At 44.6% G+C, this 57,671-nt stretch carries 47 protein-coding genes (1 of these 47 running past the window's edge); 17 read left to right on the forward strand and 30 right to left on the reverse strand.

Annotated features, from left to right (window positions below; genetic code table 11):
• Nucleotides 1-99 precede the first annotated feature (99 nt).
• Both JFC06_RS07000 and JFC06_RS07005 read right to left on the reverse strand, forming a co-directional pair.
• A complete protein-coding gene (locus tag JFC06_RS07000) occupies nt 100-411 on the reverse strand; it encodes a YeaC family protein (protein ID WP_198334477.1) in 312 nt (103 codons plus the stop codon).
• Between the two features lie 42 nt (nt 412-453).
• Nucleotides 454-1,458 (reverse strand): NAD(+) kinase, encoded by a 1,005-nt coding sequence (locus JFC06_RS07005; RefSeq protein ID WP_226949450.1) that lies wholly within the window; start codon nt 1,456-1,458, stop codon nt 454-456.
• A gap of 299 nt (nt 1,459-1,757) precedes the next feature.
• On the opposite strand from JFC06_RS07005, the gene JFC06_RS07010 reads away from it, so the two are divergent.
• Complete coding sequence (locus tag JFC06_RS07010; RefSeq protein ID WP_198334478.1) at nt 1,758-2,480, forward strand: Bax inhibitor-1/YccA family protein; 723 nt, start codon at nt 1,758-1,760, stop codon at nt 2,478-2,480.
• Between the two features lie 156 nt (nt 2,481-2,636).
• On the opposite strand, the gene JFC06_RS07015 is transcribed toward JFC06_RS07010, so the two are convergent.
• Nucleotides 2,637-5,486 carry a heavy metal translocating P-type ATPase gene (locus JFC06_RS07015; protein ID WP_198334479.1) on the reverse strand — a complete coding sequence of 950 codons (2,850 nt, stop codon included), beginning with the start codon at nt 5,484-5,486 and terminating at the stop codon, nt 2,637-2,639.
• Between the two features lie 408 nt (nt 5,487-5,894).
• Between JFC06_RS07015 and mrcB the strand changes: the two genes are divergently transcribed.
• The 6 genes from mrcB (at nt 5,895) to purH (ending at nt 13,998) form a co-directional block, all read left to right on the forward strand.
• Nucleotides 5,895-8,390 (forward strand): penicillin-binding protein 1B, encoded by a 2,496-nt coding sequence (mrcB, locus tag JFC06_RS07020; protein WP_198334480.1) that lies wholly within the window; start codon nt 5,895-5,897, stop codon nt 8,388-8,390.
• Between the two features lie 32 nt (nt 8,391-8,422).
• Entirely contained in the window at nt 8,423-9,229 is an 807-nt protein-coding gene (locus JFC06_RS07025; protein WP_198334481.1) for a tetratricopeptide repeat protein, read from the forward strand.
• 131 nt (nt 9,230-9,360) lie between these two features.
• Complete coding sequence (gene prmA / locus JFC06_RS07030; protein ID WP_193005707.1) at nt 9,361-10,287, forward strand: 50S ribosomal protein L11 methyltransferase; 927 nt, start codon at nt 9,361-9,363, stop codon at nt 10,285-10,287.
• 181 nt (nt 10,288-10,468) lie between these two features.
• Entirely contained in the window at nt 10,469-11,719 is a 1,251-nt protein-coding gene (locus JFC06_RS07035; protein WP_198334482.1) for a DUF3426 domain-containing protein, read from the forward strand.
• Between the two features lie 183 nt (nt 11,720-11,902).
• A complete protein-coding gene (gene fis / locus JFC06_RS12340) occupies nt 11,903-12,265 on the forward strand; it encodes a DNA-binding transcriptional regulator Fis (RefSeq protein ID WP_193005705.1) in 363 nt (120 codons plus the stop codon).
• A 152-nt stretch (nt 12,266-12,417) separates the two neighbouring features.
• On the forward strand, nt 12,418-13,998 hold the full coding sequence (gene purH / locus JFC06_RS07045) for a bifunctional phosphoribosylaminoimidazolecarboxamide formyltransferase/IMP cyclohydrolase (protein ID WP_193005704.1): 1,581 nt from the start codon (nt 12,418-12,420) through the stop codon (nt 13,996-13,998).
• Nucleotides 13,999-14,150: 152 nt separating this feature from the next.
• Here the strand turns inward: purH and JFC06_RS07050 are convergent, their stop codons facing one another.
• Together JFC06_RS07050 and JFC06_RS07055 are read right to left on the reverse strand one after the other, a co-directional pair.
• Nucleotides 14,151-16,025 carry a SurA N-terminal domain-containing protein gene (locus tag JFC06_RS07050; RefSeq protein ID WP_198334483.1) on the reverse strand — a complete coding sequence of 625 codons (1,875 nt, stop codon included), beginning with the start codon at nt 16,023-16,025 and terminating at the stop codon, nt 14,151-14,153.
• A gap of 401 nt (nt 16,026-16,426) precedes the next feature.
• Nucleotides 16,427-16,699, reverse strand: a complete 273-nt coding sequence (locus JFC06_RS07055) for an HU family DNA-binding protein (protein ID WP_045445077.1) — start codon at nt 16,697-16,699, stop codon at nt 16,427-16,429.
• Nucleotides 16,700-17,218: 519 nt separating this feature from the next.
• Between JFC06_RS07055 and JFC06_RS07060 the strand changes: the two genes are divergently transcribed.
• The 8 genes from JFC06_RS07060 to fdx all read left to right on the forward strand — a co-directional run bounded on the left by JFC06_RS07060 (nt 17,219) and on the right by fdx (nt 24,464).
• On the forward strand, nt 17,219-17,863 hold the full coding sequence (locus JFC06_RS07060) for a hypothetical protein (protein ID WP_198334484.1): 645 nt from the start codon (nt 17,219-17,221) through the stop codon (nt 17,861-17,863).
• A 461-nt stretch (nt 17,864-18,324) separates the two neighbouring features.
• The gene (locus JFC06_RS07065; protein WP_193005361.1) at nt 18,325-18,834 is read left to right on the forward strand and encodes an Rrf2 family transcriptional regulator; all 510 of its coding nucleotides are present in this window, start codon (nt 18,325-18,327) and stop codon (nt 18,832-18,834) included.
• Nucleotides 18,831-20,057, forward strand: a complete 1,227-nt coding sequence (locus JFC06_RS07070; protein WP_198334485.1) for an IscS subfamily cysteine desulfurase — start codon at nt 18,831-18,833, stop codon at nt 20,055-20,057. Before JFC06_RS07065 ends, JFC06_RS07070 begins: the two co-directional genes overlap by 4 nt.
• 154 nt (nt 20,058-20,211) lie before the next feature.
• On the forward strand, nt 20,212-20,622 hold the full coding sequence (gene iscU / locus JFC06_RS07075; RefSeq protein WP_198334486.1) for a Fe-S cluster assembly scaffold IscU: 411 nt from the start codon (nt 20,212-20,214) through the stop codon (nt 20,620-20,622).
• Between the two features lie 218 nt (nt 20,623-20,840).
• Nucleotides 20,841-21,161 (forward strand): iron-sulfur cluster assembly protein IscA, encoded by a 321-nt coding sequence (iscA, locus tag JFC06_RS07080; protein ID WP_021814983.1) that lies wholly within the window; start codon nt 20,841-20,843, stop codon nt 21,159-21,161.
• 156 nt (nt 21,162-21,317) lie between these two features.
• The gene (gene hscB / locus JFC06_RS07085) at nt 21,318-21,899 is read left to right on the forward strand and encodes a Fe-S protein assembly co-chaperone HscB (protein WP_198334487.1); all 582 of its coding nucleotides are present in this window, start codon (nt 21,318-21,320) and stop codon (nt 21,897-21,899) included.
• Between the two features lie 251 nt (nt 21,900-22,150).
• Complete coding sequence (hscA, locus tag JFC06_RS07090; RefSeq protein ID WP_198334488.1) at nt 22,151-24,031, forward strand: Fe-S protein assembly chaperone HscA; 1,881 nt, start codon at nt 22,151-22,153, stop codon at nt 24,029-24,031.
• 94 nt (nt 24,032-24,125) lie between these two features.
• Complete coding sequence (fdx, locus tag JFC06_RS07095; RefSeq protein ID WP_193005356.1) at nt 24,126-24,464, forward strand: ISC system 2Fe-2S type ferredoxin; 339 nt, start codon at nt 24,126-24,128, stop codon at nt 24,462-24,464.
• A 115-nt stretch (nt 24,465-24,579) separates the two neighbouring features.
• Here the strand turns inward: fdx and JFC06_RS07100 are convergent, their stop codons facing one another.
• From JFC06_RS07100 to JFC06_RS07120, 5 genes are all read right to left on the reverse strand, one after another.
• Nucleotides 24,580-26,001 carry an adenylate/guanylate cyclase domain-containing protein gene (locus tag JFC06_RS07100; protein WP_198334489.1) on the reverse strand — a complete coding sequence of 474 codons (1,422 nt, stop codon included), beginning with the start codon at nt 25,999-26,001 and terminating at the stop codon, nt 24,580-24,582.
• A 506-nt stretch (nt 26,002-26,507) separates the two neighbouring features.
• Complete coding sequence (locus tag JFC06_RS07105) at nt 26,508-26,942, reverse strand: HIT domain-containing protein (protein WP_193005354.1); 435 nt, start codon at nt 26,940-26,942, stop codon at nt 26,508-26,510.
• 222 nt (nt 26,943-27,164) lie between these two features.
• A complete protein-coding gene (mfd, locus tag JFC06_RS07110) occupies nt 27,165-30,869 on the reverse strand; it encodes a transcription-repair coupling factor (protein WP_198334490.1) in 3,705 nt (1,234 codons plus the stop codon).
• Between the two features lie 216 nt (nt 30,870-31,085).
• Nucleotides 31,086-31,601, reverse strand: coding sequence for a ribonuclease E activity regulator RraA (gene rraA / locus JFC06_RS07115; protein ID WP_198334544.1), 516 nt, complete (start codon nt 31,599-31,601; stop codon nt 31,086-31,088).
• A 96-nt stretch (nt 31,602-31,697) separates the two neighbouring features.
• On the reverse strand, nt 31,698-32,399 hold the full coding sequence (locus JFC06_RS07120) for an NAD-dependent epimerase/dehydratase family protein (protein WP_198334491.1): 702 nt from the start codon (nt 32,397-32,399) through the stop codon (nt 31,698-31,700).
• Between the two features lie 473 nt (nt 32,400-32,872).
• Here JFC06_RS07120 and rpsT point away from each other — a divergent pair, with 473 nt between their 5' ends.
• On the forward strand, nt 32,873-33,139 hold the full coding sequence (gene rpsT, locus JFC06_RS07125; RefSeq protein WP_010200097.1) for a 30S ribosomal protein S20: 267 nt from the start codon (nt 32,873-32,875) through the stop codon (nt 33,137-33,139).
• Nucleotides 33,140-33,457: 318 nt separating this feature from the next.
• Here the strand turns inward: rpsT and JFC06_RS07130 are convergent, their stop codons facing one another.
• The 19 genes from JFC06_RS07130 to JFC06_RS07220 all read right to left on the reverse strand — a co-directional run bounded on the left by JFC06_RS07130 (nt 33,458) and on the right by JFC06_RS07220 (nt 56,506).
• Nucleotides 33,458-34,294, reverse strand: coding sequence for a histidine phosphatase family protein (locus tag JFC06_RS07130; protein ID WP_193005351.1), 837 nt, complete (start codon nt 34,292-34,294; stop codon nt 33,458-33,460).
• Between the two features lie 158 nt (nt 34,295-34,452).
• The gene (locus tag JFC06_RS07135; RefSeq protein WP_227670119.1) at nt 34,453-35,250 is read right to left on the reverse strand and encodes a metallophosphoesterase; all 798 of its coding nucleotides are present in this window, start codon (nt 35,248-35,250) and stop codon (nt 34,453-34,455) included.
• A gap of 227 nt (nt 35,251-35,477) precedes the next feature.
• Nucleotides 35,478-36,176 (reverse strand): orotidine-5'-phosphate decarboxylase, encoded by a 699-nt coding sequence (gene pyrF / locus JFC06_RS07140; RefSeq protein WP_198334493.1) that lies wholly within the window; start codon nt 36,174-36,176, stop codon nt 35,478-35,480.
• Between the two features lie 76 nt (nt 36,177-36,252).
• Nucleotides 36,253-36,663, reverse strand: a complete 411-nt coding sequence (locus tag JFC06_RS07145; RefSeq protein ID WP_193005348.1) for a lipopolysaccharide assembly protein LapA domain-containing protein — start codon at nt 36,661-36,663, stop codon at nt 36,253-36,255.
• 111 nt (nt 36,664-36,774) lie between these two features.
• Entirely contained in the window at nt 36,775-37,080 is a 306-nt protein-coding gene (locus JFC06_RS07150; RefSeq protein ID WP_193005347.1) for an integration host factor subunit beta, read from the reverse strand.
• Between the two features lie 349 nt (nt 37,081-37,429).
• A complete protein-coding gene (gene rpsA / locus JFC06_RS07155; protein WP_193005346.1) occupies nt 37,430-39,118 on the reverse strand; it encodes a 30S ribosomal protein S1 in 1,689 nt (562 codons plus the stop codon).
• A 315-nt stretch (nt 39,119-39,433) separates the two neighbouring features.
• Nucleotides 39,434-40,204 carry a (d)CMP kinase gene (gene cmk, locus JFC06_RS07160; RefSeq protein ID WP_198334494.1) on the reverse strand — a complete coding sequence of 257 codons (771 nt, stop codon included), beginning with the start codon at nt 40,202-40,204 and terminating at the stop codon, nt 39,434-39,436.
• A 170-nt stretch (nt 40,205-40,374) separates the two neighbouring features.
• Nucleotides 40,375-40,950: a tRNA adenosine(34) deaminase TadA gene (gene tadA / locus JFC06_RS07165; RefSeq protein WP_406947918.1), complete on the reverse strand. Its 576-nt coding sequence runs from the start codon at nt 40,948-40,950 to the stop codon at nt 40,375-40,377.
• The gene (locus JFC06_RS07170; protein WP_198334496.1) at nt 40,951-41,688 is read right to left on the reverse strand and encodes a uracil-DNA glycosylase; all 738 of its coding nucleotides are present in this window, start codon (nt 41,686-41,688) and stop codon (nt 40,951-40,953) included.
• Nucleotides 41,689-41,882: 194 nt separating this feature from the next.
• Nucleotides 41,883-44,444, reverse strand: coding sequence for an ATP-dependent Clp protease ATP-binding subunit ClpA (clpA, locus tag JFC06_RS07175; RefSeq protein WP_198334497.1), 2,562 nt, complete (start codon nt 44,442-44,444; stop codon nt 41,883-41,885).
• A gap of 761 nt (nt 44,445-45,205) precedes the next feature.
• Nucleotides 45,206-45,601: an ATP-dependent Clp protease adaptor ClpS gene (locus JFC06_RS07180; protein WP_198334498.1), complete on the reverse strand. Its 396-nt coding sequence runs from the start codon at nt 45,599-45,601 to the stop codon at nt 45,206-45,208.
• A 125-nt stretch (nt 45,602-45,726) separates the two neighbouring features.
• Entirely contained in the window at nt 45,727-46,593 is an 867-nt protein-coding gene (locus JFC06_RS07185; protein ID WP_198334499.1) for a hypothetical protein, read from the reverse strand.
• A 101-nt stretch (nt 46,594-46,694) separates the two neighbouring features.
• Nucleotides 46,695-47,762: an N-acetyl-gamma-glutamyl-phosphate reductase gene (argC, locus tag JFC06_RS07190; RefSeq protein WP_198334500.1), complete on the reverse strand. Its 1,068-nt coding sequence runs from the start codon at nt 47,760-47,762 to the stop codon at nt 46,695-46,697.
• 106 nt (nt 47,763-47,868) lie between these two features.
• Nucleotides 47,869-49,005 (reverse strand): uroporphyrinogen decarboxylase, encoded by a 1,137-nt coding sequence (gene hemE, locus JFC06_RS07195; RefSeq protein ID WP_193005794.1) that lies wholly within the window; start codon nt 49,003-49,005, stop codon nt 47,869-47,871.
• 255 nt (nt 49,006-49,260) lie between these two features.
• Nucleotides 49,261-50,433 (reverse strand): glutamate 5-kinase, encoded by a 1,173-nt coding sequence (gene proB / locus JFC06_RS07200; RefSeq protein ID WP_198334501.1) that lies wholly within the window; start codon nt 50,431-50,433, stop codon nt 49,261-49,263.
• 78 nt (nt 50,434-50,511) lie between these two features.
• Entirely contained in the window at nt 50,512-51,726 is a 1,215-nt protein-coding gene (gene cgtA / locus JFC06_RS07205; protein WP_193005792.1) for an Obg family GTPase CgtA, read from the reverse strand.
• Nucleotides 51,727-52,009: 283 nt separating this feature from the next.
• Nucleotides 52,010-53,455, reverse strand: a complete 1,446-nt coding sequence (locus JFC06_RS07210; protein ID WP_198334502.1) for a glyceraldehyde-3-phosphate dehydrogenase — start codon at nt 53,453-53,455, stop codon at nt 52,010-52,012.
• A gap of 332 nt (nt 53,456-53,787) precedes the next feature.
• The gene (locus tag JFC06_RS07215) at nt 53,788-55,002 is read right to left on the reverse strand and encodes a lipocalin family protein (RefSeq protein ID WP_198334503.1); all 1,215 of its coding nucleotides are present in this window, start codon (nt 55,000-55,002) and stop codon (nt 53,788-53,790) included.
• 412 nt (nt 55,003-55,414) lie between these two features.
• On the reverse strand, nt 55,415-56,506 hold the full coding sequence (locus tag JFC06_RS07220; protein WP_198334504.1) for an NUDIX domain-containing protein: 1,092 nt from the start codon (nt 56,504-56,506) through the stop codon (nt 55,415-55,417).
• Nucleotides 56,507-56,799: 293 nt separating this feature from the next.
• Between JFC06_RS07220 and hemP the strand changes: the two genes are divergently transcribed.
• Nucleotides 56,800-56,958 carry a hemin uptake protein HemP gene (gene hemP, locus JFC06_RS07225; protein WP_227672156.1) on the forward strand — a complete coding sequence of 53 codons (159 nt, stop codon included), beginning with the start codon at nt 56,800-56,802 and terminating at the stop codon, nt 56,956-56,958.
• A gap of 128 nt (nt 56,959-57,086) precedes the next feature.
• Here hemP and JFC06_RS07230 read toward each other — a convergent pair whose 3' ends face one another.
• Nucleotides 57,087-57,671, reverse strand: partial view of a translocation/assembly module TamB domain-containing protein gene (locus tag JFC06_RS07230; RefSeq protein ID WP_198334505.1) — the 3' end only. Its footprint extends 4,410 nt past the window's final position; only the last 585 of its 4,995 coding nucleotides appear in the window; its start codon lies off the right edge, out of view; its stop codon occupies nt 57,087-57,089.

Consider the following 57,671-nt stretch of genomic DNA (forward strand, 5'->3'; position numbering starts at 1 on the left):
ACAGAACTCAGTCCTTGGGTTAAACTAAACCGTCCAAGTTTTGGGGGTCAGTTCAACTAGCGTGGCTTTTTTATGGATGCTTGTTGCCGATAATGGAACTTATTTATCACGGAACTTAACCGGTTGCACGGCGCCTTTAGGATTTGGCATATTGGGATAATGATGCTCATGCTCGACATCACAGTCAGCGCCAACGACAGACCCGTCTTCTTTGACTGGCTTATGAATGTAGCCAGTACGCTCGGCTGGCGGCAGATGTTCATGCTCCCACACCATGACCGCTTGCATACAGGTTTCGCGCTGCTCAGCGGTTAACTTGCGGCCATCAGGCCATTTTCCGAGTTCAATCGCCATACGAAACTTATCAACCACTTCTGGCGTTAAACTGGCTAATATTATTTGTTTGTCCATCCTATCTACTCTCCACCACTATTTTTTATATAACAGATGTGATTATTCATCGTCTATAATATCATCATCAACATCAAGACTGAATTCTTCTGCATGGACATTCCAGTGCAATTTGGTGCGACAAGCCTCATAAAAATCAAATCCTGGCGGATGTAACAACGTTAGCTTATCAGGATGTTTACGAATATAAAGGCGCTGCTCTTGCTCAAGTGGTACGCTTGGCTTGCCATCGGCACTCACCATCGGCTGAGTACGATTGTCTTCATGAATGCGAATACAGACCTCGCTGTTGCCACTCACCACAATGGGTCGACTAGATAACGTATGAGGGTGCATAGGCACCAGACAAATGGCATCCATGCTCGGATGTATGATGGGGCCACCTCCAGACAAAGCATACGCGGTAGAACCCGTCGGTGTCGCTGCTATTAAGCCATCACTGTGCTGCCTATAAACATCCTGACCATCAATTTTCATCTGAAAATCAATCATATGTACCGATTTACCCGCATGCAATACCACATCATTGAGGGCCATATCTTCATGGATAATATTGCGCCCTTCTCGTATCTCCATGGTTAAGAGAAACCGATGATCCAGTTGATAGTCACCCATCAGCACCTGACGTAGTTTAAACGCGGCTTCTTCAGGTTTTACATCAGCCAAGAACCCCAAACGGCCACGATTGACGCCAAGTACTGGCACACGGTAACGTGCCAGCGCCTCAGCGGCATGTAGTATCGAGCCATCACCACCGACGACGATGACCAAATCACAAATCTCACCGATCAAGCCACGTTTAACGATTTTGACTTTTTCAATCTCAGTGAGGTTTAAGGTTGGCAAGTTAGCCGTTTGCACGTCCATAATCAATGTGAGGTTCATGTCATTGATCGTTTGGGCTATCTGCACCAGACTTTGAGTGACACTGCGTTTTCCAGCGCGGCCCATTAACCCAATGCGCCTAAACGCAGGGTTTTTGATAGCGTGGAACAGCTCTGATTCATGTAAGTGTGGCAATCGTGCTGACTGCGCTGAGTTTTCCATAAAACGACTCGGCATAACGGTAAAATACAAGGCAATGATAGCGATAAATGATTACTTAGACTAGCATGTTTATGAATTATCGTTGTTAACTGTCGTAATCAACCCCATATAACAGCTATCACACGTTAACTTTAGACGTGTTCATATCGCTACTTAACCCCTCTTTATGCTAGTCCATTGGGCGACTCTAGAGTGGCGCGAGGCCTTGATGGCTGTCACGTAAACACAGTTGACAATAATAAGGGTTTTGCTAAAGTAGCTCATATCTATATTGTTTATATTTTATTAAGGATACATGTATGGCCAATCCTATTGTCAGTCGCGCAGAGCTTGCGATCGGCGGTAATCCTATGACGGTCAAGGGCGTGATTCAAAAGACCAGTCTGTTACTTGGATTATCCGCTATCACTGGTGTGGGCTTTTTCTTTTATGCCCTCATGGCTGGTTTGTCGCAAGGTTTTATTACGATGGCAGCCTTTGGTAGTATGTTTGCCGCTTTTGGTCTCGCTCTTTTTATCACCTTTAAGCCACAAAAAGCCAAAACGTTAGCAGTGCCTTATGCACTTTTAGAAGGCATATTCTTGGGCGGTATTTCTCTGTTCTTTATGAGAATGTATCCAAGCGTGCCAGTGACTGCTATGTGTGCAACTTTTGTGACAGCGGCCGTTATGTTAGGGCTATATCGCTCAGGTCTGGTTAAAGTCACTGAAAAATTCCGCTCGATTGTGACCTCAGCGGTTATTGCTATCATGCTTGTGTATGTGGCGCAATGGGTGCTTTCTTTAGCATTCGGCTCGTCCTTACCCTTCTTGTTTGAAGGTGGCGCTATTGCTATTGGCTTTAGCTTATTCGTGATTGTTATCGCTTCTTTCACGCTACTGCTAGACTTCGATAACATCGATCGCGGTGTGGCGATGGGGGTTTCTGAAGATTACGAATGGTTATTCAGTATCGGTATCCTTGCCACCCTAGTGTGGATGTATATCGAATTTATGCGTCTACTAAGCTACCTACAAGACTAATCTAACGTCTGTCTAACGATCATTTGGTTTCAATAAAAAGGCCGCCTTTTATTAAAGACGGCCTTTTTTTATGGCGTAGTGCCAGCCCCACTTCTAGTCATTAAAACAGATAGACAGCGCCAAGCCATTTTTAGAATGATATTTTTTAGAGTGACATTAGGCGCGTTTCAGACGTAGCGCATTTAACACCACAAACAATGAGCTTAGCGACATACCAATAGCAGCAAGCCAAGGCGGTACATAGCCTAAAGCAGCTGGAATCAACACAACACCGTTATACATCAGTGCCCAGCGAAAATTTTGCTTGATGATGCGTTCGGTTTTATCGGCGATACGTTTGGCCGCAGTAATGGCTTCGATTTGTCCATTCAAAATAATACTGTCACTCGACACTTGCGCCAAATCCGCCGCGCCAGCAATCGAAGTCGAAACATCGGCCGCTGCTAATACGGGGGCATCGTTGATCCCATCCCCAACCATCAATACCACCGCCCCTTTGGCTTGCAATGTTTGAATATGGTTGACCTTATCCGTCGGTGATAGACCATTGTAGGCAAACTGCATCTCTAAGCGCTCAGCCATCGCCAGCGCTTGTGGGCTTGGGTCACCTGTTAGCATCACAGACTCAATGCCCAGCCCTTTAAGCGCGTCAAGCATTGGCTTAGCACTATCACGCACCTTATCATTAAAATAGAAACACGCCAGCGCTTGCCAAGTGTTTGACTCCCTTTTCTGACAGGACAGTACCACCGCTGAGCTGGCTCGCTGTGCCCCCAAATCGATGGTCAAATCATGATTGCCAGTGGTATGAGTATTAAGGCTATCTAAAGCAAAGTCCACATGTCCAATGCGGTACACAACGCCATCAATCATGGCCTCCACCCCACCTGCTGGATAATGCTGCAACGCTTGGGTCGCGGGTAGATGTAACTGATAAGCAGCCGTCAGTAAGGCATGCGCGATTGGATGGCGACTACCCACCTCTAAAGCTGCGGCGATGGCTAATAGCTCATCTTTCTGCGCAGATAGTGCTAAAGCGTTAGGGTCATTTTGATTGATAGGCGTGGCTGGCTCAATATTTAGTAAATTTGGCTTACCATAAGTCAGCGTACCCGTTTTATCAAAAGCCACGTGGGTGATCTCAGCGAGCGTTTGCAGTGTATGCCCACGCGTCGTCAAAAAACCGTAGCTGGCCAGTCGATTGGTCGCCACCGTTAGGGCGATGGGTGTCGCTAAGGACAGCGCACAAGGACACGTCGCGACCAAAACCGCTACCGTGGCCCAAATGGCTTGGCTTGGATCGACCATGTACCAACCGATAAAGACCAAGACCGACAATACTAATATCCGCGCCACAAACCAACGTGCCAGCTTATCCGCTTGCTGCGCAAGTTTTGGTTTCTCACTCATGGCACGGTTCATCAGTCTATCAATCAAGCCTATTTGGCTGTCTTCTGGCAATGCTGTGACCAGCATCTCAAACGGCTGGCTGTCGTTTTGCGCGCCGCCAACGATATAGTCGCCTTGGTTCTTGATAATCAGGTCGCCCTCACCGGTTAGCAGACTTTGCGATACCGTTGCGGTTGGACTGAGCAAAATACCATCGCTAATGATCTCAGAACCAGCTTCAACCATAACAATGTCACCCACTTGTAAACTATGGGCTGTCACCATCTGCTTCTTTTCTGCATTATTTTCTAAATCATTTTCTGTTTTTGATCGCGCTAACAACTGATTGCGTGACTGCTGCCAGTCTTGGGCAATACGCGACGTTAACTGATGGACATTGGCCTCCATACGCTGCATAAAGTCAGGCATGGCTTCTGCTTTAGTGCTTGACACGTTTTGCTCGCCCATCTCATTGACAATCAATACACCAGTCGGCGCGGTAGACTCTTTAATGGCTTTATCCGTCTCATTCTGCTGAGATTCGTTATCCTTGAGCTGCTGTAAAATACGCGCCGCAGCCCTTTTATCTTCAGCCACTTTTTGGACCAGCACAGGCTCCACCACCACCAGATCATTGGCCATAGTGGCGGCTTTTAAACGGGCATTGTGTTCAATATAACGCCCTGCTAATAAAAAGAAGATAAACATACTGACTGAGTCGTAGTACGTCTCTCCTTGTCCAGTAACGGTGGCATAGAGGCTGGCAAAAAAAGTGATGATCAAGGCCAAGCTAACGGGTACATCCATATTGACTTGGCGAGCCCGTATCGCTGACCATGCTGAGGTAAAAAAAGGAATACCGGCATAAAAGAAGACAGGCGTGCTGACAAATAAAGATACCCACCGCAAAAAATCACGCTGGAATATCAACATGTCGCTGTACTCACCAAAATAAAGCGCCACAGCATACATCATCGCCTGCATCGAACCCAATGCCGCGATACCTAGACGTAATAGCATTTGATTGTTGTGGCGCGCCAGCATGGCTTCATGGGTATCTTGCCGGTAAGGCTTAGCTTCGTAGCCGATTTCATTGATGATGGCTAGAATACGGCTGATCGGTAGCTTCTCTTCATTCCAAATCACCCGCATACGCTGGTTGGTCAAATTCACCTGACATTTACTAACGCCCTCTAACTCATCGAGGCGCGACTCGATCAACCACGTACAGGCAGCGCAGCGTAAGTTATTGACAGAGAGCTCTGCCACTGACAGACCATCTTGCGCGTAGACAAACTGCGACTTTATCTCGTCATGATCGTAAGCTTCAAGTCGAGTCAGCTGGGTGGGTAGGCTTGCCGTGCGATTAATCTCTGAGCGGTCGAGATAATACTGCTCAAGCCCTGCTTCTACGATACTTTGTGACGCTAACTGACACCCCATACAACACATCTCACGAGACTTGCCTAGTATCTCTGCATGAAACGGGGGCTGGGGTACGGGATCACCGCAGTGGAAGCAGTGACCTGCGCGTGGTAGCACCAAACCTTCGGTGATAGAGTTGTCTTCATAATGATGGCTGGTGGTGGATGACACTGGTGATGAGGTACTAGACATAATCGCGCTTACTTCCTTTATATAGGTTTGCTTAAACCCTATTCGCTCTCAGTAAACTTGCTATCGTTAAGGGTGCGTGCCCTCTTTCAAAATGCGATTTTCAATCGTATTGGCTTCGACCCGTTAGCACAGAATAAGAAACGATGGCGGATCCATACAAAACACATCATGATAACAATCGTAACTTGCTGTCTTATATGGCACTGGTAAACCCAATTAAAAGCGGCTCATACTTTATGATGAATACGAGTATTACAATAGAGATTATACTATAAGCACTCGTGGTAAACAGCCCTATCACCCCTGATCTACGACCAATGAATGCCTGCGTTGACGATGATAGATTGAAAAATTTGTCAATTTGAGTCATTATGAGGCAGTTTTTTATCCAAAAATGGTGCGACATCAGTGCAAAAATCCAATTCTAAGTTACCAAACTCCAAGCTACCACAGCCCTCTAAGTCTGCTAGACACACGCTACCCTCTCAGCAACGCGGCTTGGTGTTTAGTAGTCTACTATTAATCGTCATCATCGCTGGCATGGTGCTATTGGCGCTGTATTTAGTTAAGCTGGATCGCACCATCACTCATAAGTTTGAGGGTAAGCGCTGGGATATTCCTGCCAAAGTGTACTCGCAGCCACTAGAGTTGTATCAAGGCGCCAATGTCGATAGAGATACCATGAAGACATGGCTAGAGTTGCTCAATTATCAGAGCAGCAAAGCGTATGATCGCACCGGCACTTACCATAGATCAGGCAATACTTATTTTATCCATACGCGCGGCTTTACTTATAGTGCCAACGATGTGGACAAAGAGCAGGTCATCAAAATGACCATTGCGGGTAATAAGATTGAGTCTGTACAAAGCACCTTACCTGCCAAAAGTGGCATCATTCGCTTAGAGCCGGTGAATATTGGTGGTATCTACCCAGACAGTAACGAAGATCGAATGGTCGTCTCCTTAGACGAAGTGCCTCAGCCATTAATTGATGCGTTGATCGCCACCGAAGATCGCGCTTTTTATGAACACAAAGGGGTATCTCTCCGTGGGATTGCTCGCGCCGTTATTAATAACTTCTCTGGTGGCGCAAGACAAGGTGGCTCGACCATTACTCAGCAGCTTATCAAAAACTTCTATCTGAATTCGGACCGTACGCTGAAACGCAAAGCCAACGAAGCATTGATGGCTGTATTACTCGAACTGCATTATAGCAAAGATGAAATTTTACAAACCTATCTAAATGAGATTTACTTAGGTCAAAACGGTAACCGTTCTATCAATGGTTTTGGTTTGGCGTCACAGTTTTACTTTGACAAACCGCTCAATGAGCTACGCTTAGACCAGCAAGCGATGCTCGTCGGTATGGCCAAAGGACCAAGTATTTATAACCCACGCCGCCATCCAAACGATTCAAAAGCGCGCCGTGATGTGGTACTGAGTAATATGCTGGCAGTGGGCTCCATCAGCCAAGAGGAATACGACAAAGCCATAGAGCAGCCGCTTGGTGTCGTTGATAAGCCCGTGGAAGGCAAGAGTCAGTTCCCTGACTTTTTGGATATCGTGAAACGTGAGCTAAATACTGTCTACTACTCTGATGACCTCAAAAACGAGGGCCTGACTATTATTAGTACCCTAGATCCTATTGCTCAGTTAGCAGCAGACAAAGCGGTTGATAGAAAGCTTGGTGAACTGCGTCGTAACAGTAGCAAAACTAAGGATTTGCAAGGGGCATTAGTGAGTGCCAACCCTGAAACTGGTGAATTGGTGGCAGTGGTAGGCAGTGGTAGTGAGTTTACAGGATTTAACCGTGCTGTCGATGCCAAACGCCAAGTAGGCTCTTTGTTGAAGCCGATCATTTACATGACGGCGCTCGAGAGTGGTCGCTATAATTTGGCTAGTTCAGTAGATGACTCACCAATCACTGTCACTTTAAACGATGGCACTGAGTGGAACCCAAAAAACTATGACAATCGTGATCATGGCTCTGTGCCCCTGACCACAGCGTTAGCGCAATCTTATAACCAAGCGGCTGTACGCTTAGGGATGGAGTTTGGCGTCAACACCTTTGCCAAGCAGCTACAACGTATGGGGATTAAAGAAAAAGTACCCCCCTATCCATCAGCGTTGTTAGGCTCTGTCAACCTTAGCCCTATGGATATGCTTGGTATCTATCAAGTTTTTGCAACTGGGGGCTTTCGCACGCCTATTCATAGTATTCGCACTGTGATTGATGATCGCGGCCGTATTTTGCAGCGTACTGGCCTAAATACTCAGCGTAGCATTCCACCTGAAACCAATTTTTTGACAAACTACGCGCTACAGCAAGTGGTCTCAAATGGTACCGCTAGACGTGCGCAATCACTTGGTAGCAATTTGAATCTTGCGGGCAAAACAGGCACGACAAACGATTACCGCGATGCTTGGTTTGCAGGCTATAGTGGCAATTATGTCAGTGTGGTATGGGTGGGCCGCGACGACAACAAGCCGATAGGTTTGAGCGGTGGTACTGGCGCACTACCGGTCTGGGTAGATTACATGAAACGCTTAAAACTCACACCTGTGGCCCTACCCGAGCCTGAAGGTATCGAATGGCTGTGGCTTGAAAACAACTCAGGCAAGCTGTCTAACGAGCGCTGTGCCGATGCGCGCTACTTACCAGTGATGTCAGCGCATCTACCAGAAGAAGCCAGCAGTTGTGCGCTTAGATTGTATCAACAAGATCAGGCGCGTGAGCAAAGCCAGCAAGGTGCTATCAACCAGCAACGCCGCCGTGAAGGTTTAGAGATTCCAAATGGTGAAGCCGTTGACACCGATAGCCAAGAAGACAATGACGGACAAACTGATAATGGTACAGAAAGTCGTACTGATACTTGGTATGATCGTGCCGTTGAATGGTTCTAAAAGTGTTTTTTAAACTTAAAAAAGGTCTCAACATGGTGTTTCCTCTAACGCAAACTGTATCAGCCAAGCCGCCCATTATCACGCGGCTTAAAAAAGCGACGCCAGTCAATACAATGTCCGTAGTCAGTGCTCTTGCTATGATGCTAAGTGTGAGCGCTTGTCAGACGGCGCCCCATACCGAAACCTCTATACAAAAAACACCCGCTCAAACTGTTACATCAGCGCAAACACAAGCCACCTCGACGCCCGCTGTCACACAAGCGCCGATTATCAGAACAGAAGACAACTATACGATCGAATCTGATCGTTCCTCTGAACCTTCGGGCACACCAAATCCGTTGACGCAAGACACGCCTGCCTTTCCATCCTCTAACCCCGTGACAACTGAACCTGATACGGTTATTATTGCGCCTTCTCGCGATGACTACGTCATCTCTGAGCCAGCAGCGCCGTCACACAATGAGCTACTAGAACAGGCAAGAAAAAACTCACAACAACGCACACCGCAATCTGCCAGTAGTAACAGCACCCTGCCAGCATTTCGCAATCTGATGCAAGTCGGTATCAGGCAGCTAAAATCTGGCGAGTTGACCAATGCTGAAAACAGCTTTACCCGTGCTCAGCGCTTAGCGCCAAAATCCTCTGCGGTGTACTTTTACTTGGCTCAAGTGGCCTTAAAAAAGAACCAACCGCGTAAGGCTGAAGCCATGGCACGCCGTGGCCTTAGTGTCTCTCAAGATACGAGTCGCAGACGGGCACTGTGGCAAATCATCTTGCAATCAGGGCAAGCACAAGGTAATGCACGTGTGGTCAGTGAAGCGAAACAAGCCTTACGCTAGTACCTGTAAACACTGCGTCATCAAACTCTTGAGTAGTCAGTACAAAAGTGACCTCGTTAACTTTTGCACCCTACGCATTTATAATTTCTCCAACTCACCTATTTATTTTATTTTAGCTTAAGGTTATCGTTATGGCATGGCAACAACTGCACTTACAATGTGAAAAAGCAAACGTCGATTTGGCGGAGGCGCTGCTACTGGAAGCCGGCGCTTTATCAATCGCTTTAGACGACGCAGGCGACCAACCTTTATTCGAGCCGCTACCTGGCGAATCGCCTTTATGGGACGAGGTTATCCTAACAGGCCTGTTTGATGCGACGACCGATGCTGGTAGCCGACAGGCTGTCGAACATTTAAGTCACGAAATCGCCGCACAAGTACACGCTACACGTATTTGGCTGAGTGCCGTTGATGACAAAGACTGGGAGCGCGAGTGGATGAGCAACTATCACCCTATCGAATGCGCTAATGACTTATGGATTGTACCCAATTGGCTCACACCGCCAAATCCTGATGCGACCAACATCATTATGGACCCAGGACTGGCCTTTGGTACTGGCTATCACGCCACTACTCGCTTGTGTCTTGACTGGCTCACAGAGCAGGATTTAACAGATAAAGTAGTCATTGACTATGGCTGTGGCTCAGGTATTTTGGGCATCGCAGCGTTGTTGTTAGGGGCACGCCAAGTGTATGCGGTCGACATCGATCCACAAGCCGTACTCGCCACCAATCAAAATGCTGAGCGTAACCACGTCGATGGGCGCCTCCAAGCGTTTTTACCAGAAGAGTTTAGCGACTACTGTGCACAAAATGAGGTTTTACCTGTCGATGTGCTCGTGGCAAACATTTTGGCAAAACCGCTTATCAGCTTGGCCCCTTACTTTGCCACTTTAGTGAAGACTGATAGCCGTATCGTATTGGCGGGTTTGATTGAATCACAGACTGAAGCGGTCGCTGCTGCTTATCAGCCTTATTTTGCGCTTGATCCAAAGCATGCCTTTACCGCACAAGAAGACCAACATTGGCAGCGTTTGTCCGGTACATTTACAGGCTAGCAACAATTAATTACATCTGCTACGATAGAGGGCAGTCAAATGTTATGTGTTTGGCGCCACTCTGTCCTTGCCTGTAATGGTTGCATTTATAGAGAGTTTAGATGACAGTCTTAGCCTTATAGGCAGCTGTTAGTGAGTGGCTAAGCGGTATTGATAACCATACTTTTTTGGATTCGACCCTATGACCACGCCCATAAAAACTCAATGCCCGCACTGCCACGCTTGCTTTAAAGTAAAACAAACTCAGTTAAATAAAGTAAATACTACCGTCAGCTGTGATCACTGCCAACAAAGTTTTTTGGTGAATAAACATCTTATTGTCACCACTGATACTCCTAACACGTCCACTACTCAAACCGATATAACCACGACATTCACACCAGATACTGGCGTAGCACAGCCATCTAATACTCATCGTAAAGTCCAGAAGCGCTCAAGCAATGCTAAGTCTTTACTGAGTAAGCCCGCTACAAAAAATTGTTCATCTGACAAGTTGATTCACGATGACTTAATTCATGATGATATGGACATCGATGAGCCAGCAGACCCCATTTTAGAGTATGACTCACTAGACAGCATGGAAGCTTGGTTGACTCAAGCCAGTAATGCTTCTAGAGCCGCTAGTACGCCATCAAATACGCCCTCTAAAAAAAGTATTAAAAACAGCCGCTCATCCATTAAACCAACATCCTCTGCTCCTATAACCGAGCCGTCATCATCCGCACAGGTTGCCCTGAGTTCAGCAGCGGCTAATGACATTCACGCAAGTGTCGATGAGGCTGCGGACAACGCTTGGCTCGAAGCGCTTCTGAAAGAGGAAGATAAAAGCGCCGAGACGCCGCAAGACGATACAGATTTATCACAACTGTTGCTCGATATGGGTGTATCGCTTAAAGACGAAGATGGCAGGGCGGACGCGCGTGCCAGACAAGCTCAAGCTAGCACTGCACCACCGTCAGAGAACTATTCGGTAGCATCAGTACTATGGTCGCTTGGCTGCTTGGTATTAGCCTTATTACTGTTTGCCCAATACGTCATTTTTAACCTAGAGACACTGGTTAAAGACCCCGTTCATGCCCAGCGCCTCCACGCACTCTGTTCGATTGCGGCGTGTAGTTTGCCAAATGCCGATTTGAGCGCCTTAACCGTGACTGATCTCAATCATCGGCCTAGTCAAATCAAGGTAACTGGTGCATTCAGCGATGTGAGTGCCACTCTACACAACCAAAGCACAAAAGCGCAGCTCTACCCCAATGTAAAAGTCAGCGTTTATGGTACCAATAATCTGATTGGAGAATTTATCGCAGCACCAAACGACTACCTATTAAGCAAACAAAACCAATTAGCTGCTGACAGTGGCCGACAGTTACTCTTTACAACCCCTGTGGCCAACACAAACATTCGCGAAGTGACGGTAACTCCTCTGTATTGAACCCCACTTTATAAATAAAATAGGTTTCTATCATAGGTTTCTGTAAATAGTATTGAACATGATTTGATAAGCAGCGTTGCGGCTCAGATAGCGACCAATCTGTCAGCGCTAGACAATATTTATTTGATATAATACCCTAACCTCTTATGGTTTGCTTCTTTCTACTCTCAAGGACATTATCTTATGGCACCTCATGCACAGCATAACGCCCAACGTTTTGCCAAAAGCTCTGAGCATCCTGCCGACTATAATAAAGACAACTACCCTCATTTTACTCACGACCTTAGCGCTTCTTTAAACAGCCACGCAACCAATATGCAAGAACCTTTACGCGTCCATGTTGAGCGCGTGGTACGACAGTATTTTGCGATGCTAGGCGATGAGACACCCACCGACTTGTATGAGCTTATTTTAAAGCAAATCGAAGAACCGCTGTTATCCGTTGTCCTTGAACAAACTCGGGGGAATCAAACCAAGTGCGCGCAAATCCTAGGTTTAAATCGCGGTACTTTACGCAAAAAACTCAAAACCTATGACTTGATGTAGCGCCAGCTATATGATCTCATTTACTGTCCCTGACAACAATTCTCCATGGCAACTGAACGTTTATGACTGTATCCATCGTGATACGGTTAGCAATAGTTGTCGTTATCTCCTTGCCAGACGTTTACGTCAGGCTTTTTTTATGGAATTTTTTTATGAGTAAAACCCCACTTGCCCTATTATCGGTCTCCGATAAATCCAATATCGTTGAGTTTGCGCAAGGCCTTATTAAAGCAGGTTTTGGCTTACTGTCTACTGGCGGTACTTATCGGTTACTCACAGAAAACAACGTCGCCGTGACTGAAGTGTCTGATTACACGGGCTTTCCTGAAATGATGGATGGTCGGGTAAAGACGCTACATCCTAAAATTCATGGCGGTATCTTGGGCCGCCGTGGTACAGATGATGCCGTGATGAGTGACCACGCGATTGAGCGCATCGATTTGGTTGTCGTCAACTTATATCCTTTTGCTGAAACCATCGCTCGGGCTGATGTAACCATGAACGATGCCATCGAAAACATCGATATCGGTGGCCCAACCATGGTGCGTTCGGCGGCGAAAAATCACGCTCACGTGGGTATCGTGACCGATCCAGCAGATTATGAGCGCATCCTTGCCGCTTTAGGTGATGGCACGGAATTGACCACGGCCCTACGCTACGACTTAGCAGTCAAAGCTTTTGAACACACCGCACAATATGACGGTATGATTGCCAATTTCCTCGGCAGCCGTGTCAATGAAACGCAAACGCCTGAGAAATTTTCACGTACGTTTAATGTGCAGCTTGAGAAAGCACAAGACCTACGCTACGGTGAAAACCCTCATCAAAGCGCTGCTTTTTATACCGAAAACCAACCGCTAAAAAGCCAGCAAGCATCTATCGCGACTGCTAAGCAATTGCAAGGAAAAGCACTGTCTTATAACAATATCGCTGATACCGACGCCGCGCTTGAATGCGTTAAAGCCTTTAACACCCCTGCTTGCGTCATCGTTAAGCACGCCAACCCGTGCGGTGTCGCTGCTGATAACGACCAAGTAACGGCTTATCGCACCGCTTTTAGTACTGACCCTGAGTCTTCTTTTGGTGGTATCATTGCATTTAACCGTCCATTAACGGTTGCTACGGCGAAAGCCATTATCGACAATCAATTCGTAGAAGTCATTATTGCCCCTAGTATTGAAGACGGTGTGCTCGAGGCGACTGCTGCAAAGAAAAACGTGCGTTTATTGGTATGTGGTGAGCTACCAGCGCCCGATCAACGCGACTCACAACTTGACTACAAGCGCGTCAACGGCGGCCTGTTAGTACAAGAACAAGATCTTGGCTTAATCACGGCCAATGACCTAAAAATCGTCACTGACGTACAGCCAACTGAAGCACAGATTGCCGATCTACTGTTCAGCTGGAACGTAGCAAAATACGTCAAATCTAACGCTATTGTTTATGCAAAAGGTCAGCGCACCATCGGTGTGGGCGCAGGACAAATGAGCCGTGTCAACTCAGCCCGTATTGCTGCTATTAAAGCGGAGCATGCTGGATTGGCCACTGAAGGCGCTGTGATGGCCTCTGATGCCTTCTTCCCGTTCCGTGATGGTATTGATAACGCTGCTGAAGTGGGCATTTCTGCTATTATTCAGCCAGGTGGCTCTATGCGTGATGATGAAACCATTGCTGCGGCAAACGAGCACGGTATCGCGATGGTGTTTACGGGCATGCGCCATTTCCGCCATTAGTCCATCGTGATTATTACATTGCAGTAGAAAAAGCCAAGATGCTGTTGACATATACAAGCAGCATTGACCAATAAAAAAAGCCACTGTAACTTACAGTGGCTTTTTTATGCGCTTCTCTTATAGCCATTTAGCATTAACGACCATGCAAATGCTTAACGCCCTTGTGCGTTTGCCATGTTGGATTCATTAATCTCAACTTTATACAGCAAACGCAGATAATCTAGATAGTCTTGTAGCTGATCTTGACCTAAATTATCACGAATGATTGCAGCGGTTTGCGCTCTTTGCACATCAGACAACGGTGACTGCTGCTGCGTTTTGATACGATCGCCGACCAACAAGGTCGCTCCCGCCTCAGTCTCACTAGCGATTGCCACGACGCCATTATTAGCCGCTTGCTGACTAAAGGCCAAGCCGCGCTCTTTTTCTGTCAATAGCGTTGTTTGACGATTGACCTCACCTAGAGACCGAAGGTTGACGGGCTGCTTAGCAATATCCGCAGGTGTTTTAATACCAGCGGCCAACGCTTTAGCCTCTTTTAGCGCCAATGCCGTGGCTTTTTGTTGACGTAGTGTCTGAGTAATTCTTGGCGTCGCGGCGGCTAAGGTCAGCGTTTTAGTCGGACGATAGTTACTTGGCTGCACCCACACTGTACCATTACCAACTTCGATGCCGGCCGTCACTGCCTGATCCTGAATAGTAAACTCATCAAAGGCTTGTTTGATTACGGCGGGTTGTGACAGTACTGACTGGTTGTTTTCTTTACGGTAGTCTTTGATACGCTTTAGCGTTACATTCTCTTGCTGAGCAATGTCTTCGATACTAAAACCATCCGCTGCCAAGTCATTAATCGCTGTCACTTTATCTGCATAGACTTCCTGACGCTTATACTCTTTTGCTTTAGCGGTTAGCTCGTCACGCATACTGTCTAGCGTGGGTATTTTGCGCCCATTGTCTTCGGTGACAGTAAATATCTGATAGCCAAAGTTGGTTTTAATCGGTGCGGTTACATCGCCAACACTCAACCCTGCTAACGCTTTTTCAACCGCAGCAGCATCATTACCAAACACGCTTGGGTTAAATCGGCCGATATCACCCCCTGTCTCTCCTGACGGATCATCAGATTCTGCTTTTGCCAATGCAGCAAAAGACTCCCCTTTATTGAGACGAGCTTTGATTTTGTCAGCTCTTGCCTTGGCATCATCACCGGTCAATAGGATTTGGCTGATTTTGCGCTCGTCGGTGACTGCTAGGCCTTGCTTGTAAGCTTCGTACTGCTGCTGCACCTCTTCTTCAGTAACGTCCTCCACTTGAATGGTTTGAGGACTGAGTTGCAAATAAGCCAAATCTACCATAGCGGCGCTTTTTAGGGTGTCTTTATTGGCATCATAGTAGGCTTGTATATCGTTTTTGCTCAGCTTAACCTGATCCACATAATCTTGCCACTTAAACCGATGTAGCCAGATATTACGGGATTCAAGCTGGAGATCAATCAGCTGGCTGACCGCTTGCATTGGATAAACAGCGGTACCCACGATACTCGCATTGAGTTGATCGAGACTCAGCTGATTACGGAACTCTGCAAATAACTGATCTTTAGTCATACCGCGCTGACGCAAAAAGTTTGAAAATTGCTCGTTAGAAAAATTCCCCTCGGCATCCTTAAAGATTTCTTCTTGACGCAATAAACGATTGATGGTGTCATCAGAGACGGTCATGCCAAGCTTGCCCGCTTGCTGCTCTAACAACGTACGATCAATAAGCCCCTTTAGTACCTGCTCGTGCAGCACATCTTCATTCAATAGGCTGGCATCATCAACTTGCTCTAGAATTTCGGAGCGACGGCTATTGACGGCAGTCTGATACTCGGACAACCCTACGCTTGCTTCACCCACCTGAGCGATTTGGTTGGGATCGACCCCGCCGCCAAAATAGCTTTCGACACCCAGTAGAGCGAGTGGCGATAGGCATAAAATCAATAAAATGCGACCTGGCCAACTTTTTAAGAAATCGCGCAATTTATCCATAGTTATCTCTGCTTTATTAACCTATATTGATGAAAAACCATTGTAATACTATTATTAATATCAATGCTATCTAAGCCCGCAATGGTAAGAGTAAGAACGTGTACATTTAATAGAGAACAATAAGGCCTGTGCAAGCAGCCTTGTTTAGACAACGCATCTATCGCGCGCCCTATGATACGTGATTTTTGATACAGACTCAAAATATTCACGTTGAATGACACAAACTAAACCGATAAAAAAAGCACCTAATGACTAGGTGCTTTTTTTCGTTCACTTCTCGTTCATATAATCATTGAGATTACAATCTAAGCCATGAACGTTCATCTATTATATGACTCATAGTAAACGCTGTCTTTATGCGTGTCATACGTTGTTATCAGCGTCCACTTTAAAAGAGTGGCTTAGTTTAAGCGCTCTTTTAAGTTTTTACCAGCTTTGAAGCTTGGTACTTTACTTGCTGGAATGCTAAGCTCTTCACCAGTCTTAGGGTTACGGCCAGTGCGTGCTTTACGGTCTTTTACGCTAAATGTACCAAAACCAACTAGTGAGATGCTATCGCCAGCTTCTAATGCTTCACCAACACTTTCCATAACAGCATTCAATGCATCGCCAGCTTGAGTCTTATTTAGACCACTTTTGTCTGCGATGCTATCAATTAATTCTGACTTATTCATAAAATTTCCTTCAAGTTTAAGGGGGATAATAAACGCTCACGCCAAGTATTGTAACGCTCTCATCGCATTTAAGCAATAAAAACCACCTGACTGCGTATTAACAGGTTTCGCTTTGTTATCGTCTTTATATCAAGGCAGCATAAGGAGCGCAAGCGATTTTACATATTTTTGTCCACTGTACTACGTATTTGACACTCAATGTTACGCAAAGCCTTTGCAACTGTCTGATTAGCTCGCTATTTTAGCTAAGATATAAGGGGTTTTTTGACATAAAACGGTTATCAGTTACCCCTCATAGTCACTAACCCACTGTTTTCGTCCATACTAAGCATCAATCTTAGTGTGGTTATTGACCATTAAATTATCAGTTAATAATTTAGCAACTGACAGAAACGAGCGTTACTTTTTACTATAAAGGCGTTACTATAAGCAAAATATCACTGCATCACGGTGGGTAGACTTTAGCCCTTTATTTGCCTTTTGCCTCTGATTTATCAAATAAAAAAACGGATTATTTTCATGAAGCGTTCTACGTTGTCTCACTCTTTTCTTAATATTATTTTGGTGTTCATCGAGTCGGCGCTGACACTATTGTTACGTTTGGACCCTGAACTACGTAAAGCTGCCTATCCCCTTGCCAAGCAAGGTACGGTCGTGGCGTTGCGTTTGTATTTGCCCCATGTCGAGATTTTTGCCACCTTTAGCCCCAAAGGTGTCTTACTAGATGCTCAATTGCCCGTGGGCCGTAGTGAACCTGATGTCGTTATTAATGCCTATAGTATCCAAATCATTAATGCGATCACCACTCATGATAGCGAAACCACTGAAAAACTCCAAATGCGCGGTGAGTCTGTTCAGGTGCAATTGGTGAAACAGTTCATCATGCAGCTTGGTCTTGGTAGCTTAATTCAAGGTTTGATTAAGAAATTCAAAGGTGGCAAAGGCAAGCACCAGCCTTCTGAAGCTGAAATGGCGGATAAAAAAGAAAGCTATCAGCTACGTATTAAGGAACAACAGACCCAAATAAACACCCTAACCATCAAAAATCGTGAGCTTGAAACCACGCTAAAAGAACTGCAAAGCAAACAAAAAACCCTAACTATCGTCGCTGTGGTGGCTGTCATTGTTATGATTGGGGCTATTATCGCACTGTTAATGAGTTAGTTTTGACCGTATGATCGTTCATAATTGACTTCTGCTGCTAACGACTGAAAAAAAAGCGCTTAACACTTCTTAAAGGGTGTTAGACGCTTTTTTCTATATTTTCAGGTTTTAGAAGTAAACTTACCTTTGTAGTTTAAAACCGTTAAATTCGCTTTATCCTCTCTTTAGTGCTCTTACCACTCCCACCTTTTATCAGCCATTGTTTTTATCAATCGTGTTAATAAGCTAGATTAACCATTTAACCACACTTTAATCTTGACTAAATTACTCAGGATTAAGTATAATTGGCTTAATCGTTGCACACATCGGGTTAATCATCTGTTGTTTAATAACGATAAGACACAACTTAGTCGCTTTGATATTCATCCAATAGCTTTTAAATGACTTTATAAGCCATTGCGAATCTCATCTGACTAAGATCGTTGTTAAATAAAAATGACATAAAAGTTTGGAGATAACACATGCGTTTGACTACTCGAGGCAGATATGCCGTTACTGCGTTACTAGATTTGGCGTTACAAACCAGCCAACAAGATAGCGCCGTATCCCTATCTGATATAGCCAAACGGCAATCAATCTCGATCTCTTATCTGGAACAGTTGTTTTCCAAACTTCGTAAACGTGGCCTTGTTACCAGTATTCGCGGCGCAGCGGGTGGTTATCATCTAGCAAAACCATTACATGAAATAGATGTAATGAGCATTATCTCTGCTGTCGATGAATCTGTTAATGCAATGCAATGTGAAGGGCGCGGAGACTGTCAAGGTGGTACAATGTGCTTAACCCACGATTTATGGTGTGCGTTGTCTAATCACATTGAGCAGTACTTGAAAAATATAACATTAGCGCAATTATTAGACATGGAAAATGTGCAATCAGTGTCAGAACGTCAGCACACATCCACTAAAGATATTTCTATAAAAGACATCAATACTATTACTCTATCGAACAGCGAGGCAAACCCAGCATGAGCCAACATAACAACCTTATATACTTAGATTATGCCGCCACCACGCCAGTTGCTAAATCAGTAGCGGCTAAAATGAGCGAGTATCTGACTGTAGATGGCATCTTTGGTAACCCAGCCTCACGTTCGCACGGTTACGGCTGGCAAGCGGAAGAAGCGGTAGAAACCGCTCGCGGGCAAGTCGCTGAAGTGATTAACGCAGATCCACGCGAAATCGTCTTTACCTCTGGCGCGACCGAATCTGATAACTTAGCTATCAAGGGTGCAGCCCATTTTTATCAGTCTCGTGGTAAGCACATTATTACCAGTAAAATCGAACACAAAGCCGTACTCGATACTTGCCGTGAGCTTGAGCAAGAAGGTTTTGACATTACCTATCTTGAGCCACAGCCAAGCTCTGGTCTGATCTTACCTGAGCAAGTAAAAGAAGCGCTACGTGAGGACACCATTTTAGTGTCACTCATGATGGTAAACAACGAGCTTGGTACGATTACTGATGTCACTGCCATTGGCGAAATCACTCGCGAAGCTGGCGTGGTATTCCACGTTGATGGGGCACAATCGGTTGGTAAAGTAAAAATCGATCTCGAAAAAATGAAAATCGACTTGATGAGTTTCTCAGGTCATAAAGCCTACGGCCCTAAGGGCATTGGCGCCCTATTCGTTCGTCGTAAGCCACGTATTCGCCTGAAAGCAGAACAGCACGGCGGTGGTCACGAACGTGGCATGCGCTCAGGTACATTACCTACGCATCAAATCGTCGGCCTTGGTGCCGCATTTGCCTTAGCCAATGAGCGCTTTGATACAGACCACGCCCATGTTGCCAAACTACGCCAAAAATTGTGGGATGGCCTGCAAGATATCGAAGAGATTTACTTAAACGGTGATCTTGAACATAGCGTCCCTAATATTGTGAATATTAGCTTTAACTTCGTTGAAGGCGAATCTCTCATGATGTCACTAAAAGACTTAGCAGTGTCATCAGGTTCAGCCTGTACCTCAGCGACACTTGAGCCATCATACGTACTGCGCGCTATTGGTCGTCCAGATGAGTTGGCCCACAGTTCCATTCGTTTTAGCTTCGGTCGTTATACCACTGAAGAAGATATCGATACGGTCATCAAGCAAATGCATGAAGCGGTTGATAAATTACGCGCCCTATCCCCACTTTGGGATATGTACCAAGAAGGGGTAGATCTAAACTCAGTCGAATGGGCTGAGCACTAAAATACAGAATAAAAGAGCAATATGGTTATCAAATATAACCATTACTCCGTTCATCAGACAATTAAAGTTAAGTGTTTGACCCCAATTATCGATGAGTAGATAGCGTTTCAAAGTTAATAAGTGACTACTCATCACCTAACTAGGAGAAAACCCCATGGCCTATAGTGACCAAGTTATTGATCATTACGAAAATCCACGCAACGTTGGCAATCTTGATAAAAATGCCCAAAATGTTGGTACCGGTATGGTTGGTGCCCCAGCCTGTGGCGATGTGATGCGTCTACAAATCCAAGTGGATGATAATGGTATCATCGAAGATGCACGCTTTAAAACTTATGGCTGCGGTTCAGCGATTGCTTCAAGCTCACTCGTAACTGAGTGGCTCAAAGGCAAAAGCTTGGATCAAGCTGGCGAAATCAAAAACAACGATATCGCTCAAGAGCTGGCGTTACCACCTGTAAAAGTGCATTGTTCTGTACTAGCAGAAGATGCCATTAAAGCCGCGATTAGCGACTATAAAGGCAAGCATAGCACGGCAGCAGTAACAGAAGAAGCCGCCAGCTAAACCTATTAGCGTATGCGCTATTGTTTTATTAGCAATGCTTTGGTAGCGGTTCATTGAACCCCTACTAATGCTAAAGAGGTGACAATGACGCTTATGTAATTGTCACCTTTTATTTTCTCAACGTTGTTAGCATATTATTTTGGCAAGCTCGTCGTTTTGGTTGCCAGTTTATATAGAATTTTATTGATATTTATTATTGATAGTCAATGGGAGTTGGCATGATTGAAATGACAGAACGCGCCGCTCAGCATGTTCGAGATTTTTTGGACAATCGCGGCAAAGGTGAAGGTATTCGTGTAGGGATACGTACAGCGGGTTGCTCGGGCTTGGCGTATGTTTTAGAGTTTGTCGATACACCGGACGAAAATGACACGCGCTACGAAAGTCGCGGCGTCAGCATCTTTATTGACCCCAAAAGCTTGGTCTATTTGGATGGGTTATTGATGGATTATGAAAAAGAAGGGTTAAACGAAGGCTTTAAATTCACCAATCCCAATCAAAAAGGGGAATGTGGCTGCGGTGAATCTTTTACCGTTTAAGGTCTACCGTTGACAGTCACTGTGATCAAAACGTCTAATTTTCCCTTCGAGCAGTGATAAACTATTGTGGCTACAGTGGTAGCCAGTATGATAAGCCTGTGCGCAAACATAGCTAGACAAAGAATTTAAAAATAAATAAAAAACAAGGCGTATGATATGACAGACATTACTCCAGAAGCACAGTTTGATAATTTCTTTGCCTTATTTGAGCAACCTGTACAGTTTGAAATTCATCAAGAGCGTCTTGATCAACAGCTACGCCTCCTACAAAAGCGTTACCATCCGGATAATGTGGCCAAAAACCTAACAGATACTGCTCAAGCCCAACAGCAATCTGAGCAAACCTCAGCACTAATCAACCAAGCGTATCAAACATTAAGCGCCCCTGACAGTCGTGCTAGCTATTTGTTAGATCTAGCAGGTCAAGCGCAAAATGTCGAACACTCCATCGCAGACTTAGACTTTTTAGAAGATGCGATGCAGATGCGTATTGAGCTGGATGACGCCATTGAGGGCAAAGATCGCCAGACCTTAGCCCAGTTACATCCACAGATTGTAGAACGGCTGTCTAAACAGTCCAAGCGTTTTGAGGACGCCTACCAGACCAAAGACTGGCAAACGGCGATTGACGCCACCCAAAAACTAAAATTCTTAGTCAAATTAAATGCTGATGTGACCACTGGTCTTGATGAGGTAGCGACATCTGAACATTCAGATGATGACGATTTGTACGTCTAAATATCTAACAGCTAGATTTACATGATCCACCCTATCTACCAGCGTTTATGTATGAACATTTTTAACTTATGACTCTTATTTAAACGTCATGGTTAAAATAGTACCAACTATACCGTATAATCTCTTATTTTAAGGCACGCTTAACCACTACGTGCTCTGTCTTTAGAGTAAGGTTACAGCCGTTACATGGCCCTAGTGCCTGTGGTGTATTGGCTTTATTTCACTTATTTATTTTATCTCTGAGTTATCTTATGTCTTTATTGCAAATTGCCGAACCCAATCAAAGCGCCCAACCTCATCAACATCGTTTTGGCCTAGGAATTGATCTTGGTACCACGCGCTCATTGGTCGCAGTGGTACGGTCAGGCAAGGCGCAAGTCTTAGAAGCAAGCTCAAGCGCCGATAATTTACTACCTTCTGTTGTCTATTATCCAAGTACCGGCGCACCACTTGTTGGCTATGAGGCCCTATCTCACTTAGCGGATGATCCAAAAAATACGATCGTCTCGGCTAAGCGTTTTATGGGTCGTAGCCAAGCTGATATCAAATTCTCTCATCCTTATGAGTTGAGTGGCAGCAAAGATGATATGCCAGCGTTCGTTACTGCTCAAGGCGACATATCCCCTGTTGAAGTCTCAGCGCGTATCTTATCAGCGCTTAAGCAGCGCGCTGCGAGCGCATTACCTGATGACAGCATCGAAGGTGCGGTGATTACCGTACCCGCGTATTTCGATGAGGCTCAGCGTCAGGCCACAAAAGATGCGGCACAAGCAGCTGGTATCACTGTGCTGCGTTTATTAAATGAGCCTACCGCTGCTGCAGTCGCTTATGGTTTGGATCAAACCGATCAAGAGAATAACAAAGAAAGCCATTACCTGATTTACGATCTTGGGGGCGGAACTTTTGACGTCTCTATCTTAAAGCTGACGGATGGTGTTTTTGAAGTATTGGCAACGGGTGGTAATAGCGCACTAGGTGGGGACGATATTGATCGTTTGATCACCAATTGGCTTATCAAGCAGTTAGATATCGATCCTAAAGACGTGAGCCGTCATGACAAATCGATACTTGCACAACAAGCCAAAGCTTACAAGCAAGCATTGACGGATACTGAACAAGTCAATATTGACATCACGGTTAATGGGCAATCTTATCAAGGAGTCTTAGGCCGCGCCGATATACTGGCTATCATAGAACCCGTTAGCCGTCGTACGCTAAGCGTGTGCGAACAAGTACTGCGTGATGCGAAGCTCTCTGGCGCTGATTTAGACGAAGTTATCTTGGTCGGTGGCTCTACTCGTATGCCTGCCATACAGCAAGTGGTTACTGAGTTTTTTGCCAAACAGCCACTTTGCCGTCTCAACCCTGATGAAGTCGTCGCCTTAGGGGCGGCACAAACCGCACATCAGCTGGTCAATGGCGATAGCGATAGCAATCTACTGTTATTGGACGTAACGCCTCTGTCACTTGGTCTTGAAACCATGGGCGGGCTGGTTGAAGTGCTCATTCCGCGTAATACCCCTATTCCTGTCAAAAAGCGTCAAGTGTTTACCACGTATCAAGATGGTCAAACGGGTATGGTTATTCATGTCGTACAGGGCGAACGCGAAACGGTAGAAAACTGCCGCTCACTGGGCCGCTTTGAGCTGTACGGTATCCCACCAATGAAAGCGGGGTTTGCCCGTATCGAAGTAACCTTTAGCATTGATGCCAATGGACAGCTGACCGTCAGTGCGCAAGAGACCACAACCAAAACAGAAAGTAAGATTGAAATTGTGCCCTCATATGGCTTATCAGATGAGCAAAAAGAGCAATTACTGGTTGCCGGATTTAAGCACGCCGAAGAAGATAAAAACGCGCGCTCTTTGATTGAAACCAAAGTAGAGGCTGAGCGTGAAGTACTCGCTTTACAGTCTGCCCTGAACGAATTTGCTACTTTACTGTCCTCTGAGGAACAGCAGGTATTGGCAGAGCAGATACAAAAACTACAAACAGCGCTTAGTACTGATGACCTAACTCTTATCGAAGCCGAACAAGCCCAACTCAAGCCGCATAGTGATGCGTTTGCTGCTCGGATTATGAATCAAAGCGTAAAAGCCAGTATGGCCGGTACGAGTGCCCAAGATTGGTAAGTGGATACATTGAGCAAAATAGCTTAGAGCTCGTACTAAGCTGACCTCTTATATTTTTTATTTTTTAAATTGATTAGCATCGGAAAGACAATTTATGCCAAAGATTACTGTACTCCCCCATCATGAGATTTGCCCTGAAGGCACTGAAGTCGAGCTAGAGGCTGGTGAAAACTTGTGTAAAGCTCTATTAGAAAAAGGTATTAAGGTTGAGCATGCGTGTGAGATGTCAAAAGCATGCACCACGTGCCATGTGGTGGTACGTAAAGGCTTTAATAGTTTAGAAGAGATGGATGATATTGAAGCTGACTTATTGGATCGTGCTTGGGGACTAGAGCCTGACTCACGCTTATCGTGTCAAGTAATGCTTGATGACGAAGACTTAACCATCGAGATTCCTAAATACACGCTCAATCATGCAAAAGAAAATCACTAAACGCTCGTAGCAAATACTACTTAGCTATTTAAGAAAAAGCCAGCTAGTATCATACTAGCTGGCTTTTTTATAGCCGATGTCGAAGGCCATTTTTTCAACAGCTACTTATGAACCGTTACTTGTGATGATTATCACTGTATTTGGCTTCTGCCGCGATAGTCACTGCCACTTTTTCTTGCTCCTGCTCGATACGTTCAAGCGCAAAATTTAAGCGATCCCTAATATCTTGATAGTCATCATCTTTCATGTCTTTGAAATTGAGATGCAAGTTAAAACCCGGTAAGGTGTGGTCCACCCATTTTGATAGATGGCCTTTATGGGCATCCGGATCCAGTACTTGCCACGCATTTACCTTGTTATCAAAGCCTTTTAGCTGAAACGCACCCGCATGGTGACACTCATAATTGTGGCAGATATAATCGTAGGTGCTTTCACTGACCAATATCTTGTCTTTGCCCGCGCTAGCCTCAAGTCTTGCTGCCAGATTGGCCTCTTTGCCAATCAGTGTGTAACTCAGACGATTGTTACTGCCAAAATTGCCAACGTGACAGTAGCCCGTGGTAATACCGATACGTATGTATAATCCTTCAAAACCCATCAAGCGCCATTTTTGTCTTAAGGTACGCATTTCACGGCGCATGTCTATCGCCATTGCCACACAGTCCAGCGCATCTTGACGCGGACCACGACTGTCAGGCTCACCAAAAAAACACACCATACCATCGCCAATGAATTTATCAAGCACCGCACCGTGCTTGTTAGCAATCAAGGTCATACAGTGCATATAAGTATTCAAAATATCGGCTAAATTATCAGCGCTTAAACTATCAGACAGCTCGGTAAAGCCTATAATGTCTGAGAACATAATTGTCAGTTTTGCCCGCTTATTGGACACACTAACTGGGCTGTCTGCCCTTACAATTGGCTCCCACACTTGTGGTGGTACAAAACGAGTCAACTTATTAATAACCGAAACCATGGTACTCAGACGCCCTGTTGCCTGTTTAGCACGGACTTTATAACCCGTATACTCTTGATAGACGCGCCGAAACTGACAGAGCACAACCACCATACTGGCCAACAGTATCGTGTTTGACAACCAACCTTGACCACAGTCCATATCCGTGCCATCTAAGATGGTACTCACATAGTAAAAAACAATGGCCGTCACCAACGCCACTGTGATTAATTTTAGATAATTTTCAGGGCCACTAATGATGATGCGTATGCCAAGCAGAAACACCAAACTGAGAGACATGACAGGGCAAAACTGGAGCGATCCAACGACGACAGAAAATAAAATAATGACAATATTAGACGTCCAAAAGCTCATTTTGCGCCGATAATTGTAAATAAGAATCATCAAACTCGGTAGAGTCGTGACAACCAGTAGTGCCATTGAGGTGGGCCGAAAATCATAGTGCAAAGCAAGCAGTACGACAGTCAGAATTAAGACAAAAACTTCTGGATAATCAAATCGACAAACTCCTTCATTTTTTGACGGGAGCTTCGGTCTCAGCATGTCTAAAAAAGGCATATGGAGTGTTCGCTTTATCTAGCAGGCTATCGAAAAGACTAAGGTGAATAAGAGTAACATAGGTATATCTTTGATTTGATGACAGTCATATATAAGACTGTCTAATAATACATTATACTTTTTAAATAAGACAAAGCCTAGGTCATCGACAACTAAAAAAGTACCATTTATCATTTAGGTAACTGGCTCTCTCCTGCTGTCCCTTATCTATACACTATTGATTCATTTAAAGACGACATAATGCTGCTGGAGTAAATTTTGCGCAGCCTCTGTCTGCGTAGACGCAGTAAGTAAGTAAAATTTATGCGATCAAAACGTGACAGTTTTATTTAGCTGAGCTATAACCTGTCTAAATAAATAACACCAAAAGACAAAGCCAGACACTACTAAGTATCTGGCCTCTTGGAAGCTTTCGTATATACCAAAATCAAAGTCGCTATTACTGCCATAGGCTATATGAAGACAATAAAGTCAAACTTTAAACATCAAATCCAAAGTCTAAAGTACTATTTCATTTGCCAATCAAACGGCATTTGGTGATGACCACGTAACGCCATCATTAAGGTCTGCTGCATTTGTGCCAACACTTCTTTGGTGTAAGGAACAGCAGGCACTCCCCATACTGGATTTGGCCACTGCATATCGTTTTGATAGCGGACAATATGATGAAAATGCAGCTGCGGCACTTGATTACCGAGTGCTGCTACATTCATCTTATCCGCTTGAAAGGTTTTAGCCAGTTGGCTTGACAACCAACTTGATTCGCGCAAAAACTGCGCTTGATCAGCCTCAGATAACTCATACAGCTCTTTAATACCAGACACGCGCGGCACAAGAATCAACCAGGGAAACTGACAATCATTGATTAGGCGACAAGTAGATAATGGAAAGTCACCCACTAAAAAACTGTCGGCCGCAAGTTTATGATGGAGTTGGAACATAATGACGGTTCTCTTGTTATGAATCTTAAATAAAAGGAAATAAAGGCAAAATACAATTAGAGTACGTTAAAAATACAACAGATTGAAGAATAGTGGCGCTATTTTATCAGTTATCCGGCGGATAAAATAGCACCATCACCCATTGTATGGATCGCCTAACTCACTTAGCCAAAATACCCAATACCCAGTTACTGTTACTGTTACTGTTACCAATCAGTCAAACTAAGCCGACTCTGCCACCATATGCTCACTAAAGTAGCGGAGTAACTCTTGAATCACCGTAACGCGCTGTTGCGGCGTTGCCAGTTTTTTGGCATCTTGATAGCGAATACCAGAGGCGCCATTCATCCGATAGTGCTGTCCATCTTTTTGGATTAGCTTAATAATAGCCAATGCATCGACTGGGGTGTCCGGTGCAAACTCCAGAGTCATACTACTGCTATTGGCATCAATTTTATTAATTTTAAGCGGCTCCGCTTGTAAGCGTAACCCATGAACGGCAAATAGCTGCTTGGTTTGATCAGGCAGAGTACCAAAACGATCAATCATTTCAGTACGTATATCGGTGAGTGCCTCTTTGTGATCTGCGTTGCTGATGCGCTTATAAAACAACAAACGCTGATGGACATCGTGCAAATACTCTTCTGGTATCAGCGCGGAGCTGTGCAGATTAATCTCACTGGTTAACGACAAAGGTGTACTCAAGTCAGGCTCTTTACCCGCTTTAATTGCCTTCGTAGCACGCTCTAACATATCCATATATAGACTAAAGCCAATCGCCTGCATATTCCCGCTTTGCTGCTTCCCTAGAATCTCACCTGCCCCGCGAATTTCTAGATCTTCGCTTGCCAGCATAAAGCCTGCGCCGAGCGTATTCGCCCGCTCAATCGCATGCAATCGGCGCTTGGCGTCGCCTTTTAGACCTTTAATAGACGGTACGAGCAAATAACAATAGGCCTGATGATGGCTACGACCAACACGACCACGCAGCTGATGCAGCTGAGCAAGACCAAACTTATCAGCGCGCTCAATAATAATAGTATTGGCATTCGGAACATCAATGCCCGTCTCGATAATGGTCGAGCAAATCAACACATTGAATTTTTTATGATAAAACTGCTGCATCACTTGTTCAAGTTGGCGCTCTTGCATCTGCCCGTGGGCGACCCCTACGCGTGCTTCAGGCACCAGTTCGCGTATCGTTTCTGCCATACGCTCGATACTAGCAACATCGTTATGCAATAAATATACCTGTCCCCCACGCAGCAACTCACGTAGGATCGCCTCTTTTAGCAAAGCTTCTGTTTTTTGCATCACAAAGGTTTTAATCGCCAGGCGACGGGCAGGTGGCGTGGCAATAATCGACATATCACGCATCCCTGAGAGCGCCATATTGAGCGTTCTAGGAATCGGCGTGGCTGTCATCGACATACTATCTACATCGGTCTGAATAGCCTTGATACGCTCTTTATGACGCACACCAAAGCGATGTTCTTCATCAACAATCATCAACCCTAGATTGGAAAACTTTACGTCAGGTTGCAATAACTTATGCGTACCAATCACAATATCAACCTTACCATCAGCCAAATCAGCCAACACTGTGTCTTGATGCTTTTTGCCACCAAAGCGCGATAACGTCTCGATGCGTACTGGCCAATCGGCAAAGCGGTCACGGAAGTTGTCTTCATGCTGTCCTGCCAGCAGTGTCGTCGGTACTAATACAGCCACTTGGTAGCCTGCACTGACCGCAATAAAAGCGGCACGCATGGCGACTTCTGTTTTTCCAAAACCTACGTCCCCGCAAATAAGACGGTCCATTGGCTGGTTTTGTCTCATATCCTCCATCACTGCATGGATAGCATGGGTTTGGTCGGGCGTTTCTTCAAAGGCGAATTGGCTAGCAAACAGCTCATACTGTGAGCTGTCTATTTTAAAGTGAATACCGACCTTGGCTTCACGACGTGCTTGCATATTCAGAAGCTCTGCGGCAACATCGTGAATTTGCTCTAGTGCTTTTTGCTTTGCCTTGTCCCATTTGCCACTACCAATCTTATGCAGCGGTGCCAATGCTGGATCTCCGCCACTATAGCGATTAATCATTTGCAAATTGGCCACAGGCACATAAATACTGGCATCATCGGCATATTTTAAGTGAATAAACTCTTGCTCACCATCCCCTACATCTAAGGTAATCAAACCATGGTAACGCCCGATACCATGCTCGATATGGACAACAGGACTGCCTTCCGTTATTTCAGTCACGCTCTTGACCAAAAACTCTTCTGACACACCACTTTGGCGGCGGCGGCGCGTTTGCAGAACCTGCCTACCAAATAGCTGCGTTTCACTAATCAACACCAGACGTTCCGGCACATAAACGCCACGCTCAATAGGAGCAACCGTTAAACCGACCTGTGGACGTTGATTATCGTTAAGATCACTAATGTCATCTGCTGCTAAGAAATCCTCAAAGCTATCGTAAGCTTTGATATCAATCTTGCCTTTAAATAACTCAATCAGAATCTCGCGTCGACCCGCTGTTTCAGCAACCACCAACACGGGTGTCACCGTTTGTGCTTGTAGGTTTAAAAACTCTAACAGGGCACTCAAAGGCTCAGCTTTTTGATGGTTCACTGCCAGCTGCGGTGGCTCTTGAGCGCTTAGGGTCACTAACCCTGGTTGGTTATTGGCTGTAAGACGCTCTAGTGCTGCGTTTTCACTGTCTACTGCCGCGACATTAGTCATGGACGCCAGTTCATCACGCGCGCTCAGTATAACGCGTGGGTAACGATTGAGATGCTCATTTAGGGTATTTGATAACAGATATAAAAGCTCAGGGGCAACGATAGGCTTATCAATATCGTGACGGCGCTCTTCGTAGCGGCGCTGGATTTGCGACCAATAGTCTACCTGTTTTTCGTTAATCAACTCATCAGCAATAAACAAGGCATCACTTGGCAAATAGGCAAACAGACTACTCTCTGCCTCCCAATCCTTTAGATCGAAAAAGAGCGGTTGGTAGTACTCGATGCCACTGCTTGCAATGCCTGCCATCACATCTTTATGCAGCTCAAACTTACGACTACTGGCATTTGGAAACATCGCTGCAAAATTGGTACGGAACGTCTCACGCCCTTCATCGAGCGGAAACTCCTTTGCTGGTAGTATTTGAAACTGTGCAATAGGTTTTGAGATGTCTGGCAGTTTATGAAGTAGCGATAGTGACTCTTTCGCCATACTCATATCATTGCCAGTCATCATGGCATTGAGATCCTCAACGGTCAAAGTGCGCTGCGTCTGCGGATTGAAAAAACGGATGGTCTCAATTTCATCATCGAATAAATCTAGACGCAGCGGAAATGGCTGACCCATCGCAAAGATATCAATGATACTACCCCGGACGGCAAACTCACCCGGCTCAAACACATTTTCAACCGCTCGGTAACCTGCTTTTGCTAGTAGTCCACGCTGCGTATTGATATCAAATTGATCGCCAACGCTTAAATCAAAATGTTGCCCAATCAGCCAACTTGGCGGTGCCACGCGGTGCATCAGCGCCTGTACTGAAATCAGCAACACACCTGATGTTGGCATATCCGTCAACAGGTTAATACGCTCGCTCACGATGTCTTGATGCGGGGACAGCTCATCATACGTCAGGGTCTCCCAATCGGGAAACACGTAGGCATCGACACCGCAAAATGCCAATTCCGTCTCTATTTGATTGAGCTGATTTTGGTCGCGAGTCACCACGACTTTGAGACGGTCAACCACATTCCATATCGGTGCCTGCATCAAACTTGCCAGCCACAAACTACTGACCGCACCATGCACCGGGGCTAGCCAACGCCGCTGTGCATCTTGAATAGGAAACAACTGCTGGTTAATAGGATCAAACGCGTCAGTCAAAGCAGTGATAGGCATAAAGAATAGGGTCAAAGTTAAGAGTCAGATGGCTATTATACGAATATTTGAGCAATTACCAAAATTTATGCCGTAACGGTTTGTCACTTAGAAATGTCACTTAGAAATGTCACTTAGATACGCTACTTAGATACGCTACTTAGGTTTGTTTAAAAAACCTCAGCCCACGGGTGGCCTGAGGTTTTAGTTTATGTACACGCACTTGATAACAGGAGGTTAGATGAGCGCTTTATCACTGGCGATGATGCCATTATTATCTGCGTAAATAAACATGCCCGAGTTTAGAGTTAAATCACCAAAGCTGATTTCAAGATCCGTTTGACCTTCATCGCGACGAGTCGATTTACGAGGAATACAGCCTAGTGCCTTCACACCAATATCCATCTCTGCCATATCATCAACATCACGCACGCAGCCATACACGACGACGCCAGCCCAGCCATTATCAATAGCTGCTTGCGCAATCATATCCCCCAACAGTGCACAGCGCATCGAACCACCACCATCAACCACCAACACCTTGCCATTACCCTCATTGTCTTTGCCATCACTGTTCAACAAAGATTTAACTCGGCTATTGTCTTCAAAGCACTTTACCGTCACAACTTCACCGCAAAATCTGGTTTTGCCACCAAAACTGTAAAACGACTTGCCTTCAATATTAGGCAAACATACCTGAGATTCAGGATTAGCATCCAATAAGTCACACGTCACAAAACTCTCTTTACTCATCTTTATTGCTTCTGACATGGTAGTCTCCTTGTTATTAACTGACAGCACGGTTATTAGAAATTTTCCTTCATCATAGGGTTAAACTTTTTCTAGTAGTTAATGTTTTACTCGGGTCATCGCAAGCATCTGCTTATTTTCGATCACATCAGTTTGTTGAGTCATCGGCTCAGTGCGGTATTTGTTACGCTCATAAATACCATGCGCACTCATTGCCATCGCACTAGCGACCCGCTTGGCAGAAATAGGATGCAATGACAATGATTCTGAGACTAAAGGGGAGATAAGTTGAAACGCTTTTTGACCAATACTTTCAAGCGGACGGCCTTTATGTTTACCAAGTAGCAGTGAAGGGCGAAAAATAACCAACTGCGTAAAACCTAACGCTATAATAGACTGCTCCGTCTCTGCTTTTACCCGATTGTACAAAAAGCGACTGTCCATATCAGCATTCATTGAAGACAATAAAAAGAAATTTTCAACACCTTTTTGTTGACAGAGCTTAGCAAAATTCACGTTATAATCACGGTCAACTTTTCGAAAGGCTTCATCGCTTCCAGCCTGCTTTTTTGTGGTGCCAAGGCAGCTAAACGCATCCGTCTTACGGTCCACACCAACGCTGGCAAATATTTCAGCCAAGTTGTCAAAGTCATTAACCTGATAAAAGCGCATACTCGCATTGATATAGCGTGGCGGACGCCGTGCAATCACAATTAACGTGTCATAAAGCTCACTAAGCTGCTTAACAAGATGCTGTCCTACCAATCCTGTCGCACCAATCACAATTGCTTTTCGCTGCATACCCTATCCACTTATATACGGTTAGAAAACGTCTAATGATGAGAAGATGTGTCTTTTAGCAGACCATCGCTTTAGTATCATACCTAAATTAATGGCGCACTGACGCTATTCTACAGAATTTATTGTAAGAGTTTTTATCAGCTCTGATGTTTTGACGCCAATAATCTTAGCAGTGACCCTGATAGACACCCTAAAAACGAAACATCCATGTGCCAGCATAACTTCTTTCAGCATTAATCATCAAATATATTGTCCTAAGCGCGATAATTTGCTAAGATAACCGGCTTTACACGTCAACGCTGTTTAATTATTCCAAACAGTTCTGACGCTTGCGATGACCTATTAATATTAGATCGTTTAATATTAGACATCGACATCATATTTGACGAGACGGCTGCTCGTCACCGATGATTGTTAAACCCATTATTGCAATCAACATTCATATTTTATCTGTCTTTATCAAGGAGATACGCGTGGCTAATACTGCACAAGCTCGTAAACGCGCCCGTCAAAACACCAAACGTCGTCAGAACTCTGCGTCACAACGCTCTATGGTTCGTACTTACTTAAAACGTGTTGATGCGGCTATCGCAGCTAAAGATTATGACGCGGCTACCGAAGCTTACAAAAAAGCGGTACCGGTTCTTGATCGTATGGCTGACAAAGGTATTATTCATAAGAATAAAGCTGCTCGTCGTAAGAGCCGCCTAAACAAAACAATCAAAGGCTTACAAGCTTAAGATTTTTAGTGTTTAGACCACATCGTGCTTTAATAGTGAGATGACTAAAACCTTGTCACTGGTTCTAATACTGGGGCAAGGTTTTTTTACGTCTGCTCAAAATACAGCCATTCAAACAATGCCTAACCACCCAAACAATTTTGTAGACTTTACCTCAATATATAGTCAATTCTAAATAAAACAGATACATCACATTCTGAGGTGGAACTGGAATAAATTTTTCTGGCGTGCTGTGCCTGCGCAGACAGAGGCTGCAAAAAATTCATCCAGCCCCACTATATCGCTTTTTTACTAAACTCAATATACTTAAAGTTAACATTACGTCCATTTCACTTCTGGAGGTAATAACAATTGATTAGGATGCAAGCCACCTGCACGGTAGCTGTCCAATAAAGAGCTAATCGGCCGTATATACACCTCACCGCGCCATACGAAATGCGCGTTTGCCTGCTCAAAAGGCTTATCATCAAACCACAAAAATACCCCCTCCATCATCTTTGGCCAGTCATTCCAATCAATCTCAATCACGTCAAACATCACCGCTAGAAATGCAGACAGCAAGGTATCATGACTAACCGCAAGCATTAAATGTCCATGCTGGGGCTGGCTTTGATAAAAAAGCGACAAAATATCTAGCCCCCCTTGGTAAGCATTTTTAGTCCCTTCAAGATTGCCTTGTAAGAAGCGATTGATAAAATTAAGCACGCCAATTTCTTTAAACACGGGATTGGCAATTTCAGGCTCAGTGACAAGGCTACCAGGCTCAACCAATAATGACTGATGCGAAATATCACGTCGCAGCCCTGCTCCTTCTTGCATCAGTTGCGCGGTATCAATACAGCGACCAATCGGACTTGAGATACTATCGACATCAAGTGAATACGGCAGATGTCCTGCCAGCCAACGTCCCCAAGATTTCGCCAAGACACGGCCTTTTGGGGTTAGTGGTAGCTGATAACTGGCAAAACCATTCCCATCAGAGCGCTCACGAAGGGAGTGTCTGGTAAATAATATCAGCCGTTTATCTTCCGGCAGTAAGCGGACGGAAGAAATCATGCTGTCAGGTAAGTGTGATGGTGCTGGAGCGCTTGGACTGTGACTTGCAAGCTTAGCAGCAGACAACTTGGACGGGGTGGTAATAAGATATTTACTCATGCTAGCAAGCGTAGCAGATTTTTTATCCCGAAAGAACAAAATATAAATTCAGTTGCAATATAAGTATGAGTAAGTCTATTAGATTAGAAAAAGGACGTCTGAACGGAAATCCTATAATGCCAATAGTAGCAAAGGCATTTGTACTTATTGGTTTGATTCTAAAAAATATCAACTACTTTATCCCACGCAAACGCTAATGCTGTGCTACTAATCTCGTTAGGATATGCTCGCGGATTAACAATCACCCGTGTCTTACCAATCCGGTAATCAAATGCTTCATGAGTGTGCCCATGTACCCAAAGCACTGGTGCCCAATCCTGATGCATCCAGCCAGACAAATCACTGACGAACGCTGCATTGCTGGGCAGATTGGCATACTTCTCAGACACAGATAGAGGGCTGACACTGTGATGGCTCATCACGACCGTTTTTTTGCCAAGCACTCGCGCCGTTATTAACGCTTGCTGCAGCCACTGGCGCTGCTCAGCATGGATTTGCATCGATACCTCAGGAGAAAATAACTCACTACCGGCATAGATTTGCTTATAATCACGCATAAAGCGTTTGGCTGCAGCCATTGTGTCGTCATTGGCTTGATACTGATAATCCGTCCACAGTGTACAGCCTAAGATGCGTATATCCCCAATATCAATATACTGACACTGTAGCACTTTAACACCCTGCTGCAACTCATCACTATAGTTGTCCCAAGTCGCTAACTTTTTATCAAAATGCAGCACATCTTCATTAAAGTACTCGTGGTTACCAGCAATAGTAATCAATGGCACTTGTAAGCGTGCTGCTTGCTCTTGTAGCCAAGGCATACCACTGTCACTGTTGGCCGTGTCTCCTGCGACTAACAGCATATCTGCGTCGGTTTTAGGGATCTGCCCCACAGAACGCGATTGCCGTGCATAACTGTCAATATGTAAGTCACTTAAAATCTGTAATTTCATATTGTCCAACGTCATCCAATAATGTCATTATTAAAATTTGAGTATCAAAAAAAACCTTCATCACTCACGTTCCCGTCTAGGAAGTTAAACGTATTTGATGGCGTCCCTCATACTCTCGAGAATGGTATCAGTCTAAATTTAAGTAGTGTAGCAGCTTTTTCTCTACCATCAAAAAGTAAAAAGACAGCGGATTAGGCTGTCTTTTATTGCTCTATAATAAGTACAACTTACATACTTTGAAGTATTTTCTGCAATTTAGCAGCGGGGTCTGCGGCTTGGGTAATGGAACGACCAATAACCAGATAATCTGATCCAGCGCTCAACGCCTGTTTTGGGGTACAAATGCGTTTTTGATCGTCAGCACTATCCTCTACCAATCGTATGCCAGGCGTGACTAGTTTAAAGTCAGGCCCACATAGGGCTTTGAGCGTTTGAGCTTCTTGAGCGGAACATACCACGCCATCCAGACCCGCTTGCTTGGTCAATTGTGCCAATCGACTCACTTGCGTATCTAAACGATCAGGGATACCCGTTTGCATCAACGCTTCCGCATCCATAGATGTCAGGACCGTTACCGCGATCAATAAGGTATTAAGATCATTGTCTAACAAACGCTGTTTTGCCAATGACATCGCCTCTAAACCAGCGCTTGCATGAACATTAACCATCCAGACGCCAAGCTCAGCGGCTGCTAAAACGGCTTGGGCAGTGGTATTAGGAATATCATGAAACTTTAAGTCCAAAAATACCTCAAAACCACGCTGATGTAGCGATTTAACGATATCTGGGCCACAGCGAGTGAACAGCTCTTTACCTACTTTTAATCGACACAATGTTGGATCTAATTGGTCAGCTAGAGTTAGAGAGGCCTCCATGGTCATATTATCTAACGCGACTATGACTGGAGAAAGGACGGTTTTATTCATAGGGGTGCCACTTTATATCAAGGTTATCAAATTATTATGTATCGACTGCTTGGCAACTGATTCATCCTATCACCAATCAATAATCTCGCTTTTTCTTGGTTAAGGTCGCACCTTCGTCTAGACTGTGTGATGTTTCATCGTGCACATTAGTGGCAGTCGCCCCATAAACCGCTTCCTCTACCGAAGGCGCATTTGCTTGGCGGTCAATAACGACATTGGCTTGTGTCAACTGCTCTTGCAGGTTGGCATTGGCCTTTTGGAGACGGGAGATTTCCCACTTATTCTGTAGCACGCGAAAGATAAGCAATGCTAGTAAAATACCAATGATAATGCCAAGTATCAGACAAAGGATCAGCAGCAACCCTAAATTCATCGTAGGTGCTTGTAAAAATAGTAGATTGACGCCAACTTCGGTATTATTTGCCAACACCAAACCAAGGGCGTAAGCAAAGCTTAAAAACAATAAGACAAACAGTAAAAATCGCATGAGAGGTATACCTCGGTTTGGAGTGTCATTTGCATGTTGAAGTTAAAGCCATACAGAAGCCGCTGATAAACCAGATTAATACTGGTTTTATCTCATTACCGCTTATGACTACTAACTGTTTGCAACTTTATCATTGACTGCTTCACGTAGCGCTTTACCTGGCTTAAAGTGTGGAATGGCTTTCGCGGGTACGGGTACGCTTTCTCCTGTTTTAGGATTGCGGCCCATGCGAGCACGGCGATGATGTAGACAAAAACTGCCAAATCCGCGAACTTCCACCCGACCATCATTGGCTAACGTGTGGGTCATTAGGTTTAATATTTCACGCACTGCATCATCGACCACGGTATCAGTCACATTTTCGCAGTTCGCACTCAGATTACTAATAAATTCAGACTTGTTAATCGTTTGCTGCATTATTACGCTTGCCTTGTTGATTGCTGGATAAGATGATTATGAATCAGACTTTTTTTTCAGTCACTGCGCTTAATTAGCGATTTTTAAAAACTATTTGTGAGAACGTAAGTACCTTAGAATCATAAAAAGAAAACTTCATAACTCGAACAATACTACGGTCTTAAATAATCTGTGATTCACATCTCGTTACTCAATGTACGAAATGATAGCGGATATTATCGTAAATGGAAATAAGAGTTTACGGGTTTAGGCAAAAACCTTGCCGATTAACCACCGGATCAAAATTTAGTCACAAAAAAAGCGACCGGAGTCGCTTTTTTTACATTACTTTATATCAATAAGGTATCGCTTACTGCATTTGTTCTTTGATCAAGTCACCAATGGTTTTTGGCTGAGCATCAGAACCTGCAGCAGCAGTCGTGTTGGTGCTACCAAGATCTTTAATCGCTTGACGCTCTTCAGCTTCGTCTTTCGCTTTGATAGACAAGTTGATGTTGCGTGTTTTACGATCAACACTGATGATTTTCGCTTCAACGTCATCACCAACAGACAGATGCTTAGTCGCATCTTCAACGCGGTCACGCTGAATCTCAGAAGCGCGTAGATACGCTTCAACTTCGTCAGCAAGCTCGATAGTAGCGCCTTTAGCATCTACTTCTTTTACTTTACCATTTACGATAGCACCGCGGTCGTTACCGACTAGGTACTCGTTAAATGGATCAGAGCTCAACTGCTTCACGCCTAGGCTGATACGGTTGGCTTCTGCATCTACAGACAATACCATTGCTTCTACAGTGTCGCCTTTATTGTAGTTACGGATAGCATCTTCGCCAGTTTCGTTCCAAGAGATATCAGATAGATGAACAAGACCATCGATACCACCGTCTAGACCGATAAAGATACCGAAGTCAGTGATTGATTTGATCGTACCAGTGATTTTATCACCGCGCTCATGTTTCTTATCAAACTCATCCCATGGGTTAGCTAGAGTCTGTTTAATACCTAGGCTGATACGGCGACGCTCTTCGTCGATATCAAGAATCATTACTTCAACTTCATCGCCCACTTGAACAACTTTTGATGGGTGGATGTTTTTGTTGGTATGATCCATTTCTGATACGTGTACTAGACCTTCGATACCTTCAGAAATCTCAGCAAAACAACCATAATCAGTCAAGTTAGTTACGCGAGCTTTCACTACGCTACCCACTGGGTAAGTACCGCCAACGTTGTCCCAAGGATCAGTACCAAGTTGTTTTAGACCTAGGCTTACGCGATTGCGCTCACGGTCAAACTTCAATACTTTAACTTTTAGGTCTTGACCAACTTCAACAACTTCAGATGGATGCTTGATACGGCGCCATGCCATGTCAGTGATGTGCAATAGACCATCGATACCACCTAGATCAACGAACGCGCCGTAATCAGTAAGGTTCTTAACGATACCTTCGATCTCGATACCTTCTTCAAGTTTGTTCAATAGCTCTTCGCGCTCAGCTGAATTTTCAGCTTCCATGACGGCACGGCGGCTAACAACAACGTTGTTACGCTTTTGATCAAGCTTGATAACTTTGAATTCTAGCTCTTTGCCTTCAAGATGCGTCGTATCACGGATAGGACGTACATCTACCAATGAACCTGGTAAGAATGCGCGTACTGAACCGATATCTACCGTGAAACCGCCTTTAACTTTACTTGAGATAATACCTTTTACGATCTCATCGTTGTCAGCGATTTTTTCAAGGAAGTTCCAAGTTTCAACGCGTTTGGCTTTTTCGCGTGACAGTAGGGTTTGACCCATACCGTTATCAACCGCTTCAACTACGACATCAACGCTATCGCCAACTTCAACTTCAAGTTCGCCTTCTTCGCTTAAAAACTCTTCACGAGCGACGATACCTTCAGATTTAAGACCAGTATCTACTGTGATCCAATCGCTATCGATGGCCACAACAGTACCTGTAATAACCGAGCCACGCTCGATATCCAGGCCCTGCTCTTCAATGCTCGCTTCAAATAGTTCAGCAAATGATTCCATTATGTCTACCTTTGTATAGCCGTATCCTGTCCAGCACAGTACGGATCAAATTTATGACTGCATAAAACGAGAATACTGGTTTTATATCTTACGCAGTCATATAAAAAAACGTTTGTTGCTAATAAGCGAATGATTGAACAAACTCACTAGCAACAAGTGTCTTATGTTAATGCTTTTTGCTTAGTCAACTCTTTTTACTTAGTCAAACTGATTCTCTACGCTGTGGTTTGAAAAAAAGCTAACATCTAACAGTATGATTTTATACTAAAAACACCGCCTATGCTAAGCTTTTTAGTACTTACTATGTTGTTTTTATTAACTATTAAAACAAATACCTTGATCTTGGCAATGTTTTTTAACTTGTTCATAAACCGTATTTGCATCTAACGTTGAGCTATCGAGTAGCAGCGCATCTTCTGCAGGTTTTGATGGTGCGGTCGTCCGGTTCTCATCACGTTCATCACGGGCTTTAATCGTGGCTAAAATCGCATCAAAATCAGCTGTTTGACCGGCATTTAGTAGCTGAGTCACACGGCGCTCGGCCCGCGCTTCCGCACTCGCTGTCAAATAAACCTTAACATCCGCATCTGGAAACACAACCGTACCCATATCACGCCCATCAGCGACGAGTCCTGAACGTGTCGCCATATCTTGCTGCAACTTTAGCAGAGCCTGGCGAACTGTGGGAAATACCGCTATCTGGGAGGCATACCCACCAACCGTTTCGTTACGGACTTGCTCACCTACTGCCTCACCATTCACCAGTATATCGACACGTCCTGACTCGTTGTTAGGCACAAAGGCGATCTCTAAGCTTTGTGTTAACGCTAATACCGCTGTCTCATCAATAGTTTGGTTGGTATCGGCAGTGATCAACCCAGCTTCAAACGCTTTGAGACCTACGATACGATAGAGGGCGCCTGAGTCTAGCAACTGATAGTTTAGAGCTTGGGCCAAGCGCCACGTCACTGTACCTTTACCGGCGCCACTTGGCCCATCAATACAAATAACAGGATAACGCAATGGCTTTACTTGGCTAGTATCATCACTACTAAGTGGCGTGTTATCAGCTGTAGAAACGGTCATAATACTCACTTAATAGTAGGCATACTTATACGGCTGCTTGTAGGCGACTACCAGCATGATATCCATTTATTTATCAAATACTTGACAGCAAATTAAGAAGCTCGCTACCAAATAGTGCAGCATTATAGCAAATAAACCTGCCCATCACTAGCCACAAGACCGATATCTTGTTAATTACTTACGTTGTTTTTCTTTTTTGCAGCTTGTCGGCGTTCACGGAAAAACGCCTTGAGTATCTGACTGCTATGCTCACGACACAAGCCATGATGCACGCCGATTGTATGATTATAAAACGGCTGCATCGGTAAATTTATTTGACTACCCACCATGCCGGCCCGAGGCTCGCTTGCCGCATACACTAGCCTATCAACACGTGCGTGAATGAGCGCACCAATACACATGGTACATGGCTCTAAAGTGACATACAAAGTCGTCTGCAAGGGTAAGCGATAGTTTTTTAAACGAGCGCAAGCATCCCTTAGGGCTATGATTTCGGCATGGGCAGTCGCATCATGGCGGCCAATGGGTTCATTGAAGCCTTGACCGATAACCTGCTGATTATGTACCAGTATAGCGCCTACTGGCACTTCGCCAAGCTCAGCACCTTGTTTGGCTAACTTAAGAGCTTCTTGCATCCATTTAACATCTTGAGGTGACCAAAAGGTACAACTCTCAAGCCTTGAAGGCGTTAACTGGTCAGCTCTTAACTGCGGCCGCTGTAAATCAAAAGGAAGAGTATTTATCATTTACTGTGGTAACTGCCAATCAATCGGCTTTTGCCCATGCTGCCGCAGATAGTCATTGGTTTTAGAAAAGGGTTTGGTACCAAAGAAGCCACCACGGTTAGCAGCAAGTGGCGATGGATGTACCGCTGTCAAGATCAGGTGCTTATCTGTGTTGATATATTTACCCTTTTTCTGTGCCTTGCTACCCCATAAGATAAACACGGTATGCTCTGTTTGTTCGTTAACCACATCAATGACCGCATCGGTAAACTGCTCCCAGCCTTTATTCTGATGGCTGTTGGGCGCTCCTTCTTGTACCGTCAGTGAGCTATTCAATAGCAAAACCCCTTGCTGCGCCCAGTAAGTCAGATCGCCGTGCGCCGAGGGCTTGATACCAATATCGTCTGCCATCTCTTTCAATAAATTGTTAAGTGAGGGCGGCTTTGGTATGGCTTTGGGCACAGAAAAGGACAACCCCATTGCCTGCCCTGGACGATGATACGGATCCTGACCTAAGATAACCACTTTTACCTGTGATAAAGGCGTTAAGTTAAAGGCATTGAACATCAGCGGTGCAGGAGGATAAATACTCTCATCTGACTGATAAGCATCCTTTAGAAATGCCCGTAGATCATCCATATTATGAGAGGTTAACTCCTCTGCTAGTGCTGTTTTCCAATCCTCGGGCAGGCGGACATTGTCTAAAATCGCCTGCTTTTGCTCTGAGGTCTTCGTCGTCTTTTCGTCAAACAACGCCATACTGTTTCCTTTTTACTTTTTTGTAAGAATCTTTTTGTAAGAATCACTGAATCAATGTTCTATAAAACCGCTGCAACTCAAGATTAATAAATTTGATAATAGCTTTGGCTAAATTATAGCAATAAAAAAACGGCTACCGCAGTAACCGTTTTTATAATGTAGTCATCGTTCTTATAATATTGGTACAAGACGCTTTAGCTGGCTAACGACTCAGAATCTGGATGTGGTTCGTGAGTCTCAACAACCGTCAACACAATACGGCTGTCGGCTGACCCTTTATCTGAGCGCTTACCCCTACTTTTATCAAGATTTACCGTATCGTCATCTTGTGCATCGGTGGCCTCAGGCGCCAAAGTAAGCTGTACTACCCCGCCGTTGACCAAGTCACCAAACAAAATCATACTTGCCAACGGCTTTTTGATCTCATCTTGAATCAGACGCTGCATTGGACGTGCACCCATTAGACGATCATAGCCTTTATCAGCTAAGTAGTCGCGTACCTCATCATCAATCTCTAGCGTCACTTGCTTGTCATCGAGCTGTACTTGTAGCTCAACCAAGAACTTATCGACCACTGATACTACAACTGAGGTGTCTAGTGGATTGAACTGAATGATGGCATCCAAGCGATTACGGAACTCAGGCGTAAAGACACGTTTGAGAGCTTCAGTGTTATCACGACTATGATCTTGCTGCGTAAAGCCCATGGACGAGCGACTGATGCTATCCGCACCGACATTCGTCGTCATAATAACAATGACTTGCTTAAAGATAGCGACACGACCATTATTGTCAGTCAATGTACCATGATCCATGACTTGTAATAACAGGTTAAAGACATCAGGGTGCGCTTTTTCGATCTCATCAAGTAACAAAACGCAATGCGGATGTTGATTGATCTTTTCAGTAAGCAAACCACCTTGATCATAACCGACATAGCCTGGCGGCGCACCAATTAGGCGTGAGGCGGTATGGGCTTCCATATACTCTGACATATCGAAGCGTACCAACTCGACACCGAGCAAATTGGCTAGCTGACGTGACACTTCTGTTTTACCAACCCCAGTCGGACCAGCAAACATAAATGAACCAATGGGCTTGTCAGGCGCTTTGAGGCCAGCACGCGACAATTTAATCGCATCTGCTAACGTTTCAATCGCTTCATCTTGCCCAAATACTAAGTGCTTAAGATCACGATCTAAGTGCTCAAGAATACTCTTATCATCACTCGATACTGACTTGGGCGGAATACGCGCAAGCTTAGCAATGATCGCTTCAATATCTGCCACATCGATTTTCATCGGTGGCTTTTTCTTGGCGTTAGACGCTTTAGAGTCATCCGATGATTGGGCGCGGTCATTGGCTTTTGCCGCATCTGCTTCATCTTGCATCTCACTATCAGTAGCGTCATGAGCCACGTCGCTATCAGCATCCTCATCAATCTGGGCATCAAAGTCTTGCTCTAGATCCGCAATGAAGTTTTCTTCTGCATCAATATCATCGGCATCAGGAATAACGCCCAAACGTTTATACGCACCCGCTTCATCAATCACGTCAATGGCCTTATCCGGCAAAAAGCGCTCATGGATGTGTTTAGCGGACAACTGTACAGCAGTGACCAAGGCCTCATCTGTGTACTCAACGTTATGAAACTCTTCGTAACGTGGTTTAAGACCCCGTAAAATATCAATACTGTCATCGACACTAGGTTCTTTCACATCGATTTTTTGGAAACGACGCGACAATGCATGATCCTTTTCAAATACCTGACGATACTCGGTAAAGGTCGTTGAACCAATACAGCGTAACTCTCCATTGGCAAGCGCTGGCTTGATTAGGTTGGACACATCCATATTACTGCTCATGGACGAGCCTGCGCCAATAATCATATGAATCTCATCAATAAACAAGATAGCATTAGGCTTTTTCTTTAGGGCATCGAGCAGTGATTTCATACGTTTTTCAAAATCACCACGATATTTAGTGCCCGCAATCAATGAACCAATATCAAGACTATAGATGACACAACCGTTCAGTGGCTTCGGCGCTCTATCATTGATAATCAACCATGCCAAACCTTCAGCAATAGAAGTCTTGCCAACACCCGGCTCACCTACCAATAAGGGATTGTTTTTACGGCGGCGGCACAGTACTTGCGCGGCGCGCTCAATCTCAGAGGCACGGCCAATCAGTGGGTCTGTTTTGCCCTCAGCGGCGCGCTGGTTTAAGTTGGTGGCAAACTCTACCAATGGATCTTTACTGGTCTTCTCTGACGCACTACGGCGCTCACCAGTCATAGAAGCACGCGGCTCAGCTGGCTCGTCTTTATCTTGTCCATGTGACAAGTATTGGGTTAGCTCAAGACGGCTAATACCTTGTTTTTTCAGTAAATAAACCGCGTACGTATCATGCTCAGAAAACATAGACACTAAAATATCTGAACCTTCGACAAGGCGGCCACCGCCAATAGACTGCACGTGAAAAATAGCACGTTGCAAAATACGATCAAAGCTTTGGGTCGGCTGCGGCGATTGTTCCGAATCTGCGTCGACGGTTGGCGTGTGTTTACTAATATAAGCCTCAAGCTCAGTGCGCAGCGTTGAAACATTGGCATTACACGCAGTTAAGGTATTGGCAGCGTGAGTATTTTCTAACAATGCCAGTAATAGATGTTCAACAGTGAGATACTCATGCGATTTTTGGCGCGCAAGCGTCATTGCTAAACGTAGAGAAACTTCAAGATGACGACTTAACATAACGACTTCCTACGGTTATACCTATCTTTATAATTGATAGCTTTATGAATGAGTTAGTAAGTAAATCAGGGCGACAGATGGATTGTTCAAGGGCAACATCCGTATTATTAAAAGGTATCATGAAATGACATTGGTCATGCATTGCTTACCTAGCATGGTTACCCACTTATCATCGATCAAGAGAGTTAACCACTCACATTCTCTTTTCTTTATCTCAACACGATACTTCAGCAGAGTCAATCTATTAACACAGACTAAAATGTATCGAAGCATATTACATCTTGATAGACACAAAAATAATAGAGCAGCAACGCTCAGGAAACTGGGTAGATACAAGAGAGTTTGGTTATAAGATAACGAAGGGAGGTATAAAAATTTGGCTGTTTTTTATTTAAGCACGGAGCGGAACAAAAATTTCTAAGACAACGCTGCTTGAATATCGATGCTATTAAAAAACGATACTAGAAGAGGAGTGATACAAGACCTCTGGCTCTGCCCCTACTTAACGGGGTGACTTACTATATAAGGCTATATTAGAAGAAAATCAAGGTTGTGATAATAATACAGCCATTCATTCAGTATGTTTTATAAGAAAGATGTGATCAATGAGGACTTGGTGCAGAGTGCTTATTAAGCTGGCTATCAAGGTAAACTATTTATAAGCTGTACTGATGGTTTGATATCACAAGGCAGAAAAAGCAAAAGCAAAAGCAAAAGCAAAAGCAAAGTGAGAGTTGCACATTAACATCTGTACAATGTTTTTATTCGCCTTGGTGCGGCTCTATTTGAGTCAGTAGCGGATAGCCTTCACGATGGGCAAGGCTGTTCACTTTTTTGGCCTTAGTTTCAGCAATATCTTTAGGATAAATACCCGCAATGCCTTTGCTACTGTTGTGAATCGTCAGCATAATTTCCACCGCAGAATCCATACTATGACGGAACTCCGACTGTAAAATATAGACGACGAATTCCATGGGCGTATAGTTATCATTATACATAACCACGGCATACATCGGCGGCTTAGCCACTTCTGGCTCTGCCACCAATACGTCTGCTTGCGGCGAGGTTTCCCCATCGGTATCGCCCTCTTGTGCACGATGAGCAGGCATATTTGGGAAGTGCCAATCAGAAACCGTTGGCGTAGCTTGTAATATCATTTTTTTCATCATAATAAAAATACAGTTATCAGGTGTTTTTGAAGTAAGAAAGAGTAGACAGGCAGGAAACCACGCAGAGAACAAAACATCATTTAAGGACTATGTCATTATTGCTTTATGATTGATTAAGGCTCAATGGGACTTTCATCGACTTCCGGCAAGTCCAAAAGTGACAACGGCAGGTTATCAACTCGATCGCCAAGCTTCCAATCATACAGCTGTTCCGCTTTCTGCCCACCTGCTTGTACGCTCAGTTTCACTTGTAGAGGTTTAAAACCTGAGGGCATCATAAAGCGGCCCCGAATACGAGTGATGCCTTCAATGGAGTAAGTTACGGGATCTAATGGCACTTCTACAAAGTCATTGTCATTGAGTAACGTCAAGGTGGGCTTTAAACGCTTGGCTTCTCCATCACTTGCCAGCATACCGATATCAAAACCATATTCAAAGGCGTTCTCAGGTAGTGGTTCAATCTTAGCGCCAAGTATTTGTAAGGGCATACCACCTTTTTGGCTAATGAAATCAGCGTAGAGTTCATTCAGCTGCGCGACTTGCTTGTTTTCAATCGTTAATTCTTGCTGGTTTTCACGCAACTCTTTTAGATTGGCCAAGCTTATTGCCAGCTCTTGCTTGGCTGTAACGGCTTGAGTGGTCGCTATTTTATTACTGTGCCTTAATTCTTTTAGCGCTTTAGTTGCCTCAGTGCTATTGATTAACGCTTGCTTGGTTTCAGTTTGCATCGAATGAAAGCCGCGCTGATACCCCAGTTTATGACCAAATATAAGACTCACGCCCGCAGTCACTAGGATGACCACGACAAATAACGCCAGTACCAGTGTCGATGCCCCTTTTTGCGCCCTACCCGTCGTATTTGCTAGGCAATCCTGACTAATCAGAAAATGTGGTCTACGCTCCAAAAGAGGTAAAGCAGAATCTTGGCACGATGAACGTGCTGGCTGTGAGCAAAAGCGTAGTATGAGCTTAACACGCATTTAGACAGTATCTCTTAACAGTAAAGGCAAGTTATTATAGCGGAATTTATAATCAATACCTAGCACCGTAAATGTGAATAGAGTGGCGATAAGAACCGGTACTAAGGGACAATAGGAGCAAAGTTTAGCCCCATTGTTTCATCAAATCCAAACATAACATTCATATTCTGTACCGCTTGGCCCGCCGCCCCTTTTACCAAGTTATCCTGCACGACGATAACGGTTAGCTCAGCACGCTCATTGTCTTGATGCACGGCAATACGTAAGCGATTGCTGGCACGGACGCTACGGGTGTCTGGATAAATACCCTGTGGCATAACATCAATGAACGGCTCTGAGGCATAAACACTCTCAAATGCGTGTTGCCAATCAATGGCCGCACCAGCCTCAGTAAGCTCCATGTGAATAGAGCTGAGCATGCCACGAATCATGGGCACAAGATGCGGTAAAAAACGAATGCGATGGGTAAACTGACTGTCTAACAGCTGGGCGACGCCTTGCTCAATCTCGGGCAGGTGACGATGTCCTTCAACGCTATACGCTTTAAAATTATCGGTGGTTTCAGTATAGTTAAGCGCAAGCTTTGCTTGACGTCCAGCGCCTGAAACACCAGATTTGGCATCAATGACAATACGAGGCTCAACCAGTCTTTGTGCCTGCTTATTTTGTGCTTCTATTATGGGTTTTAAGCCCAAAATAGCCGTGGTCGGATAACAGCCAGGATTGCCGACGACTAAAGCACTGGCAAGCTTATTGCGATTGACTTCAGGTAATCCATAAACGGCTGTTTTTAGCAGCTCAGGACAAGCATGCGACTGTTGATACCACTGCTCAAAATCGGTCAATGACTGTAAACGAAAGTCAGCCGCCAAATCGATCACTTTTACGCCTGCTTGAGTGAGGGCTTCAGCTTGCTGCATGGCAACGCCATGCGGTGTCGCAAAAAATACCACATCGCACTTCTGCAACGTAGCAAGTGTGTTATCACCTAAGTCACTAAAGACAATATCTGAGACACCGCGTAAGCTTGGAAATATCTCATCAGCGCGTGTACCCGCTTCGCTACGCGACGTTAGTAAATCAATCGAGACTTTAGGATGCGCCGACAACAGACGAATCAACTCAACACCTGTATAGCCTGTACCACCAACAATCGCTGCTGAAATCATAAGATAGCCTTTTTTCTTGTACTCAGTAAAAACATTCTAAATCGCTATAAAAGTCACTTTTTAGCTTAATCAACCAAAAAGTGATCGCTTCTAAATTTTAGAGTGTTTAGATTTGATAGTCATGTACCGCATCAATAAACACTTTAGCATGGTCAGGGTTGACCCACTGAGTAATGCCATGACCTAAGTTTGCGATGTAACCTGTTTTTTCACCGTTAGCATACGCACTATCAAGCATCGCATTCACTTCACTACGGATAGACGCAGGTGATCCGTACAGTGTTGCTGGATCCAAGTTACCTTGAATCGCTTTACTACTCTGTAGTTTTTTATGCTGTTTGGTCAACTGGCGCTGACTTTCAGTCAATACTTGCCGCGCACGATCGATCGGCATCGTCCAGTCTAGGCCGAGTGCATCCGCTTCGCTGTCCGCTTGAACATCGAGCCATAACCCGCCGCCCTTAGTGAATAACACCACAGGTATTTGTGGATGGCGTACCTTTAATTCAGCGACAATACGCTTGTTATAAGCGTGAGAAAAATCAATAAATTGACGATGACCAAGTGCCCCGCCCCAACTATCAAATATTTGTAAGACTTGAGCACCAGCGACCACTTGCGCATCTAAATAGTCAATCACAGCCGTTGCCAACTTATCTAACAGTTGATGTAAAAAATCAGGATTGCTATATAAAAAACCTTTGGTATAACGATAATCTTTTGAGCTACCACCCTCAATCATATAGGTCGCTAGTGTCCATGGACTACCAGAAAAACCAAATAATGGTACTTGACCATTTAGCGCTTTACGAATGCTCGTCACCGCACGCATGACATAATCAAGAGAGTCATTAGCGTCTAGCACGGGCAGTCTATCAAGATCAGCCTGTTGGCGAATCGGATGTTTAAACTTAGGACCTTCACCCGTCTCAAAGTATAAACCCAATCCCATAGCGTCAGGGATGGTCAAGATATCACTGAATAAAATAGCGGCGTCCAAATCGTAACGACGCAGAGGCTGCAACGTCACTTCAGTGGCACGGTCTGTATCTCTACATAGGCTCATAAAGTCACCCGCCTCAGCGCGAGTCGCCTTATATTCTGGTAAATAACGACCTGCTTGACGCATCATCCAGACTGGCGTGGTATCGATCGTCTCAAAGCGTAGTGCCCGTAGCAATCTATCGTTTTTTAACGGCGCAAATTCTTGCCCAATTGAGTCACTATTATCTGAAGCACTCATGTACAAATCTCCAAAACAACACAGTCTTATATGTCTTAATAGATACTATGCTGGTTAAAATAAGTTGAATAAAGGAATAAAAAACGCTTATAACGTGTAGATAGTGACGTCTGATCTGAATGTTCTTAACAGCGTTAACTGATATGACGCTTTAGACTTTATAAGTATGATTTGCTGTGACGCTGGATAAAAATAGCTTACCTATACAATAGATAAGCTATTTCAATCAGGAAAATCTGCTTAACCATTCACGTACTATACTGTCAAAGCCAAGTTATCACGGTGCACCATGACGACGCGCTCTTCGTTACTACCAAAGATCTTATCAAAATGTTCTGTCCGCTCACGAGCCACTCGGCGCGCATCATGCGACGAGAAATTCACTTGTCCAACTGCTATACGCTCGCCTGTATCCTGATGAATAATCTCTACCACATCCCCTTCATCAAAGCCGCCACGCACCTCTACCACACCGACTGGTAACAGACTTCTATTGTGCTCAGTCAACGCCTTTGCCGCACCAGCATCGACCACCAAGCTGCCTGACATGCGTAGATGCGCCGCCAGCCACTGCTTACGAGCAATAATTTTGTCTTCATCGTTGGTCGTCAAAAGCGTACCGACCGCTTCACCTGACACCACGCGTGTGATGACATCGTCAATAGCCCCGCTCACGATTACGGTTGGACAGCCACCCATTGCAGCAAGACGACCTGCACGGATTTTGGTCAACATACCCCCGCGTCCAAGCTTTCCGCCATCTCCTGCTATATCAAACAAGTAATCCGCCATTGCACGCTCTTGGCGAATCATCTTGGCATCAGGATTGTCACGCGGGTTATCAGTGAACACGCCCTCTTGATCCGTTAAGATAATGTACAAATCAGCATTAACCATCGCTGCTGCCATCGCCCCTAACGTGTCATTATCACCAAATTTAATTTCATCAATGGTAATGGTATCATTTTCATTAATGACGGGTAGCACGCGCCATTCTAGTAATTGCGTGAGCGCACCTGTCGTATTGAGATAACGGCTACGATTAGACAAGTCATCATGCGTCAGCAGTAGCTGCGAGCTTTGGATACCATGCTGGATCAGTGCTGACCACCATGTTTCAATCAAACCCATTTGACCAATAGAAGCACAAGCCTGTAGTGCAGCCAGTTTTTTAGGGCGTTCCTCAAGGTTCATGCGTACCACACCTTCAGCCACTGCACCTGATGATACCAGCAGTACTTCGACCCCTTGCTTATGTAGCTTAGCGATCTGCTTTGCCCACTCGTATATGGCAGTTCGATCTAGCCCTCGGCCGTTATTGGTTAACAGCGATGAACCAATCTTGACAATAACGCGCTGAATATCAAAGTTGCGAGTTTGTTTAATAAACCTTGCTTCTTCGGTCGTTTTTTCCATGTCACCTGCCATATAAACTCCTGTTTCTCATGTGAATTGATTACGGGGAATAATTAAAAAATTCTAGTATATCAGCTCAAGCGTGGTCGCTTAAGGAACATAAACCACCTCAACACCATCTTCATCGTCATCATCAAGATCGCTATCATTGGCTAAATCCAAGCCTTCACGCTGGGCTTTGCGAGCCGCGCGATACGCTTCGCGCTGAGCTTCTGTATTTACACGTACTTCCGCTTCTAAACGCTCAAAGCGTTCTTTTTGCGCTTCAGCGAAGATCGGGTCTTCTATTTCACGCTCACGCTCACGCTCAATTTCATTCATTAAGTGGTATTTGACCGCATCCACGCCTTCACCAGTCAGGGTTGCGGTGCGGAAAACCATACCTGTCCAACCAAGCTCTGCCACAATGTGCGTGCAAAGCTCATTCAAGTCTTCGTCATCGACCTGATCAATTTTGTTCAATACCAAAATTTGCGGTAAGTTGGCCAATTCAGGAGAGAAGCGCTCAAGCTCATTTAAGATAACGCGAGCATTTTCTACCGGATCGCTACCATCAATTGGTTTTACATCGACCAAGTGCAGCAAGCGGCGCGTACGAGCCACGTGCTTTAAAAAGCGAATGCCCAGTCCAGCCCCTTCTGATGCGCCTTCAATAAGACCAGGAATATCAGCCATGACAAAGGAGCGATGACGTCCAATATCCACCACGCCCAAGTTTGGCACTAGCGTGGTAAACGGATAGTCAGCCACTTTCGGTCTGGCAGCAGAGACTTGACGGATAAAAGTAGATTTACCCGCATTAGGTAGACCGACCAAACCCACATCAGCCACTACTTTTAGCTCAAACTTGAGGATTTTTAACTCCCCTTCAAAACCTGATGTGGCTTTGCGCGGGGCTTGGTTCGTAGAGCTTTTGAAATGCGTATTACCCAGTCCACCGTCGCCGCCTTTGGCAATCAGCAATTTCTGGCCAATTTCAACTAAGTCTCCCAGCACCTCATCTGTTTCAGTGTCGACCACAGTGGTACCAATCGGTACTGGCAAATAAATATCGTCAGAGCCTTTACCTGAGCAGTTCTTACTGTGTCCGTTTTCACCGCGCATCGCGTCATAGCGACGGGTATAGCGATAGTCGACTAAGGTGTTGGTGTTGTCATCAGCGATGACATAGACGTCGCCGCCACTACCACCATCACCGCCATCAGGACCACCACGCGGTACATATTTTTCTCGGCGAAAACTGGCGATTCCGTTACCACCGTCACCTGCTTTTACCGTTACGACGGCTTCATCAATAAATCGCATCTTACGTTCCTTAATTTACAATCCAGTGTATATACTGGTACAGCCAACGGCTATATTTTAGGTTGTTACTATATCGTGCTGCCCTAGTGAACGCAGCAAGCAATGGAATTGCTCTTAGCATTCATTATGACAATAACACCCGATAACCAATCGGACTATCGGGTGTTTGGTATGACACTTCAAATTATGCTTAATTTCTGACAGAAACCTCAAGTAAAATCTTCGCCAGCCTAACGCTTACTACCGTATTTTATGAGGTTGCCACTTTGCCAAATTTGGCATTTTATGCTGGAATCTGAGTATAACTAATTCCAGCCATTTGTGTCGCCAAACGTAATACTTGAGTGCTGTAACCTACTTCGTTGTCATACCAAATATAAACAATGGCATGATTATCCGTCAAGATCGTTGCTTGTGCATCAACGATACCGACGTGCGTGTCACCGACAAAATCAGTCGATACCGCTTCTGTCGAATCCGTATAAGCAATCTGTGTCTGCCAAGTACTGCTGTTGGCCACTTTACGCATGAACTTGTTTAACGCCTCTGCACTTTCTGGAGCAGATTTAAGATTCAAGTTTAAAATCGCTAAGCTGACGTTGGGAGTAGGTACACGAATGGCATTACCAGTGAGTTTACCACTCAAGGCTGGTAACGCTTTGCCCACTGCTTTTGCCGCGCCCGTACTGGTGATCACCATATTAAGGACCGCACTACGACCACGACGATCTGCTTTATGGTAGTTATCAATTAGGTTTTGGTCATTAGTAAATGAATGAATCGTTTCAACGTGACCGTTTTCGATACCGTACTCATCGTTCAATACTTTTAAAGTTGGGGTGATAGCATTAGTGGTACAGCTCGCTGCACTCACAATCGTGTCATCGCCAACCGTGTCGTTATTCACACCGTACACGACGTTTTTGATATCGCCACCAGCTGGCGCCGTTAATAGCACTTTTTTTACACCTGTAGACTGCACGTGCTTACCAAGACCCGCTTCGTCTTTCCAGATGCCTGTATTATCAATAACCAAGGCATTGTCGATGCCATAAACGGTATAGTCAATGCTACTTGGATCATTGGCATAGATAACCTGGACAAAGCGACCATTGATAATCAAGCCGTTGTTTTCTTCATCTACCACCACGGCACCCGCGAAGCTACCATGAATTGAGTCACGCTCTAATAATGAGGCACGTTTTGCCAAATCACCAGCGGCAGCAGGACGGACCACAATGGCTTTTAGCTGTAGCCCTTTTGCACTCGACGCCTGTGACAATAATAGGCGCGTTAAGATACGACCAATACGGCCAAAACCATATAGCACAACATCCGTTGCAGGATTCACTGTACTTTCACTGATATTAACCGCTTGAAGGGCCGCTTGTAAGCTGGTGTCATTGGCGATCAACTGTCCAACATCAACCTGTGCAGACTGGAGACTGTCATTTTCTGCCAGCGTTTTAACCATCGCTAAGGTAGCAGCGATATCGATAGATTGGGCTTCTTGATTACGTAGCGCTACTTTTTGATGTAATGCTAATATTTGACCAACTGAGGTAGTATTTAGCGTGTCACCAAACAAGGTCACTTGTACGTCTTGCTCATTGTAGAGCTTATTCAATAGCCCCATAAGCTCAATCGCTTGTTGCTCTTGATTATTATAGTGGCCTAAGTGGTCTTGATGTAGTTGGCGTAAGGTATCAGCGTTGCTCACGAGAAACATCCTTATGGTCGGTAATGTATGATCAGTAAAGTTTAAAAAATATAGAGTAGATAGGTGATGCGCAGTTACTCTAGTATGGAAACCACACACTATTAGTGTCAGTGATAAAGTGTAGAGTAGATAGATTGCTTAGATTTTAGCCTAAAACGCCTTATTTTGCCAGTGATAACCGATCTGCTAGGGTCGATAAGGTATTTTATTAGCCTATATTGGTTATTATAAAAATAAAGGCAGCCAATTGAGCTACCTTTATTTTTATTGTTTTAAGTCTTGGATATGACACATCAAGAGCTGTCCATCCTTTAACGTATCAGTTAAGCAGGTATAGGCAACTATGGCACTAGATTCACCGTTTGATTGGTTTGCGGTGTCAACTTAAACTCTTTTAAGTCATAGCCTTGTTGTTGGGCAATCTGCCGATATTTAGCATAGGTTTCCTGAGTCACATTTGGCGAGCGCGCTAATAACCAGAGATATTCTTTATCAGGTGTCCCTACCAAAGCCGTTTTGTAATCAGCGTCGCGTGCTAGCACCCAATAATCGGCACGGCCCACTGGCAACCAGCGTAACCAAGAAGGTAAAAATGTGACTTTTAGTTTGCTTCCTGATTCATCAACTGGCTTAGCTAAACCTTCAGCAACGATGCTAGAACCGTCTTTATCCATACACTTATTAGTGACTATAATACCTGACCCATCTGTTTTTTTAGTGTAGTTGGCGGTCACATCACCAGCACAATTACGCTGAAAATACATGGGCAAGCGTCCTATCTCATACCACGTCCCAGTATATTTATTGAGATCAACATGATCCACAGTAGTCGGTGTACTGGCCGACTTATGTATGATGGCACTCGGCTCAATAGACAGCGTTTCTGTCGTGGTTTTCTCAGTCGTTGCGTCAGCCGCCATACTATTACTGGTGTTAACCGGCGGCGTTGCAGCGTAAGCTGAAAATGCTGCTAGCGGTATGATAATAGCTAAGGCAATACCTGTGTGCTTGATCAGTCCATTCATAAATATACGCTCCGGTATGTCTTGATACGAGGTGTGAGTTGCGGTTGATGAGGAACTGATACTTTGCCCCAGTCCCCCTTTTCGTTCTAGTTTTTTTGGTAACACCTCTGCATGATCCTCTAAAAACCCTGACAGCATGGGTTCTTTTTCGGCCAGCTTTGTGGTCTGCTTATAGCCATCAGAGTAATAGCCATTAGTAATATCTGTGCTTTCACTAACGCTGGATTTTGACCCTTTATTTTTTATAGTGGTGCTGTCAAGCATAACAGACTCTTTGTTTTTTAAAGGGCCAGTGTTTGCACTTTTATAGCCAAAATTACTGTCTTGCATGGAGGTGTTTTTTGCAGCCTGTTTTAAGTCGTTATCATTCGGAACATCATGGTTATAGCTAGCATCGTTGCTGGCATAGCTTGTCTGTCGCCCATTACTACCATTTAAGTAATAACGATCCGACTGGCTATTCTGCTGAGACTGAGAACCAGCTTCCTGTGAATCAGACCATACTGATTGAGGTAACTTATTGGTTTTCATAGGGGTACCATATTAGTAGTGACTGTTAAAATTCTTTACTCATAACACTCGTTTGATCCAATCTATGGGCGTTATTTACTGACAAAACGCTTTTACTGTGTGAGCTTGTGCGGCAAAACTTAAATATTATTAGATTAGAAAGAATAAGATTGGCATTTGATAAGCAAATTGCTTATCACAATTAGAGTCAATTCTCTTTAAATTAGGTAGTATATATTAAGGGGAGATTGACTATTAAAACAGTGTTGCAATGTAGGGAAACGCAACGGTTTGTAAGTAATTATGTGCTTATGGTGTCCAACAAACACACAGTTACTCACCGGATAAATATGTTCAAAATCAGTTATTTGCTTTGCTGGGTTTCAATACTCCATCGCACTGTCGCGACTAGCGTGATTATGTCTACCAGCCGTTACACTTTAGGTTTTTGTGATGAAAGAAACTGACGAATACCAGCCACACTAACCCCACCGTATGATATTGCTTGATCAATTAGTGTCGGTGATAATCCGCCCAAACCGATAATCGGTATATCAGACAATTGTGCTAATGCGGACCATGTCTCCCAACCAAGTGAGACAGCATCTGGATGGGTTTGGGTAGCTAACACAGGTGATAAGAAAGACCCAACTACTGGAGGTAGTTGTTGCTGCAATCGAGCTCTAGCAAGTTTATTAGCTGCTGTAATGCTGTCGGCATCATGGCAACTGACGATTAATGGATGAGAGCTTGAGATTCCTTGGTCAGGCATCGCCGCATCCTGAGCATCATTAAACCACTGCATCAATGCCGTATGGGTTAAATGATGAGCAACAACGTGAGTATCAGTGCCTAAAAACTGGCTATCGGCGTGATGAGGGACAATCACATGGATATCTGGACGCGCCCGCGTCAACTGCGCAATGAGCTTCTCTGTGCCCGCTTCTTTTGTTCGCACATACACCCATGCTGCGACTGTTAGTTTTTCTTGATGACATTGCAGCCACGCTACCGCTGGGTCAGAATGGTCATCAAAATGTGACAGTGGATAAGTAATCGTTATATTTTCTGGCAATTTTAGCCATTCAAGCATCGTCTTGTTGGCAGCTGGCAAGTCATATTTCTCGGCCAATAAATCCGCTTTAGTTACCCACGTCAACGCCTGCTTTTCTAGCCCGTATTGGCAGTGCTTGTGCTGCTCATACTGCGGCGCTGTTAGCTCAATCTTATAAACCTGTAAGCTCACTTGCTTATCGCCATAGTCATGATGTAGGCGGCCAAGTTTAACGATCGTGTTCTCATGAATGGCAAACCCTGTCTCTTCAGCGACTTCTCGGATGACTGCCTGCTTTGCGTCTTCACTCGCCTCTATTTTACCGCCTACGAACTCATAACGATTACCCTGATGTTGCGCAGCATTTCTAAATCCAAGCAAATACTGTTCTTTATAGTGAATAACTGCCACCGCAACGTTGACGACAGTCGCCTTCTCACAGGTGGTTGAATGGTTTGATGGGCTTGGCATAGGAAGATCCTTTATTGCTATTTTTATGACGTTTCTGACTTCTCACTTTATAAGGTGAAAAGGCCTACTAAATCCACGTTAACGTATTTTTTATCCATTATTGTGATAAAAAATATGACTTATAAGGGCGATATCAGGGTTGCTTTAGATAAGTTTACACAATGACTGCAATTTATTTTATTAATTAGCTTGCAAAATCTTTGAATGTAAATGATAATTATTATCGTTAAAAGGCAGTCATTCTATTGCTCCTTCACTCAGCCACTTTTTATCAAAAGGAATTTACCATGAGCATGGTCATCTCTCGTTATTTGAATTGCCGTGAAAACCGCTTACCTACCTTACAGTCGCAGCATCTGTTTGCCCTCACCAAAGAAGTGCGTATCGAACATGAAGGTGAAGAGTACCGTCTACGTTTAACCCGTAACAATCGCTTGATTTTGACTAAATAAACAGAGAATAACGTCAGCACTCTTATAAAAAAACGCCTTCATTCAAAGGCGTTTTTTATTGCAAACCAGTTATGAGCGGTGCGTTTCGTCTCTCAATCCTAGGTGTCGTCAGTATCGAGGTATATCCTTTAGAACTGCCAACTATAGACCACATCTACTGCATTTTCTGCCGCTGACGTGGCTTCAATATAGATACGGCGTGTCAGCTGATAGCGAATAGAGAGGCTGTTTTGCGCGTTAAAAACGCCCACGCCATAGCGGATATATAAGTCAGGACTCACGTAACCTGTGACATTGACATTGGTATCTTCGCTACCCCCTGAGGCATCCACCGTCAAACTCTGAAAGCCAAAAGCTTGTCCGATTTGATTGGTTAGATTGCGCGTGCCACTCAGACCAAAGCTCAGTCCAGCTGCCGCTAAGTTGTTGGTGACCTGCGACTTAAAGCCCTGCTCACTAATTTGTGTGGCGCTTCTGTTATTGATTCGCCCTGTAACTAGCGCATTCATGGCTTGCTGTTGAGTCAGGCCTGCATTATTAAAGACCGTGATATTCGGATTTTCGGTACTGCCTTTGACACGCACGCCTACGGTTTTGCCATCGATCGTTTTAACCGCTTCAATACTCAAGTTAGGCTTCATGACATCGCCGTTGAAGCGTACTTGCCCGTAGTTAAGCTCTAGATTCTGACCAAAGGCGTTGATATTGGTGCG

This window comes from Psychrobacter namhaensis (genome assembly GCF_016107545.1).
Classification (GTDB): Bacteria; Pseudomonadota; Gammaproteobacteria; order Pseudomonadales; family Moraxellaceae; genus Psychrobacter; species Psychrobacter namhaensis.

Bases quoted from the DNA above. Each gene is read 5' to 3' on its own strand.
- iscA (WP_021814983.1), top strand. From the start codon at position 20,841: ATGATTGAAATGACAGAACGCGCCGCTCAGCATGTTCGAGATTTTTTG.
- JFC06_RS07170 (WP_198334496.1), bottom strand. From the start codon at position 41,688: ATGGCGTTGTTTGACGAAAAGACGACGAAGACCTCAGAGCAAAAGCAG.
- rpsA (WP_193005346.1), bottom strand. From the start codon at position 39,118: ATGGAATCATTTGCTGAACTATTTGAAGCGAGCATTGAAGAGCAGGGC.
- JFC06_RS07010 (WP_198334478.1), top strand. From the start codon at position 1,758: ATGGCCAATCCTATTGTCAGTCGCGCAGAGCTTGCGATCGGCGGTAAT.
- JFC06_RS07180 (WP_198334498.1), bottom strand. From the start codon at position 45,601: ATGATATTACAAGCTACGCCAACGGTTTCTGATTGGCACTTCCCAAAT.
- clpA (WP_198334497.1), bottom strand. From the start codon at position 44,444: ATGTTAAGTCGTCATCTTGAAGTTTCTCTACGTTTAGCAATGACGCTT.
- purH (WP_193005704.1), top strand. From the start codon at position 12,418: ATGAGTAAAACCCCACTTGCCCTATTATCGGTCTCCGATAAATCCAAT.
- JFC06_RS07015 (WP_198334479.1), bottom strand. From the start codon at position 5,486: ATGTCTAGTACCTCATCACCAGTGTCATCCACCACCAGCCATCATTAT.
- JFC06_RS07210 (WP_198334502.1), bottom strand. From the start codon at position 53,455: ATGTTTCTCGTGAGCAACGCTGATACCTTACGCCAACTACATCAAGAC.
- JFC06_RS07025 (WP_198334481.1), top strand. From the start codon at position 8,423: ATGGTGTTTCCTCTAACGCAAACTGTATCAGCCAAGCCGCCCATTATC.
- JFC06_RS07145 (WP_193005348.1), bottom strand. From the start codon at position 36,663: ATGCGATTTTTACTGTTTGTCTTATTGTTTTTAAGCTTTGCTTACGCC.
- proB (WP_198334501.1), bottom strand. From the start codon at position 50,433: ATGGCAGGTGACATGGAAAAAACGACCGAAGAAGCAAGGTTTATTAAA.
- iscU (WP_198334486.1), top strand. From the start codon at position 20,212: ATGGCCTATAGTGACCAAGTTATTGATCATTACGAAAATCCACGCAAC.
- argC (WP_198334500.1), bottom strand. From the start codon at position 47,762: ATGATTTCAGCAGCGATTGTTGGTGGTACAGGCTATACAGGTGTTGAG.
- JFC06_RS07185 (WP_198334499.1), bottom strand. From the start codon at position 46,593: ATGCGTGTTAAGCTCATACTACGCTTTTGCTCACAGCCAGCACGTTCA.
- JFC06_RS07215 (WP_198334503.1), bottom strand. From the start codon at position 55,002: ATGAAAACCAATAAGTTACCTCAATCAGTATGGTCTGATTCACAGGAA.
- hemE (WP_193005794.1), bottom strand. From the start codon at position 49,005: ATGAGTGCTTCAGATAATAGTGACTCAATTGGGCAAGAATTTGCGCCG.
- JFC06_RS07050 (WP_198334483.1), bottom strand. From the start codon at position 16,025: ATGGATAAATTGCGCGATTTCTTAAAAAGTTGGCCAGGTCGCATTTTA.
- JFC06_RS07100 (WP_198334489.1), bottom strand. From the start codon at position 26,001: ATGCCTTTTTTAGACATGCTGAGACCGAAGCTCCCGTCAAAAAATGAA.
- JFC06_RS07000 (WP_198334477.1), bottom strand. From the start codon at position 411: ATGGACAAACAAATAATATTAGCCAGTTTAACGCCAGAAGTGGTTGAT.
- prmA (WP_193005707.1), top strand. From the start codon at position 9,361: ATGGCATGGCAACAACTGCACTTACAATGTGAAAAAGCAAACGTCGAT.
- JFC06_RS07150 (WP_193005347.1), bottom strand. From the start codon at position 37,080: ATGCAGCAAACGATTAACAAGTCTGAATTTATTAGTAATCTGAGTGCG.
- fis (WP_193005705.1), top strand. From the start codon at position 11,903: ATGGCACCTCATGCACAGCATAACGCCCAACGTTTTGCCAAAAGCTCT.
- JFC06_RS07065 (WP_193005361.1), top strand. From the start codon at position 18,325: ATGCGTTTGACTACTCGAGGCAGATATGCCGTTACTGCGTTACTAGAT.
- JFC06_RS07135 (WP_227670119.1), bottom strand. From the start codon at position 35,250: ATGAAATTACAGATTTTAAGTGACTTACATATTGACAGTTATGCACGG.
- rraA (WP_198334544.1), bottom strand. From the start codon at position 31,601: ATGAGTAAAGAGAGTTTTGTGACGTGTGACTTATTGGATGCTAATCCT.
- hscA (WP_198334488.1), top strand. From the start codon at position 22,151: ATGTCTTTATTGCAAATTGCCGAACCCAATCAAAGCGCCCAACCTCAT.
- JFC06_RS07060 (WP_198334484.1), top strand. From the start codon at position 17,219: ATGAAGCGTTCTACGTTGTCTCACTCTTTTCTTAATATTATTTTGGTG.
- JFC06_RS07130 (WP_193005351.1), bottom strand. From the start codon at position 34,294: ATGAGTAAATATCTTATTACCACCCCGTCCAAGTTGTCTGCTGCTAAG.
- JFC06_RS07005 (WP_226949450.1), bottom strand. From the start codon at position 1,458: ATGGAAAACTCAGCGCAGTCAGCACGATTGCCACACTTACATGAATCA.
- mfd (WP_198334490.1), bottom strand. From the start codon at position 30,869: ATGCCTATCACTGCTTTGACTGACGCGTTTGATCCTATTAACCAGCAG.
- cmk (WP_198334494.1), bottom strand. From the start codon at position 40,204: ATGACCGTTTCTACAGCTGATAACACGCCACTTAGTAGTGATGATACT.
- pyrF (WP_198334493.1), bottom strand. From the start codon at position 36,176: ATGAATAAAACCGTCCTTTCTCCAGTCATAGTCGCGTTAGATAATATG.
- JFC06_RS07035 (WP_198334482.1), top strand. From the start codon at position 10,469: ATGACCACGCCCATAAAAACTCAATGCCCGCACTGCCACGCTTGCTTT.
- JFC06_RS07070 (WP_198334485.1), top strand. From the start codon at position 18,831: ATGAGCCAACATAACAACCTTATATACTTAGATTATGCCGCCACCACG.
- JFC06_RS07120 (WP_198334491.1), bottom strand. From the start codon at position 32,399: ATGCAGCGAAAAGCAATTGTGATTGGTGCGACAGGATTGGTAGGACAG.
- JFC06_RS07220 (WP_198334504.1), bottom strand. From the start codon at position 56,506: ATGCCAAGCCCATCAAACCATTCAACCACCTGTGAGAAGGCGACTGTC.
- hemP (WP_227672156.1), top strand. From the start codon at position 56,800: ATGGTCATCTCTCGTTATTTGAATTGCCGTGAAAACCGCTTACCTACC.
- JFC06_RS07055 (WP_045445077.1), bottom strand. From the start codon at position 16,699: ATGAATAAGTCAGAATTAATTGATAGCATCGCAGACAAAAGTGGTCTA.
- JFC06_RS07105 (WP_193005354.1), bottom strand. From the start codon at position 26,942: ATGTTCCAACTCCATCATAAACTTGCGGCCGACAGTTTTTTAGTGGGT.
- hscB (WP_198334487.1), top strand. From the start codon at position 21,318: ATGACAGACATTACTCCAGAAGCACAGTTTGATAATTTCTTTGCCTTA.
- tadA (WP_406947918.1), bottom strand. From the start codon at position 40,950: ATGATAAATACTCTTCCTTTTGATTTACAGCGGCCGCAGTTAAGAGCT.
- cgtA (WP_193005792.1), bottom strand. From the start codon at position 51,726: ATGCGATTTATTGATGAAGCCGTCGTAACGGTAAAAGCAGGTGACGGT.
- fdx (WP_193005356.1), top strand. From the start codon at position 24,126: ATGCCAAAGATTACTGTACTCCCCCATCATGAGATTTGCCCTGAAGGC.